This window comes from Gammaproteobacteria bacterium (assembly GCA_009845905.1).
Classification (GTDB): Bacteria; Pseudomonadota; Gammaproteobacteria; order Steroidobacterales; family Foliamicaceae; genus Foliamicus.
In genome coordinates, this window is sequence record VXYS01000009.1 from 115,343 (window position 1) to 173,013 (window position 57,671).

At 66.2% G+C, this 57,671-nt stretch carries 45 protein-coding genes (2 of these 45 running past the window's edge); 15 read left to right on the forward strand and 30 right to left on the reverse strand.

Going from position 1 to position 57,671, the window contains the following annotated elements; all coding sequences use genetic code 11:
* The 6 genes from F4036_08055 to F4036_08080 form a co-directional block, all read right to left on the reverse strand.
* A protein-coding gene (locus tag F4036_08055; protein MYK37689.1) for a primosomal protein N' crosses the window boundary here: on the reverse strand, window positions 1–1,138 show its 5' portion. The gene continues 1,064 nt to the left of window position 1, outside the view; the window shows 1,138 of its 2,202 coding nt (coding positions 1–1,138); the start codon lies at window positions 1,136–1,138; the stop codon falls past the left edge of the window.
* A 60-nt stretch (window positions 1,139–1,198) separates the two neighbouring features.
* Window positions 1,199–1,693, reverse strand: a complete 495-nt coding sequence (locus F4036_08060; protein MYK37690.1) for a VOC family protein — start codon at window positions 1,691–1,693, stop codon at window positions 1,199–1,201.
* Between the two features lie 81 nt (window positions 1,694–1,774).
* Window positions 1,775–2,281 carry a hypothetical protein gene (locus F4036_08065; GenBank protein MYK37691.1) on the reverse strand — a complete coding sequence of 169 codons (507 nt, stop codon included), beginning with the start codon at window positions 2,279–2,281 and terminating at the stop codon, window positions 1,775–1,777.
* A 65-nt stretch (window positions 2,282–2,346) separates the two neighbouring features.
* Window positions 2,347–3,729, reverse strand: coding sequence for an NAD(P)(+) transhydrogenase (Re/Si-specific) subunit beta (locus F4036_08070; GenBank protein MYK37692.1), 1,383 nt, complete (start codon window positions 3,727–3,729; stop codon window positions 2,347–2,349).
* A complete protein-coding gene (locus tag F4036_08075; GenBank protein MYK37693.1) occupies window positions 3,726–4,028 on the reverse strand; it encodes an NAD(P) transhydrogenase subunit alpha in 303 nt (100 codons plus the stop codon). The genes F4036_08070 and F4036_08075 overlap by 4 nt, the downstream gene beginning before the upstream one ends.
* 6 nt (window positions 4,029–4,034) lie before the next feature.
* Entirely contained in the window at window positions 4,035–5,150 is a 1,116-nt protein-coding gene (locus F4036_08080) for an NAD(P) transhydrogenase subunit alpha (GenBank protein ID MYK37694.1), read from the reverse strand.
* 132 nt (window positions 5,151–5,282) lie between these two features.
* Between F4036_08080 and F4036_08085 the strand changes: the two genes are divergently transcribed.
* The 3 genes from F4036_08085 to F4036_08095 all read left to right on the forward strand — a co-directional run bounded on the left by F4036_08085 (window position 5,283) and on the right by F4036_08095 (window position 8,739).
* The gene (locus tag F4036_08085) at window positions 5,283–5,900 is read left to right on the forward strand and encodes an HNH endonuclease (protein MYK37695.1); all 618 of its coding nucleotides are present in this window, start codon (window positions 5,283–5,285) and stop codon (window positions 5,898–5,900) included.
* A 22-nt stretch (window positions 5,901–5,922) separates the two neighbouring features.
* Complete coding sequence (acs, locus tag F4036_08090) at window positions 5,923–7,917, forward strand: acetate--CoA ligase (GenBank protein MYK37696.1); 1,995 nt, start codon at window positions 5,923–5,925, stop codon at window positions 7,915–7,917.
* A gap of 90 nt (window positions 7,918–8,007) precedes the next feature.
* Entirely contained in the window at window positions 8,008–8,739 is a 732-nt protein-coding gene (locus tag F4036_08095) for a class I SAM-dependent methyltransferase (GenBank protein MYK37697.1), read from the forward strand.
* 194 nt (window positions 8,740–8,933) lie between these two features.
* Here the strand turns inward: F4036_08095 and F4036_08100 are convergent, their stop codons facing one another.
* The 5 genes from F4036_08100 to F4036_08120 are packed head-to-tail and all read right to left on the reverse strand — an operon-like array spanning window position 8,934 to window position 13,861.
* Complete coding sequence (locus F4036_08100; protein ID MYK37698.1) at window positions 8,934–10,220, reverse strand: TRAP transporter large permease; 1,287 nt, start codon at window positions 10,218–10,220, stop codon at window positions 8,934–8,936.
* 9 nt (window positions 10,221–10,229) lie between these two features.
* Entirely contained in the window at window positions 10,230–10,757 is a 528-nt protein-coding gene (locus F4036_08105; protein MYK37699.1) for a TRAP transporter small permease, read from the reverse strand.
* Window positions 10,747–11,778, reverse strand: a complete 1,032-nt coding sequence (locus F4036_08110; GenBank protein MYK37700.1) for a hypothetical protein — start codon at window positions 11,776–11,778, stop codon at window positions 10,747–10,749. The genes F4036_08105 and F4036_08110 overlap by 11 nt, the downstream gene beginning before the upstream one ends.
* Window positions 11,753–13,123, reverse strand: a complete 1,371-nt coding sequence (locus F4036_08115; protein MYK37701.1) for an MATE family efflux transporter — start codon at window positions 13,121–13,123, stop codon at window positions 11,753–11,755. Before F4036_08115 ends, F4036_08110 begins: the two co-directional genes overlap by 26 nt.
* 42 nt (window positions 13,124–13,165) lie before the next feature.
* Window positions 13,166–13,861: a haloacid dehalogenase type II gene (locus F4036_08120; GenBank protein MYK37702.1), complete on the reverse strand. Its 696-nt coding sequence runs from the start codon at window positions 13,859–13,861 to the stop codon at window positions 13,166–13,168.
* Between the two features lie 93 nt (window positions 13,862–13,954).
* On the opposite strand from F4036_08120, the gene F4036_08125 reads away from it, so the two are divergent.
* The 4 genes from F4036_08125 to F4036_08140 all read left to right on the forward strand — a co-directional run bounded on the left by F4036_08125 (window position 13,955) and on the right by F4036_08140 (window position 20,390).
* A complete protein-coding gene (locus F4036_08125) occupies window positions 13,955–15,496 on the forward strand; it encodes an FAD-dependent oxidoreductase (GenBank protein MYK37703.1) in 1,542 nt (513 codons plus the stop codon).
* Between the two features lie 97 nt (window positions 15,497–15,593).
* The gene (locus F4036_08130; protein ID MYK37704.1) at window positions 15,594–17,165 is read left to right on the forward strand and encodes an FAD-dependent oxidoreductase; all 1,572 of its coding nucleotides are present in this window, start codon (window positions 15,594–15,596) and stop codon (window positions 17,163–17,165) included.
* 20 nt (window positions 17,166–17,185) lie between these two features.
* A complete protein-coding gene (locus F4036_08135) occupies window positions 17,186–18,727 on the forward strand; it encodes an FAD-dependent oxidoreductase (protein ID MYK37705.1) in 1,542 nt (513 codons plus the stop codon).
* A 46-nt stretch (window positions 18,728–18,773) separates the two neighbouring features.
* Complete coding sequence (locus tag F4036_08140; GenBank protein MYK37706.1) at window positions 18,774–20,390, forward strand: SulP family inorganic anion transporter; 1,617 nt, start codon at window positions 18,774–18,776, stop codon at window positions 20,388–20,390.
* Window positions 20,391–20,400: 10 nt separating this feature from the next.
* On the opposite strand, the gene F4036_08145 is transcribed toward F4036_08140, so the two are convergent.
* The 6 genes from F4036_08145 to F4036_08170 form a co-directional block, all read right to left on the reverse strand.
* Entirely contained in the window at window positions 20,401–22,392 is a 1,992-nt protein-coding gene (locus F4036_08145; protein MYK37707.1) for a pyrroloquinoline quinone-dependent dehydrogenase, read from the reverse strand.
* The gene (locus F4036_08150) at window positions 22,389–23,567 is read right to left on the reverse strand and encodes a class I SAM-dependent methyltransferase (protein ID MYK37708.1); all 1,179 of its coding nucleotides are present in this window, start codon (window positions 23,565–23,567) and stop codon (window positions 22,389–22,391) included. The genes F4036_08145 and F4036_08150 overlap by 4 nt, the downstream gene beginning before the upstream one ends.
* Window positions 23,564–23,923: a hypothetical protein gene (locus tag F4036_08155; GenBank protein ID MYK37709.1), complete on the reverse strand. Its 360-nt coding sequence runs from the start codon at window positions 23,921–23,923 to the stop codon at window positions 23,564–23,566. The genes F4036_08150 and F4036_08155 overlap by 4 nt, the downstream gene beginning before the upstream one ends.
* 62 nt (window positions 23,924–23,985) lie before the next feature.
* A complete protein-coding gene (locus tag F4036_08160) occupies window positions 23,986–25,548 on the reverse strand; it encodes an AAA family ATPase (GenBank protein MYK37710.1) in 1,563 nt (520 codons plus the stop codon).
* A gap of 20 nt (window positions 25,549–25,568) precedes the next feature.
* Window positions 25,569–26,285: an outer membrane lipoprotein LolB gene (locus tag F4036_08165; protein ID MYK37711.1), complete on the reverse strand. Its 717-nt coding sequence runs from the start codon at window positions 26,283–26,285 to the stop codon at window positions 25,569–25,571.
* On the reverse strand, window positions 26,165–27,868 hold the full coding sequence (locus F4036_08170; protein ID MYK37712.1) for a tetratricopeptide repeat protein: 1,704 nt from the start codon (window positions 27,866–27,868) through the stop codon (window positions 26,165–26,167). The genes F4036_08165 and F4036_08170 overlap by 121 nt, the downstream gene beginning before the upstream one ends.
* Between F4036_08170 and prfA the strand changes: the two genes are divergently transcribed.
* Complete coding sequence (prfA, locus tag F4036_08175; GenBank protein MYK37713.1) at window positions 27,867–28,952, forward strand: peptide chain release factor 1; 1,086 nt, start codon at window positions 27,867–27,869, stop codon at window positions 28,950–28,952. The genes F4036_08170 and prfA overlap by 2 nt on opposite strands.
* Here the strand turns inward: prfA and F4036_08180 are convergent.
* Genes F4036_08180 through F4036_08190 form a run of 3 tightly spaced genes read right to left on the reverse strand, consistent with a single transcriptional unit; the run spans window position 28,949 to window position 31,598 of the window.
* Window positions 28,949–29,692, reverse strand: a complete 744-nt coding sequence (locus F4036_08180) for an arylmalonate decarboxylase (GenBank protein ID MYK37714.1) — start codon at window positions 29,690–29,692, stop codon at window positions 28,949–28,951. The genes prfA and F4036_08180 overlap by 4 nt on opposite strands.
* 16 nt (window positions 29,693–29,708) lie before the next feature.
* On the reverse strand, window positions 29,709–30,689 hold the full coding sequence (locus tag F4036_08185) for an ornithine cyclodeaminase family protein (protein MYK37715.1): 981 nt from the start codon (window positions 30,687–30,689) through the stop codon (window positions 29,709–29,711).
* Window positions 30,690–30,710: 21 nt separating this feature from the next.
* Window positions 30,711–31,598, reverse strand: a complete 888-nt coding sequence (locus F4036_08190) for a DUF1838 domain-containing protein (GenBank protein MYK37716.1) — start codon at window positions 31,596–31,598, stop codon at window positions 30,711–30,713.
* A 50-nt stretch (window positions 31,599–31,648) separates the two neighbouring features.
* Between F4036_08190 and F4036_08195 the strand changes: the two genes are divergently transcribed.
* The 3 genes from F4036_08195 (at window position 31,649) to F4036_08205 (ending at window position 38,095) form a co-directional block, all read left to right on the forward strand.
* Window positions 31,649–33,040, forward strand: coding sequence for an FAD-dependent oxidoreductase (locus tag F4036_08195; GenBank protein MYK37717.1), 1,392 nt, complete (start codon window positions 31,649–31,651; stop codon window positions 33,038–33,040).
* 313 nt (window positions 33,041–33,353) lie between these two features.
* Window positions 33,354–35,582 carry a DUF3089 domain-containing protein gene (locus F4036_08200; GenBank protein MYK37718.1) on the forward strand — a complete coding sequence of 743 codons (2,229 nt, stop codon included), beginning with the start codon at window positions 33,354–33,356 and terminating at the stop codon, window positions 35,580–35,582.
* A 77-nt stretch (window positions 35,583–35,659) separates the two neighbouring features.
* Window positions 35,660–38,095, forward strand: coding sequence for a TonB-dependent receptor (locus F4036_08205; protein MYK37719.1), 2,436 nt, complete (start codon window positions 35,660–35,662; stop codon window positions 38,093–38,095).
* 129 nt (window positions 38,096–38,224) lie between these two features.
* On the opposite strand, the gene F4036_08210 is transcribed toward F4036_08205, so the two are convergent.
* Window positions 38,225–39,379: a PLP-dependent transferase gene (locus F4036_08210; protein MYK37720.1), complete on the reverse strand. Its 1,155-nt coding sequence runs from the start codon at window positions 39,377–39,379 to the stop codon at window positions 38,225–38,227.
* Window positions 39,380–39,471: 92 nt separating this feature from the next.
* Here F4036_08210 and prmC point away from each other — a divergent pair, with 92 nt between their 5' ends.
* Window positions 39,472–40,326: a peptide chain release factor N(5)-glutamine methyltransferase gene (gene prmC, locus F4036_08215; protein ID MYK37721.1), complete on the forward strand. Its 855-nt coding sequence runs from the start codon at window positions 39,472–39,474 to the stop codon at window positions 40,324–40,326.
* Between the two features lie 39 nt (window positions 40,327–40,365).
* Here prmC and metH read toward each other — a convergent pair whose 3' ends face one another.
* The gene (gene metH, locus F4036_08220) at window positions 40,366–44,055 is read right to left on the reverse strand and encodes a methionine synthase (GenBank protein ID MYK37722.1); all 3,690 of its coding nucleotides are present in this window, start codon (window positions 44,053–44,055) and stop codon (window positions 40,366–40,368) included.
* Window positions 44,052–44,918 carry a methylenetetrahydrofolate reductase [NAD(P)H] gene (locus F4036_08225; protein MYK37723.1) on the reverse strand — a complete coding sequence of 289 codons (867 nt, stop codon included), beginning with the start codon at window positions 44,916–44,918 and terminating at the stop codon, window positions 44,052–44,054. Before F4036_08225 ends, metH begins: the two co-directional genes overlap by 4 nt.
* A 128-nt stretch (window positions 44,919–45,046) precedes the next feature.
* Here F4036_08225 and F4036_08230 point away from each other — a divergent pair, with 128 nt between their 5' ends.
* Window positions 45,047–46,267: an MFS transporter gene (locus tag F4036_08230; protein MYK37724.1), complete on the forward strand. Its 1,221-nt coding sequence runs from the start codon at window positions 45,047–45,049 to the stop codon at window positions 46,265–46,267.
* 160 nt (window positions 46,268–46,427) lie between these two features.
* Here F4036_08230 and F4036_08235 read toward each other — a convergent pair whose 3' ends face one another.
* Complete coding sequence (locus F4036_08235) at window positions 46,428–47,636, reverse strand: FtsX-like permease family protein (GenBank protein MYK37725.1); 1,209 nt, start codon at window positions 47,634–47,636, stop codon at window positions 46,428–46,430.
* A gap of 43 nt (window positions 47,637–47,679) precedes the next feature.
* Between F4036_08235 and F4036_08240 the strand changes: the two genes are divergently transcribed.
* On the forward strand, window positions 47,680–49,293 hold the full coding sequence (locus F4036_08240) for a glucose-methanol-choline oxidoreductase (GenBank protein MYK37726.1): 1,614 nt from the start codon (window positions 47,680–47,682) through the stop codon (window positions 49,291–49,293).
* A gap of 33 nt (window positions 49,294–49,326) precedes the next feature.
* On the forward strand, window positions 49,327–50,202 hold the full coding sequence (locus tag F4036_08245) for a hypothetical protein (GenBank protein MYK37727.1): 876 nt from the start codon (window positions 49,327–49,329) through the stop codon (window positions 50,200–50,202).
* A gap of 25 nt (window positions 50,203–50,227) precedes the next feature.
* On the opposite strand, the gene F4036_08250 is transcribed toward F4036_08245, so the two are convergent.
* From F4036_08250 to F4036_08275, 6 genes are all read right to left on the reverse strand, one after another.
* A complete protein-coding gene (locus F4036_08250; protein ID MYK37728.1) occupies window positions 50,228–51,118 on the reverse strand; it encodes a DUF1838 domain-containing protein in 891 nt (296 codons plus the stop codon).
* A complete protein-coding gene (locus F4036_08255) occupies window positions 51,115–52,050 on the reverse strand; it encodes a DUF1838 domain-containing protein (GenBank protein ID MYK37729.1) in 936 nt (311 codons plus the stop codon). The genes F4036_08250 and F4036_08255 overlap by 4 nt, the downstream gene beginning before the upstream one ends.
* 9 nt (window positions 52,051–52,059) lie before the next feature.
* A complete protein-coding gene (locus F4036_08260) occupies window positions 52,060–53,232 on the reverse strand; it encodes a serine hydrolase (protein MYK37730.1) in 1,173 nt (390 codons plus the stop codon).
* 28 nt (window positions 53,233–53,260) lie between these two features.
* Window positions 53,261–54,184, reverse strand: a complete 924-nt coding sequence (locus F4036_08265; protein ID MYK37731.1) for an alpha/beta hydrolase — start codon at window positions 54,182–54,184, stop codon at window positions 53,261–53,263.
* Window position 54,185: 1 nt separating this feature from the next.
* Complete coding sequence (locus F4036_08270) at window positions 54,186–56,588, reverse strand: TonB-dependent receptor (protein ID MYK37732.1); 2,403 nt, start codon at window positions 56,586–56,588, stop codon at window positions 54,186–54,188.
* Window positions 56,589–56,677: 89 nt separating this feature from the next.
* Window positions 56,678–57,671 carry the 3' portion of a hypothetical protein gene (locus tag F4036_08275; GenBank protein ID MYK37733.1) on the reverse strand. Its footprint extends 176 nt past the window's final position, so 994 of the gene's 1,170 nt are visible here — the last part of the coding sequence; its start codon lies off the right edge, out of view; the stop codon is at window positions 56,678–56,680.

Here is a 57,671-nt window from a genome sequence, read left to right on the forward strand (position 1 = left end):
TCAGCCGCGGGTGCGTATAGCGCCCTCTTTGCACGTTCAGCAGGGATTCCAGCGCCGGCGTCGCGGAACCCAGCACGACCGGAATGCCGGCCCTGGATGCGCGCATGACCGCCAGGTCGCGGGCCTGGTAGCGAAAGCCGTCCTGCTGCTTGTAGGACGGATCGTGCTCTTCGTCCACCACGATCAAGCCGAGTTCGCGGCAGGGCACGAACACGGCGGAGCGGGTACCGACCACCAGCCGCGCCCGCCCGGCGCGGGCGTCCGCCCAGGCGTTCAGACGCTCGCCGTCGTTCAGGCCCGAATGCAGCACCGCCGCGGTCACGCGGAAACGGGCCGCAAGCCGCTCGGCAAGCTGCGGGGTCAGCCCGATTTCCGGCGCCAGCAGCAGGCATTGCCGGCCCGAGGCCAGCACCTGTTCCACGAGGTGGAGATAGACCTCCGTCTTGCCGCTCGCCGTAACGCCATCGAGGAGATGACAGGCATAGCCCTGGTTCGTCGGCATGGCGCTCACCGCGGCGGACTGCTCAGGGCTCAGCGCAAGCGGTTCCTCCCGGAGCATGTCCGCGGGTTGAGGGATCCCCGGTTCGAACGATTCGGCCAGCCCCTTCTCTTCAAGCCGCCGGACAATCCTCCGCCAGTCGCTTGCAAGCGAGGCGAGCGCCCGCTCCGCCAGCCCGCCGCGCCCGGCCGCCAGCAGTTGTCCGAGCAGGTCGCGCTGTTTCGGCGCGCGCGCCAGGAGCCCCGGCGTTTTGTCCGAGGCGTTATCGCGGGCCCGCCAGAACAAAGGGGGAGCCGGCAGTTGGCCGCCGCGGCGCAATTGCTGCGGCAGCGCGTAGGCGAGGACCTGGCCGAGCGGATGGCAGTAGTAATTCGCAGCCCAGCGCAGCACTTCCAGCGTGACCGGGTCCCAGAGCGGCTCGGCGTCCAGCACCTCCCCCACCGGCCGCAGCCGTTCGGCGGGCACATCCGACCCGTCGAGGTGCTCGAGCACGAAACCGGTACGCTTCCCCTTGCCCAGCGGCGCCGAAACACGCGCCCCCACAGGGGGAACGGGAGCCTCGGCGGGTGCGAGATAGTCCAGCAACGGGGCCGCGAAGCGCGGCCCCACCGCCACCCTCAGGAGTGATCCGGACGACATGACCGGAGCATATCCCGGACTTTGCGGCTGGCGCAGTTCAAAAAAGTGGCGCGTTCCGTCCTATTGCACTACGTCCGCGTTCCAGTTTTCGGTCGGGCGCTCGATGATATTGATCATCATGCCGTCCGGATCGCGGCAGGTCATTTCCAGCTGACGCAGCGTGTGCACCGCGAGCAATTGCGGTTCACACACGACTTCGCCGCCCAGTTCCACGATGCGGTCGCGCACCGCGTGGATGTCCGTCGCGAAGAACACCATGCAGCCCTCTCCCAGGTTGGCTCCCCGGTTTTGGCGCCGGAACGCCGGGGGTGAAGGCTTCGCCTCGAACAGGCCCACCATTCCGAAGTTGAGTTCGTCGGCCTTGACGATCTCGTAGCGGATCACGCTGTCTTCCGGGACACCGATCAGTGCATGTCCCACCTTGTGCTCGAGCACTCCGTTGGCATAAACCTCGCCGTAGCCGAGGGCCTCCCTGTAGAAGCGGACCGATTTTTCCAGGTCGGATACGAAGATGGCGGTGCGCACGATGCGGCTGACTTGTGGCGTGTCGTTCACGTTGGACCTCCCTTGAAGAACAAGGGCGCCAGATTAACGCCAAATCGGAAGCGGCGCGGGTGCGCGACCGGGATTCCGGCGCTAGAAGCTGCCGACTGGGCGTTCGATCAGGTTGATCAGCATGCCGTCGGGGTCGCGGCAGGTCATCTCCAGGTTCCCTGGGCCTGTGCCTCGCACGACCAGCCGCTGCGGCTCGCATACGATCTCCGCGCCCATGTCCACCAGGCGGTTGCGCACCGCACGAATGTCGGTCGTCAGCAGCACCAGGCAGCCTTCGCCCACGTTCACGCTGCCTGTCCGGCGGCTTACCGGCGGCGGAGACGGCTTGACCTCGAACATGCCGATCATTCCGAAGTTCGGCCCCTCGGCCTTGACGATTTCGTAGCGGATCACCGAGTCCTCGGACACCCCCAGCAGGGCGTGCGCGACACTGTGGGCCAGTTCCCCGCCGCTGTATACGTCGTGGTAACCCAGGCCCTGCTTGTAGAAACGCGACGACCGGTCGAGGTCGGAAACAAAGAGTGCGGTGCGCACCAGGCGGCTGACTTGCGGTGTGTCGTTCACGTGAACCCTCCCGAATGAACTCAGGCTGCAAGGTTAACGCGAATCCCCCAGAGCGGGGCGCTGTGGGGGACATGCCCCCACACCCGGGGCTAGATTTCGTGCACCGCCCGGATCAGTTCGGCGCACATGGCCTGGCCGTCGCCGTAGAGCATGCGGGTGCGGTCCTCGTAGAACAGCGCGTTCTCGATGCCGGAAAAGCCGGTCCCCTTGCCGCGCTTGATCACGATGGCGTTGTTGGCCTTGTCGGCGTCCAGTATCGGCATGCCGTAAATGGGGCTGGCGGTATCGGTGCGCGCGGCCGTGTTGACCACATCGTTGGCTCCGATCACCAGCGCCACGTCTGTCTTGGGGAATTCCGGATTGATTTCCGCCTCGTCGAATATCAGGTCGTAGGGCACGCCGGCCTCCGCAAGCAAGACGTTCATGTGCCCCGGCATGCGGCCGGCCACCGGGTGGATCGCGAACTTGACCCGCACGCCCCGCTTCATCAGCGCCTCGGCCAGTTCCCATACCTTGTGCTGGGCCTGCGCCACGGCCATGCCGTAACCGGGAATGATGATGACCTGGCGGGCGAAACCGAGCATGACCGCCGCGTCTATGGCCTCGACAGGCTTCATCGTGCCCTCGATCTCGTCGCCCTCGGCGGCGGTCTCTCCGAACGCGCTGAACAACACGTTGCCCAGCGACCGGTTCATCGCCTTGGCCATCAACTGGGTCAGCAGCGTGCCCGCCGCGCCGACCACGGTGCCGGCAATAATCATGGCCGCGTTGTCCAGCACCAGGCCTTCCAGTCCGACCGCCAGGCCGGTCAGCGCGTTGTACAGCGAAATCACGACCGGCATGTCGGCGCCGCCTATCGGCATCGTCAGCGTGAGTCCCAGCAGCAGCGCCACGGCTATGAACACCGTCAGCCACGGCCCGCTCACGCCCATGATCACCAGCACTCCCGCTCCGACGGCGACCAGCAGGATCACGAGGTTGAGCACGTTCTGCCCGGCGAAGCGCAGCGAGCGTTTCAGCCAGCCCTCCAGCTTGGCGAACGCCAGCAGGCTGCCGGAAAACGAAACGGCGCCGATCAAGGCACCGGTGACCGCCAGCGCGATCACCGTCCAGCCGAACTGCTCGCCGCCATGACCGCCGCGAAGCAGTTCCACCCAGGCGATCGCCGCCGCCGCGCCGCCGCCCATGCCGTTGTAGAGTGCGATCATCTGCGGCATGCCGGTCATCGCCACCCTTCGGCCGCTGATCCAGGCCGGCACGCCGCCGACGATGATGGCCGCCCCGATCAGCAGGAGATTCTCGGGCTTCATTCCCGGCCAGAAAAAGGTCACGACGGTGGCCAGCACCATGCCCAGGCCGGCCCAGACGATGCCGCGCCGCGCCCCGGCCGGCGAACTCATCGCCTTCAGGCCGAGAATGAACAGGACCGCGGCCAGGAAATAGCTGCCGGCAATGAGCGTATCGAGGCTCATTCTTCGTCCTGGTCCCCGTCCTTGCTGCGCTTGAACATCTCCAGCATCCGCTCGGTGACCACGTAACCGCCCACCGCGTTGCCCGATGCCAGGACCACGCCGACAAAGCCGATCACTTTCTCAAGCGTGGTGTCCGCGAACCCCAGCGCCACCATCGCGCCGACCAGGACGATGCCGTGAATGAAGTTCGACCCGGACATCAGCGGCGTGTGCAGGATGACCGGCACCCGCGAGATGACCTCGTAGCCGACAAAGGCTGCCAGCATGAATATGTACAACGCTACGAAGCCGTCGATCATTGCGGTTCAGTCCCTCCTCGCTCCCGCGTAACGGATCTCGCCCTCATGGGTCAGCAGCGTGCCCGCGAATACCGGGTCGTCCAGGTCGAGCGAGAACTCGTCGCCGTTGATGGCGGGCTTGATGAAATTGAACAGGTTGCGCGAATACATGGCGCTGGCGTGGCGGGCCATCATCGCCGGCACTTTCAACGGCGCCATGATGCGCACGCCGTTATGGTCGATCGTCTCGCCCGGACGGGTCAACTCGCAGTTGCCGCCGCCCTCGGCCGCCAGGTCCACGATGACCGAGCCCGGCCGCATCTGCTCGACCGCCGCGGCGCTGACGATGCGCGGCGAGGGCCGGCCGGGAACCGCGGCCGTGGTGATCAGCATGTCGCAGGCCGCGATATGCCGATCCAGGGCCTCCCGCTGCATGGCCTTTTCCTCGTCCGTGAGTTCCCGCGCATAACCGCCTTCGCCGGTCGCGCTCACGCCGGAGTCGACGAAGCGGGCTCCCAGGGATTCGACCTGCTCGCGCGTCTCCTCGCGCACGTCGTAGGCCTCGACCACGGCGCCCAGCCGGCGCGCGGTGGCGATGGCCTGCAGCCCGGCCACGCCGACGCCCAGCACCAGGGTGCGGGCGGGGCTGATCGTGCCGGCGGCCGTCGTGAGCATGGGCAGAAACTTCTGCATCTCGTCGGCCGCCATCAGGACCGCCTTGTAGCCGGCCACCGACGCCTGCGAGGACAGCACGTCCATCGATTGGGCGCGCGATATGCGCGGCACCAGCTCCATCGAGAAAGCCGTAACTCCGGCATCGCGCAAGGCGTCCGTCGTTTCCGAGGGTGCGTAGGCGTTCAGCAGGCCCGCCACCATCGCGCCCTTCTTCAGCTCCGCGATGCGCTCGATCTCCGGCGGCCCAACGCAGAAAAGGGCATCGCATGCCTTCGTCACGGCGCCGGGCGACGACTCAAGACCGATGTCCTTGTAGTCGCTGTCCGCGAAACTTGCGGCAAGGCCCGCGCCCTTCTCCATGACGACGCGCAGCCCCGCAGCCTGCATGCGCACCCAGACCTTGGGCACCACGGCTACGCGCTTTTCGCCTGGCGCGGTCTCGCGCAAAACGCCGATTGTCAGGGGCATCTGGGAGAAGAAATAATGCGCAGCAAGCGGGAGTTGGCGCGCATTTTAGCCGACGGGCGGCGCCGATTTTCCCCGCCCGACATTGAAATTTCGCAATTTAGATGTATAAGGCCACCTGATAGGGAGCGTGTGATGCTGCTGATTGAAGACGCCTTGGACTTGCGCCAGTGGGTGCTGCGCACCGACGTGGCGGGCCGTCCCCTGGGCTGGATCGACTACCGCGATGCCGTGCGGCTCTATCACGCGGGCCAGGTCGCCTATCACTGCGGCCGGCCGCTTTTCCGGATTCGCGGCGGTATCTGCGCGCTCACCGGCCACCGCAGCGAGGTGGACGTGAATACGATCGTGGCTACGCAGGGCGTGTCGGCAGGGCTCAACAAGCGTCTCGACAATTACACGCCGCCGCTCAACAACCACACGCTGTTCCGCCGCGATGCGCAGATCTGCATGTACTGCGGCGGGCGCTTCCTCAGGCGCGACCTGACGCGCGATCATGTGCGCCCGATCAGCCAGGGCGGATCGGACGTCTGGGCCAATGTGGTGGCGGCCTGCAAGCGCTGCAACAATTTCAAGGGCGGCCGTCTGCCCGAGGATGCCGGCATGCAGTTGCTGGCCGTACCCTTCGTGCCCACCTATGCCGAATACATCTATCTGAAGGGCCGGCGCGTGCTGGCCGACCAGATGGAGTTCCTGAAGGCCCATTTTCCGCGCGACAGCCGCCTGCAAAGCCGCTTCGAACAGGCCGCCTGAATCGCCCGGACGGCGGGTCGTCGTGTCAACCGGAAACATTGAATCGGTCCTGAGCGAGGATCGCCGGTTCGACCCGGACGAGTCTTTCGCGAACCGCGCGCAAGTCAACGGGGAACTGCTTGACGAGCTTTGCCGGAGGGGCGACAGCGACCCGGTGAGCCTGTGGGCCGACCTGGCCCGCGAGATGCTGACCTGGCACAAGCCGTTCAGCGCCACCCTCGACCGTTCGCGCGCGCCGCACTTCGCCTGGTTCTCCGACGGCGAACTGAACGCCAGCGAGGCCTGCCTGGGTCCCTGGATCAGGCAGGTCCCGGACCGCCCGGCGATCGTCTACGAGGGCGAGGACGGCGACAGCCGAACGCTGACCTACCGCGAGCTGGGCGGTGCCGTCGAACGCCTGGGCGCCGCCCTGCGCGGTCAGGGCGTGGCCGCCGGCGACCGCGTTGTGATCTATATGCCGATGTGCCCGGAAGCCATCGTCGCGATGCACGCCTGCGCGCGCATCGGCGCCGTGCATTCGGTCGTGTTCGGCGGCTTCTCGGCCCGCTCGCTGTACGACCGGGTGGTGGACGCCAGCGCCGAAGTCGTCATTACCGCCGATGCCGGACGCCGTGGCGGCAAATTCGTGCGCCTCAAGGCCGCCGTGGACCGGGCGCTGGAGTACGGGGAGCATCCGGTGCGCCGGGTGATCGTTTTCCGGCACTCGGGGGAAGACGTCGCCTGGAATGACAGCCGCGACCGCTGGGCGCACGAACTGACCGATTCCGCCGCGGCCGACTGTCCGGCCGAGTACGTGAATGCGGAGCATCCGCTGTTCCTGCTCTACACCTCCGGCTCCACCGGCAAGCCCAAGGGCATACAGCACTCCACGGCGGGCTACCTGCTGCATGCCAGGCTGACCTGCCGCTGGGTGTTCGACCTTCGCGAGGACGACGTGTTCTGGTGCACGGCCGATGTGGGCTGGATCACCGGCCACAGCTACGTCGCCTACGGGCCGCTGGCCTCCGGCGCCACCGTCGTGATCTACGAAGGCGCGCCGACCTGGCCGCACGGCGGCCGTTTCTGGGAAATCTGCGAACGCTACGGCGTTACCGTCTTCTATACCGCGCCCACCGCGATCCGCGCCCTGATGAAGCTGGGCGACGAGCTGCCGGGGAAATACGATCTTTCCTCCCTGCGGCTGCTGGGCACCGTGGGCGAGCCGATCAACCCCGAGGCCTGGATGTGGTATCACCGCGTGATCGGCAACGGCGGCTGCCCCATTGTCGATACCTGGTGGCAGACCGAGACCGGCGGCATCATGATTTCGCCGGTCCCGGGCGTCACCTCCACCAAGCCCGGTTCCTGCACCCGGCCGCTGCCGGGCGTGCATGCGGCCATCGTGGACGAGAACGGTGACGAGATTACCGAGCCCGACCGCGGCGGCTACCTCGTGATCCGCCATCCCTGGCCGTCGATGCTGCGCAATATCTGGGGCGACAGCGAACGCTACCGCGAGACCTACTTCGGCAAGTTCGGCGACGACTGCTACATCACCGGCGACAGCGCCCGCCGCGACGCCGACGGCTATTTCTGGATCATGGGCCGGCTGGACGACGTCGTGAACGTGTCCGGCCACCGCCTCGGCACGATGGAAGTCGAGTCGGCGCTGGTGGCCCATCCGTCAGTGGCCGAGGCCGCGGTCGTGAGCCGCCCGCACGAGATCAAGGGCGAGTCCATCTTCGCCTTCGTGGTGCTCAAATCCGTGAGCGAGGGTACCTCGCCCTCCCCCGGGAGAGAGGGCGTCGCGCCCTCAAACCAGAACACCATGGAGCAACAGCTGCGCGCCTGGGTCGACGAACAGCTCGGCCCCATCGCCCGCCCCGACGATCTGCGCATCGTCGAGGCCCTCCCCAAGACCCGCTCCGGCAAGATCATGCGCCGCCTGCTCCGCTCCATCGCCCGCGGCGAGGAAATCAACCAGGACGTCTCAACCCTCGAAAACGCCGACCTCGTCCGCCAACTCATGCGGCCCTGATTCCAATCAGGCTGCGTCTCGCGCCCGGGCTTGGTGCCTTACGAACGCGTTACACTTTGCGGCCCCCGTACCGGGGGTGGAGGAACGGTAATGAAGAAACTGCTTGGGGTAGTCCTGATGGCCCTGTTCTCGATGTCCGCGTCCGCGGACCTGGCGGAGCAACTCGCGGCGAGCGGCCGATCCGATGCGGACAAGGCGCGGGACGAGGCCAGAAGGCCGGCCGAAGTGCTCGACTTTCTCGGAATCGGGCCGGGCATGACCGTTATGGACCTGCTGGCGTCGGGCGGCTGGTACACCGAGGTGCTTTCGGTGGCCGTGGGACCGGAGGGCACCGTTTACGCCCAGAATCCTCCGATGTTGCTGGGCTTCAATGACAACGCCTACGACAAGGCGATTACGGCCCGCTTGGCGGACAACCGGCTCCCGAACGTGATCCGGCTGGACCGCGACGAGGATGACACGGGCCTGGAGCCCGGTTCGCTGGACGCCGCGCTGACCGCCCTGAACCTGCATGACCGCCACAACTTCGGAAGCGACGAGGACGTTGCGGCCTTGTTGGCCGCGGTGAACGGCTTGCTCAAGCCCGGCGGCGTGCTCGGCGTGATCGACCACTACGGTGATCCGGACAAGGACAACACCCAATTGCATCGCCTGAACGTGGCCACGGCGCTGCCGATCATCGAGGCCGCCGGTTTCGAGATGGAGAGTTCGGACCTGCTGCGCAATCCCGACGACAACCGCACCCTGCTGGTGTTCGATCCCGCGATTCGCGGCAAGACCGACCGGCTGCTCTACAAGCTCACCAAACCCGCCGTCAAATAGCGCGCACGAGCCGCATCCTTTCCCCTGTCTCGAGGGAGTGTGCCCTCATTCCCAGCACCCCCCGTAGCCCTTCTTCACCCCCGTCTTCCGGGAGCGTGTGAGCCATGGATGGCGGAACCGAGCTCCATGGACGGATTTATGCGTCTCCCGGAAGACGGGGGTGAAGAAGAGCGGGATCGAAGCGGCCCGCGGGGTCAGCGGAGGGTGATTGCGGGGAACAGGATCAGCACGCCGAGCAGCAACGCGTCGCAGGCCAGGTAAGGCAAGGCCGCGCGGATGACCTGTCCGAGCGTGGTCCCCTTCGGCGCGACGCTCTGCATCAGGAACAGCAGCAGCCCGAACGGCGGCGTCGTCAGGCTCATCTCCAGGGCCAGCAGCACCACCACGCCGAACCAGATGGGGTCGAAGCCCATCAGCGTGGCCAGCGGAAAGAACACCGGGATGGTGAGCAGCATGATCGATAGCTGGTCCATGAACATGCCAAGCACCAGCATCAACGCGAACATCAGCAGCAACTTCGCGTACGGTCCCGCCTCCAGCGCGATCGACCATTCCACCACCGCCGTGCTGGCGCCCGAGAAGGCCATCAACTGGCTGAACACCGACGAACTCAGGATCAGCAGGAACACCATGCCGGAGATGCGAACCGTGCTGGCCAGCGCCGCCCGCAGCGCCCTGACCGTGAGCTTGCGGGAAAAAGCCGCAAGCGCGGCCACGCTGAGCGCGCCGAAAGCCGCGGCCTCCGAGGGCGTCGCCCAGCCCAGCACGATGAAACCCACGACGCAGAAAACCACCAGGCCCAGCGGCAGTATGTTGAACACCAGGAGCTGAATGCGGCGCTTGACCGGAACCCTTTGCACGCCGTAACTGGGCGCGCTGTTCGGATTGAGGCGCGCCTGCAGATAGATGACCAGGCTGTAGCCGACCGCCAGCACCAGGCCGGGAAGGATTCCTGCGATCAGCAGCGCGCCGATATTGAGCCCGGCAAGGCTGCCGAGCAGCACGCCCAGCGAAGACGGCGGGATCAGCATGGCCAGGCCGCCGGTGCCGATGATGGGTCCGATGGACATGTGCGGCGCATACCCCCGGCGGGTCATTTCGGGGATCATCAGCGAGCCGAGCATGGCGGTATTGGCCATCGTCGATCCGGTGAGCGTGGAAAAGGTCGAGCCGCCGGCAACGGTGATGTAGCTCAGGCGAGCGGGAAGCCTGCCGAACAGCGTCTCCAGCGCGTCGAACACCCTAAGCGCCAGGCCCGAATGAAACAGCAGGGCGCCCATGAACACGAACATGGGTACCGCGACCAGCGTGAAACTCGTGATCAGGCTGGTGGAGTTGTCCACCACCTGCAGCGGGCCGTACCAGTCGCCGACGAGTATCCAGGCGCCCAGGAGGTTGGCGGCCAGGAAGGCGAACGCCACCGGCACGCCCATCGCCATGAAGGCGAGGACCAGCAAGAACACGGCGAGGCCTGCGGTCATGGCGGCCGGTCAGAAGGCCTGGTCGGCCTCGGCCTGGGCCATGCTGTCGCCGCGTATCAGGCAACGCGTGAACTCCACCGCCATCATGGCGAAGCCCAGAGTGACCGGTGTAAACAGCGCCCAGCGCGGCATGTCCAGCGAGCGGATTTCCACTTCGCCCCGCATGACACCCTCTACCGCAAGGATGCCGGCCATTACCGCCACAATTACGCTGACCAGCGTGCAAAGGCCGAAGATCAGCTTGTCGAGCCTTCCACGCACGGTCGGTGAAGTCCGCCGATAGATGACTTCCACCACGATCCAGGCGCGCTCGCGCACCAGCCAGGGTGCGGCGGCCATGGTCAGGTAGAGCAGCGAATATTCGGTAAGCGCGACCGTGTAGGCAGGCGGTTGCCGGCCGAAGTTGCGCAGGGTCACGTCCACGACTATCAGCAGGCAATCGGCGGCGATCAGCGCGCAGGCGAACAGCACCATGCCGTTCACGAGCTTGTCCCAGGCCCTGGAAATCATTCCCCCGGACGTGCCTCTATCGTTCATTGAGAGCGGGACGCCCGCCCGCCCCGACCACTTCGTCGCTCTGGGGGTAAAACAGCGGCTTCAGCGTCTCGACCGAGTCCGGAGCGCGCTTGCGCATGCGCTCCCATACAACCTGGTGGGCAAGGTCCCGAAAGGCCTCCGGATCGGGCGCCGGCACGCTCTGGAATCCGGTCTCGGCCAGTTCCGCGTATTCGCGAACGCGCAGGTCGCGGAACCACTCGTTCGCCTCCACCGCGTACTTCGTCGCCTCGTCGGTCAGGATGTGTCGCGCTTCTTCGCTCAGGGCGTTCCAGCGGTCCAGGTTGATCTGGAGGCAGATGGACAGGTTAAGCACTTCCGGGTCGATGCGATAGCGGACGAACTCCTCCACGCCCAGGTCCGCGAGGCCCACGCTGGTAAAGGCCAGGCCGTCGACGATGCCGCGCTGCAGGGCGGTATAGGTTTCGCGCAGCGCAATCTGCACCGGGCGGGCCCCGAAGGCGTAGAGCAGTTCCCGGTTGGATGGCGAGGTGCGAAGCTTCAGACCGCGAAGGTCCGGCATTCCGTCGGGCGTGAACTCCGGACGGCGCGCCAGGTAGATGCTGATGCCGATGCCGGACTGCATCCAGCCGATCAGGTGGGCGTTGGCGCGTTTCTTCCAGTACGGCTGCAGGGCTTCCAGCGCACCGCTGGCGCGCGCCTGCATCGGGTCGATGTTGGAAGCGAAGATGGCGTCGCCCTCCGGCAGCAGCCCGAGGTAGTAGGTGATTCCGCCCAGGGCCATGTCGATCACGCCGCGCCGGAGAGCGTAGAAGAGCTGGCGCTGCGGTATGACTTCGGGGCCGCCGATGAACTCGATCTGCACCACGCCGCGGCCGCGTTCGTTGACCGCGTCGATATAAACCTGGGCGTGCTGCGAGAAATTGATCTGGCGGTTCCAGGAACTGACCAGCGTCAACGTCTCCTCGGCAATGGCCGGTGCGCAAGCAAACAGCGCGAGCGCGGCTATAAGCGCCTTAAGCCTGGGCCTTGACACGATTATTGTCCGGAAGGGCGCCGGTCAGCTCAACCTGCCGCATTCCCCGCCGCAGAAGCACAATTCCGACTGAGGCGGACACCAGGTTGCCCAGGGCTCCGCCGAAGAACACCCCGATCAGTCCGAACAGCAGCCCAAGCAGCCATGAGAGCGGCACGTAGACCAGCAAGGTTCGGCACAGCGAGACCATCATGGCCGCCAGAGGCTTGCCGAGCGCGTTGAGCGACGTGTTGGAAATCATGGTCACGCCCAGCAGGCAATAGGTCCACGGCAGGATTCGCAACTGGGTCACTGCCGCGCGCATGGCGCCCTCGTCATGGGTAAAGAGTCCGACGATGGGTTCGGCGAAAATGCTCAGCAACGCGGCTACGGAGAGGCCGTATATGGTCGTGAAACGCAGGCACCAGTTGTGCGCCTCCCTCACCCGGTCCATCCGCTCGGCGCCCGCGTTCTGGCCCACGAACGGACCGATCGCCGCGCCCAATGCCATATAAGGCAACAGCGCCAGCGCCTCGGTGCGGACGCCGACGCCGAAGCCGGCCACCGCGGTCTGGCCGAAGCGCGCCACCATCGCTACCACGAAAGCTGAAGTCAGGGGCGCCATCAAACCGGAAGCGGTTGCCGACAACCCTACGTGCAGAATGCGCTTCCACGAATCGAGAATCAGTCTCATGCCGCGCAGCGTAAGGAACTTGTCCCGGCGGATCCCGATGACCAGCATGGCCGAAAGCGAAATCACGTTGGCGAACACGGTGGCAAGGGCGGCGCCCTGCACTTCCATTCGCGGAAACCCGAAAAGGCCGAAGATAAAAATGGGATCCAGAATGGCATTGACCACGGCCGTCAGAGTGAGCAGGACGCCCGGCGACTTGGCGTCGCCCAGCGCGCGAAGGATCGAACCGCCGATGACGGGTCCCACCACGAAGATAAGCCCGATCAGGTAAATCTCCATGTAGTCGCGAACCAGAGGCATGGTGGTCTCGTCGGCGCCCATCAGGCCGAAGAGGTCTTCCATGAATATCCAACCCAGCGCCAGCAGCACCAGTCCAAGCAGTCCGCTGAGCAGGAACGCGTGGGTGGCGATGCGCCGAACCCGGCGCTTGTTGCCCTGGCCCAGCAAACGCGCAATCACCGAACTGGCGCCCACGCCTATGCCCATCGCCACGGCGGCCACGACAAAGCCCACGGGCTGGGTAAAGCTGACGGCGGCCAGCGGCAGGGGTCCGAGCCGGCTGACGAACCAGGCGTCCACCAGTCCGAAGGAGATCATGGCCAGCAGCCCGATCATCATCGGGACCATCAGTTCCCAGAGATGACGGCCGACGGGGCCTTCGGTCAGGCGCGCTTCCATGACCCGCGCATGATACGGGACGGGCGCCGATGTGCTGTTCCGCTACAGAAGCGACTCGACCAGTTCGTCCAGGCTGGAGACGCGGATGTCGGCCTCGATTCGGCCCTGTGGGGCGCGCGCCGCCCCGGACGCCGCTCCCGCATAGCGGTCCACCCACGCGGTGCGGATCCCCATTGCGCGGGCGGGCTCTATATCGTGGAACAGGCTTTGCGCCGCGTGCAGCAATTCCACCCTGGCGATACCCATTTCCGCCAACCGCGCCAGCAGGAATCGGAAATTGCGCGGGTCCGGCTTGTACGAACCGATCTCCTCGGCCGTGCACACGAGATCGAAGCGGATGCCCAGGGCCCGTTCGGTTGCCGCAAAGGACGCCTTGTCCACGTTCGACAGCACCACAAGTCGATAGTGCTCCTGCAGCCGGGTCAGCGCCTTCGACGTATCCGGAAACGGCGGCCAGCGGCGAATCGAGCGGGCGAACCCGCCGGCATCGGCAGCGCTTACCGGCAGGTCTAATCTGCGTCCGATCCTTTCCGCCACCCGGTGCAACACCTCGGGATAGGGCAATTCCGGATCGGACGACTGCACCACGGGCTCGGCCTCCGAGAACGCCGCCAGCAATTCGGCGCGTTCCAGGGCTGCTCCGTGGCGCCTCGACCACGCCGACAATGCGTCGGCAATGCCGCTTTCCCAGTCGATCAGCGTTCCGTAACAGTCGAAGCTGATGGCCCTGATTCCCATGGTCCCCTCCCGAGGCAAACGCGCATTTTAGGGCCGGCAGCCGAACGCGAAATCCCCTGCGTAGAATGGCAAGGTCGTTGGGAGGTTCTTCAAATGCGCAGCAAGTCTTTCGAGTTCCCGGTGCAAGCCGGGCAAGCGCAAGTCAGCAAGCGGGAATTGCTCGCGGGGGCGGGGGCGGCTGCTGCGCTGGCGCTGATGCCGCGGATCAGCCGGGCGGCGAGCGAGACCTGGGACCTGATCGTGGTGGGCGGAGGATCAGCGGGGCTTCCGTGCGCGATCTTCGCGGCCCGGCAGGGCGCGCGTGTGCTGGTGGTGGACCGGGCGCACCGGCTGGGGGGAACGCTGGACCGATCGACCGGGCAGATCGCCGCGGCGGGAACGCGTATCCAGGCGGAACAGGGCATCGAGGATTCGCCGGAAGCGCACTTCGACGACATCATGCGCATCAGCCGAGGCAAGGTGGACCCCGATCTGGCCCGCGTGTTCGTGGGCGAGGCGGCCAGGACGGTGGACTGGCTCTGCGATCACGGGTTCACGCCCTTGCCCGACCACCCGGTGACCACCGGAGGCCATGAACCGTACCGGGTGCGGCGCTATCAGTGGGCGGCGGGAAACGGGGTGGCGATCCTGAGAGTGCTCCTGCCGGAATTCATGGATCTGGCCCGCAAGGGCTCGATCGAATTCCTGATGCGCACCGACGCGAAGGAACTCATTCAGGACGCCGACGGCTCCGTCACGGGCGTGATGGTGGAGGACGCCCTGGGCCGCAGGATGGACCTGATGGGCCGCAAGGTCGCGATTACCACCGGGGGCGCAGGGGGCAACCCGGAAATGTTCGAGCGTTTGCACGGCGTTCCGATGTATGCGCGGCTGGCGTATCCGTTCAATCTGGGCGGCGGTCTGGAGATGGGCGTGGGCGCGGGCGGTGTGCTGCGAGGCGCGGAACTCTTCACGACCTTCTTCGGCATGGTGCTGAACGATTTCAACGTTCCCAGCACCCCGGCCGGAGTACCGGTCAACAGCTACCCGGAACGGCGCATGCCCTGGGAGATGTACGTGAACTCGGCCGGGCAGCGTTTCGTGCGCGAGGACCATCCCAGCGTGGACGAGCGCGAACACGCGCTCCTGGCCCAGGAGAACCACCGCTACTGGATGATCTTCGACCAGGAGATCATGGACACCGCGCCGCCGGTGGCGCTGGGGTGGGACCGCGAGCGGCTGGACTTCGCCTTCAGCAAGTATCACTTCTTCTCGCGCGCCGATACGCTGGCGGAACTGGCCTTCTGGGCGGGCATCGAGGTGGAGGGCCTGGCGGCAGCCGTCGAGCGCTATAACGCCGGGCAGGCCAGCGGGCGGGACCCGGATTTCGGCCGCGAACACATGCCGCTGCCGGTTCGCAAGCCGCCGTTCCATGCGATCCGCATGCAGGGCACCCAGTTGCTGACGTTCGCGGGGCTGCACGTCAACCCGCAACTCGAAGTGCTGAATCGGGACGGCCGGCCCATTCCCAATCTCTACGCCGCCGGCGAAGTGCTGGGGGCCGGAGCGACCACCGGGTTCGGGATCGTCAACGGGATGATGCTGACGCCGGCGCTGGTGTTCGGGCGCATGATCGGGGAACGGGTCCTGACTTAGGATCCGCGAAAAAGGATCGCCTTGACTGCCTCGGGCCGTCCGCGCGGTTCGCGCGCATCGCAGTGGCGGCGGCCGAGGTCCGGAAATCGTGCGTAGAATGACTGTCTCGTTTGGGAGGGTCCTTCAAATGCGCAACAATTCGTTCGAAATCCTGGCGGAAGCCGGGAAAGTGCAAATCAACAAGCGGGAACTGCTCGCCGGCGCGGGCGCGGCGGCGGCGTTGGCCCTGATGCCGCGAATCAGCCGTGCGGCCAGCGAGACCTGGGACCTGATCGTGATCGGCGGAGGTTCGGCGGGACTTCCCTGCGCGATCTTCGCCGCCCAGCAGGGCGCCCGGGTCCTGGTGGTCGAACGCGCGCACCGTCTGGGCGGCACGCTGGACCGTTCCTCGGGCCAGATCGCGGCTGCCGGCACCCGGCTGCAGGCCGAACTGGAGATCGAGGATTCGCCGGAAGCGCACTTCGACGACATCATGCGGATCAGCAAGGGCAAGGTCGATGCCGACCTGGTCCGGGTGTTCGTCAATGATGCGGCCAGGACCCTGGACTGGCTTGGCGACCACGGGTTCACGCCGCTTGACGGCCATCCGGTCAAGTACGGCGGACACGAGCCCTACCTGACCCGGCGCTACCAATGGGCCGAAAAGGCCGGTGTCGCGATCCTTCAGATCCTGCTTCCCCAGTTCCTCGACCTGGCCCGGCAGGGTTCGATCGAGTTCCTGATCCGCACCGATGCGCAGGAACTGATACAGGACGATTCGGGCGCGGTCACGGGCGTCATGGTGCGCGATGCAACGGGACGCAAGATGGACCTGCTGGGCCGCAAGGTGGCGCTCACCAGCGGCGGCTGCGCGGGCAACCCCGAAATGTTCAAGGACCTGCACGGGGCGCCGTTGTACGCGAGTCTGGCCTATCCCTACAATCTGGGCGGTGGCCTGGAGATGGGTGTGGCGGCGGGCGGCACGCTGCGCGGCGCCGAGCTGTTCCAGACCTTCTTCGGAATGGTGCTGAACGACTTCAACGTGCCGAGCACGCCGGCCCCGGTTTCCGTCAACACCACCCCTCAATCCCGCTTGCCCTGGGAGATGTACGTCAACACCGCCGGACAGCGCTTCGTGCGCGAGGACCATCCCAGCGTGGACGCGCGCGAACACTCATTGCTTGGACAGGAGGGCCATCGCTACTGGATCGTGTTCGACCAGGCCATCTTGGACGCCGCCCCGCCCCTGGTCAGGGGCTGGGACCGCGACCGCCTGGACCTGGCCTTCGACAAGTACCACTTCTTTTCGCGCGGCGAATCGCTCGCCGAACTGGCCTATTGGGCCGGGATCGAAGGCGACGGACTCGCCGCATCCGTTGATCGCTACAATTCGGCCCAAGGGGGCGGCCGGGATTCCGATTTCGGACGCGAGCACATGCCGTTGCCCTTGGGCAAACCGCCGTACTACGCCATCCGCATGCAGGGCACGCAGTTGCTTTCCTTTGCCGGCCTGAACGTGAACACAAACCTTGAAGTGCTGAACGGGAACGGCGATCCCATCCCCAATCTCTACGCCGCCGGCGAAGTGCTGGGCGCGGGAGCATTGACCGGCTTCGGCATCACCAACGGGATGCTGCTGACGCCTGCGCTGGTGTTCGGGCGCATGATCGGGGAACGCGTGTTCGCCTGACACCCGTGGGAGGAGTCCTGATGAGCAAGACTGACTTTGATGCCGCGGCGGACACCGCGGGTTTTCGGTTCAGCAAGAGAGAATTGATTACGGGCGCGGGCGCCGCGGCGGCACTGGCGCTGATGCCCCGCATCAGCCGGGCGGCCAGCGAGACCTGGGACCTGATCGTGGTCGGCGGCGGATCGGCGGGGCTGCCCTGCGCGATCTTCGCCGCCCGGCAGGGCGCCCGTGTGCTGGTGGTCGACCGGGCGCACCGGCTGGGAGGCACGCTCGATCGCTCCTTCGGGCAGATCTCTGCCGCGGGCACGCAATTCCAGGCCGAGCAGGAGATCGAGGACTCGCCGGAAGCGCACTTTGACGACATCATGCGGATCAGCAAAGGCAAGATCGACCAGGACCTCATCCGCGTGTTCGTCAATGAAGCTGCCAGGACCGTTGACTGGCTGGGCGCGAATGGCTTTACCCCGCTGCCCGGTCATCCGGTCGTGGGTGGCGGGCACGAACCCTATTTGACGCGGCGCTACCAGTGGGCGGAACAGTTCGGAGTCGCGATCCTGAAGGTTCTGTTGCCGCAATTCCTCGAACTGGCGGGCCAGGGTTCCATCGAGTTCCTGATTCGCACCGATGCGCAGGAACTGATACAGGACGAATCCGGGGCGGTGAAGGGCGTCATGGTGCGCGATGCAATGGGACGCAAGATGGACCTGCTTGGCCGCAAGGTGGCGCTGACAACCGGCGGTTGCGCGGCGAATCCCGAAATGTTCCGGGAACTCCATGGCGCACCGCTGTATGCCAACCTGGCCTATCCCTTCAATCTCGGCGGCGGCCTGGAGATGGGTGTGGGGGCGGGCGGCACGTTGCGCGGCGCGGAGCTTTTCCAGGTTTTCTTCGGCATGGTGCTGAGCGACTTCAATGTGCCCAGCAGTCCGGCCCCGGTGCCGGTGAGCACCACGCCGCAGTCGCGCCTGCCCTGGGAGGTGTACGTGAATTCGGGCGGGCAACGCTTCGTGCGTGAAGACCATCCCAGCGTGGATGCCCGGGAGCACGCGCTCCTCGGGCAGAAGGACCACCGCTTCTGGATCGTGTTCGACCAGCAGATCATGGACTCGGCGCCGTCCCTGGTGGGCGGCTGGGACCGGGACCGGATGGACCTGGCTTTCGACAAGTACCATTTCTTCTCGCGCGGGGATTCGCTTGCCGAACTGGCTTACTGGGCCGGCATCGACGGCGATGGGCTGGCTGCCTCCATCGGGCGTTACAACTCCGGCCAGGAGGGCGGCCAGGATCCCGATTTCGGACGCGAGCACATGCCGCTGCCGGTCGGCAAGCCGCCGTACTACGCGATCCGCATGCAGGGCACGCAGTTGATTTCCTTTGCGGGCCTGACCGTCAATCCGGAGCTTCAGGTGCTGAACGGGAACGGCGATCCAATCCCCAACCTCTACGCCGCCGGCGAGGTGCTGGGCGCGGGAGCGACGACCGGCTTCGGCATCGTCAACGGAATGCTGCTGACACCGGCGCTGGTGTTCGGACGCATGATCGGAGAACGCGTGTTCGCCTGACAGTCCGCGCGCAGATGGACACGGTGAGGGCAAGGCCCCACTTCCGATGAATTACGACCTAAAGACCTTTCAAGGCGATGTCTTCGGCGGCATAACATCCGCCGTGGTCGCGCTGCCGGTGGCGCTGGCCTTCGGAATCGCCTCGGGGCTGGGCGCCGAGGCGGGGATTTACGGGGCGATCGCGGTCGGCTTCTTCGCTTCCGTGTTCGGCGGCACGCGGTCGCAGATTTCGGGGCCCACGCCATCGATGACCGTCGCCATGGCCGTGATCATCTCGACCCACGCGAACAGCCTGAGCGAGGCGCTGATCGTGGTGGTGCTGGCCGGACTGATACAGGTGCTGCTGGGCGTTCTGCGGATCGGGCGGTTCGTCGTCTACACCCCGCATGTGGTGGTGTCCGGGTTCATGTCCGGGATTGGCATCATCATTATGCTGATCCAGGTTCTGCCGTTTCTGGGCGCCCCCACTTCGCCCGAAGGACCGATGGGCGCTTTGCGGAATCTGCCCGGCGCCATGGCCGAGGTCAATCCCAGCGCGCTGGCCATCGCAATCCTGGCGCTAGCCATCACGATTTTCTGGCCACGGCGCCTGGAGCGTTTGGCGCCCGCTCCGCTGATAGCGCTCGTCGTCGGCTCCCTGATCGGAATCCTTTGGCTGACCGGAGCCCCCGCCATCGGTTCGATCCCCGAGGGACTGCCGGGCATCAGTTTTCAGGTTCCGTCCGCCGACTTCCTGGTGGGCGCTTTGCATCCGGCCATCATCCTTGCGCTGCTGGGCTCGGTTGACAGCCTGCTAACTTCGCTGGTGGCGGATTCCATGACCGGCACGCGGCACAAGCCGGACAGGGAACTGGTCGGACAGGGAATCGGGAACATTGTTACCGGACTGTTCCAGGGAATGCCGGGCGCCGGCGCCACCATCGGGACCGTCACCAACATCCGCGCGGGCGGCAGCACGCCGGTATCCGGCGTGATACGCGCCCTGTTCCTGCTGGCTCTGCTGCTCGGATTCGGAAAGTACGTGGAGCCGATTCCGCATGCCGTGCTGGCCGGCATCCTGATGAAGATCGGATGGGACATCGTCGACTGGCGGCTGTTGCTGCGCATCCACCGCCTGCGCCGCGATCACCTTGTGGTCATGCTGATGACCCTGCTCCTGACGGTCGTGGTCGATCTCGTCACCGCCGTTGCGCTCGGCCTGATCGTTGCCGGCATGAATCATGCCCGCCAGTTGAAGGGCCTGGAACTGGACAGCGTGGTTTCGGTGCCGGTGCTCGACCGGACGTTCTTCGCCGGCGAGAAGGGCATGGAGATCGGCGACCCGCTGCAGGCGCGGGTGGGGATGGTGGCCTTGCGCGGCACACTCACGGTTGCTTCCTCACGCAACCTGGTGAGCGTGATCGGCGCCGACATCAAGGACCATGAAATCGTTGTCTTCGATTTTTCCGACGCCCGATACCTCGATGACAGCGCCGCCATGGTCATCGAGCAGTTGCTCGATGTGGCCCGGGAGGCGGACACCAGCGTGATCGTGGTCGGGCTGTCGGGAACCGTGGCCGAAATGATCAACACGCTCGGCGTGCTTCGCGCCGTGCCGAAGGATCATGTCGGGGATGATCTCCCGCAGGCGCGCCGCATTGCGCGCAGGATTCTTGAGGACTAGGACCGGCGGATCAGTCCGGCAGCGCGAAAGCCACCACAGCATCCGATTGCACGGTCCCGGCGCGCGCGTTGCCGCCGGCGGCGATCACCACGTATTGCCGCCCTCCGGCGCGGTAGGTGATCGGCACCGTCATGCCGGGCGCCGGCAAGTCGCCGGACCAGAGTTCCTCGCCGGTTTCCACGTCCAGTGCGCGCAGATTGTGATCGAGGGTGGAGGCCACGAACACCAGCCCTCCGGCGGTAACGATGGGCCCGCCGACGCTGGGCGAGCCCCAGCCGAAAGCGGCCGGTAATGTAATGCCCATCGCGCGCAGACGTCCCAGCGGCACCTGCCAGCGCAACTTGCCGCTGTCCATGTCGATGGCGCTCAGCGTACCCCACGGAGGCGGCGTACAAGGAAATCCCGAAGGCGAGATCAAGACCTCGCCCTCCACGCGGTACGGCGTTCCGCTCAAAGTGCGGTTGAGATAGTCGCGCGGCGCGACATCCTCGCCCTCTTCCAGCGGCACGAAGCGCAGCCAGGTCGCCAGGTTCTCGGCCTTGATCACGAGAAGATTGGTTGCCGGATCGAACGCCGCGCCGCCCCAGTTGCCACCGCCGAGCGCCGAGGGGAAAAGGATGCTTCCGCGCCGGCTGGGCGGCGTGAAGAGGCCGTCGTAGCGCGATTCGTCGAACCGCCTGCGGCACCAGGCGCGATCCAGCGCCGTGATCCCGAAAAGGCTTTTCCGGTCCATTTCGGTGCGGGCGAAGGTCGCGATGCCCTTGGGCAGGGGCTGAGTGGGAAAGGCGGTCTCGTCGGGCAGATCGGAAGGTGGAATGGCCTCTTCCTCGATCGGAAAAACCGGCTCGCCCGTCTCCCTGTCGAACACGAAAAGATGCCCGCTCTTGGTCTGCTGGATGGCCACCTCGCGCGCCTTTCCGTCCTTGCGGATGGTCACCAGCAGGGCGTGGCCCGGCAGATCGTAGTCGTAGAGGTCATGGTGAATGATCTGGAAAGACCAGGCGGGTTTGCCGGTTGCCCCGTCCACCGCCACTACGGCGTTGGCCAGCGGAAGTTCCACGCGGCGCCCTCCGCCGTAGTAGTCCACCGACGGGCTGGTGGTGGGCAGAAACACCAGGTTGCGCGCCGGATCGGCGCTCATCGTGGTCCATACGTTGGCGGCGCCCGTGAGGTCGCTGTACTCCGGGGGAATGGGATTGAACTCCCAGGCCATGACTCCGGTTCGCACGTCGAAGGCCCGCACCACCCCGTCGTTCGCATTGGCTATGCCGTCGTTCGAACCGCTGCCGGCGATGACCAGGTCGCCCAGCACCACCGGCGGCGACGACATGCCGCGAACCTCGCCCTCGCCATAGCCCTCGTAATCCCAGTGCGACACGTAGCCGGGGTGATCCGTGGCCGCACCGAAGTCCCGGCAGGCTTCGCCGGTCAGCGCATCGATGGCGTGGACGGCGCCGGTGAAGTCGCCCTTGAAGATGCGTTTCGCACAGGGTTCGGAAGATGCTTCCGTCCGCTCCCAGTAGGCCACCCCGCGGCAGGTGCTCGGCCGGCGCTCCCCGGCGCGTTCCGCTTCGTTGCCCGTCAGCGCGGCGTGCGCGTCGAACACCCATACGTCTTCGCCGCTTTGGGCATCGACGGCGAAAACCCGGTTGAAGGGCGTGCAGAAATAGACCAGCCCGTTGGCCATCAGCGGCACCGCCTGCTGCGAAGAACCGGTTCCCAGCGGGCCTTTTGCGTAGTCGCCGCTGTGATGCACCCAGGCCTGTTCGAGACGGCCTACGTTTTCGCGGGTGATCTCATCCAGCGGGGAATACTGGCTGCCGCCGGGGTCCCTTCCGAAATTGGGCCACTCGCCCGCCGCGTCAGCGCTGCCCTCGGCCGCTTGCGCGTGGGCGGTCGGGCCCAACGAGATGACGAAAAGACATGCCGCGGCCAGCAGGCCCGGAATGGGGGCGGGACGCCCTCGCTCCCGGGGGCGCCCTCGTGGCTGGTTGCGGCTCAAGCGTTGCGCGTTGCGTGAACCCGCCCGAAGAACAGCACGCCCTTCTTCGCTTCGCGCACGGCAAACCCCGCCTTTTCGATCTCGGTCGGGAAATGGAGGCTCGCGAATTCGTTGCGCCACACTTCCTGGTTCCAGCGGTGGTCCCACCAGCGCCGGAACTTCCTGAAACCCGTGGGCGGATGTTCGTCGCTGGGAAAGTCAAACGGCTGGAACACGCCGTTCGGACGCGTAATGCGCCGCACCTCGGCAACGATGTCCTTCGTGATCTGCGCCGGGGTCTCGTGAAAGACGATGTACGACGCCACGACGTCGAAGAAACCGTCCGGAAAGCCGGTCTTCTCGCCCAGCGCCTGCACGAAGTGGATTTCTCTGCCGAGCTCGACCGCCCGCATGTGCGCATAACGCACCATCGGGGCGGATACGTCCAGTCCCCACACCTCGGCATTCGGGAAACGGTCCTTCAGCGCCAGCGTCAGCTGGCCGGGCCCGCAGGCCAGATCGAGAATGCGCTTGACCTGACCGTCTTCGGGCGGCTCGACCGCCGCCGCCAGTTGCGCGTGCACCTCGTCCTGGTCGTTATGACCCATGTAGAAGTGGTTGGTGCCGTAGTGATAGATGTGGCCGGCAAAGGGATCGCCCACGTAGCCGCCGGGCTGGATGTGAATCTCGTGCGAAGCGTATTCCGGTACCTCGAGGTCGGGGTCCAGCTTCACCGAACCCGGCCCGGCCTTGTCGGCCGCGTCCAGCTCCGCAAGGTAGGTGTCGGCCTTGCCGTGGAACTCCTCCTGCAGGATCTTCCAGCTGATCTGCTGGCCGCTGATCCAGTAGCGCATGCTGGCGCCGATCACCGGGTCGCGTTCCAGCACTTCGCGCAGCGCCTCGATCGAAAGATCGCTCGTGGGATCGATGCCCTCCTGCTTGAAGATGCCTTCGGCGCGCACCTGCGCGGCGCGGCCGAGAGGACCGTTCGACCAGACGCGGAAGCCGGTCAGGAAGTCCTGGCGGCTTTCCAGATCGAGACTGGCCAGACGCTCCAGCTTGCCGATATTGCCGCGCGGCTCGAAGTCGTACGGCGGTGAAGGCGGGGTGGCCGTGGACGCGCTCGCCTTGCGCGTGGCCGCCGTGGCCGAAAAGGCCGCGGCCAGGGCGCCCAGTATCGTGCGTCGATTCATCATGACTCGTCACCTCCCATGCCGGACCGGTTGCGGAACTCCATCATCGGCTGACCCTCGCCCGAATGGCCCACCGTGATCGAACCGAAAGTCCGCTCGATAAAGCGGTCGCGCTCGGCCCGCCAGGACGCCTCCTCCTCCGCGCTCGGCATGTAACCCTCGATCAGCTCGCGGGTCACCTTCCCATGGTCCTCCAGCAATCGCTCCATGATCTTCACGCGACGGGCCTGCGCCCAGATCTCCGTACTCACCGACACCAGCGCCGTCATCAAATGATCCATCGCCGGATCCTTCATGAACGTCGCACGGTCCGTGTCGGACTTGATGAAATCGGCCGTGTAGCCGGGATTGTCGGTCATGGTCTTCTCCCCCATGCTGATCCCTCGATTATAGGACCTGGGCCGGACGCTTTTGGCCGCTGCTATTGGTCGGGAGGGCTGAGGGAGAGGATGCGGTCGACGCGGAAGGTGCGCTCGTCCTGGCGGAGCATGCACCAGGCGCGCATGCCGAGAAATTCCCGGTCGGAGTACGACCGCATGCCCACTTCCAGCGGGCGGATGCGGCGTCGCGTGCGCACGTCGTTGCGCTTCAGGTACTCCATGTCGAGGGGGCTGGCCGCGGCGATGGCTCTCTCGATGATTTCGAGCTTGGTATCGGTGGACAACCTGCGTTCCGCGCGCTTGTATTGCTCGCCGGTAAGGAAGCGCTGCACGCGCCAGTCGCAACGGATGGATCCGGCCGTCAAGGGGCGGGTCAGCACCAGCCCGTCGAAGGCAGTGCAGCGGCTCAAGGCAACGTAAGTCTGCCCGGCGGCGAACACGCGGTCGAGATCGATCACCATGCGCTCGAAGGTCTTGCCCTGGCTCTTGTGGACGGTCACTGCCCAGGCCAGCCGGAACGGAAACTGGGTGAAGGTTCCCGCCGGACTGCTGACGATGGATCCGTCGCGGGCCTCGAAGCGGATCAGCTCCCATTCGTACGGCTCGACGCGTACGCGGCGCTCGGAATCGGCCAGACGGACCAGCACGTAAGCTTCGCCGCCGCCGATTTTGACGCCCTCGATCACGCCTATGCTGCCGTTGACCCAGCGCCCGGCGCCGTCGTTGTTCAGCAGCATGACCTGGGCGCCGGCCTTGAAGCGAAGTTGCGCCTCCGTGGGGTAATACTCGCGCCCGAAAACGCCCTCGATCACGGCATCGAACCGATGCTCGGCCGTGGCCAGTCCGTCCAGCCGGCTGCGGTTGATCAGGCCCGCCTTGCGGTTGGTGCCGGTGAGCGTGATGTAGCCCTCGCCGTCGGGCGGATCGAAATGCGGGTCCACCCGCCGGTTCAGGCGCTCCAGGTCGCTGTCTTCCAGCGATTTCTTGCGAACGCGGTTCAACAGGCGCACGAACTCGCGGTCTCGTTGCCGGAACACGCGCGTGAGTTCGACGATCTCCAGCTCCACGTCCTCGAGCGCGCGAGCACTGAAGAAATGGGGGGACTCATAGACCTGCCGCAGCGCCTCGTGCTCCAGCCCGGTAACCACCGGCGGAAGCTGGTAGAGGTCGCCGATGAACACCATGTGCACGCCGCCGAAGCGCGCGTTGGGGCTGGGGCCGTAGCGCCTCAGAAAGAGATCCACGCAGTCGAGCAGATCGGCGCGCAGCATCGATACCTCGTCGATGATCAGCGTGCGCAGGTTTCGGTAGAGTTTCGCGTTGCGCGGCTTGCCGCGGCGCGCGGCGATCGCTTGCGGCGTCACGTCGATCCCGAAGCCGAAAAAGCGATGGACGGTCTGACCGCCCACGTTCAGCGCCGCCACTCCGGTAGGCGCCAGGACCACCGGGTCCCAGTCGACGCTTTGGCAGAAGTGACCCAGGAGAGTGGATTTGCCGGTCCCCGCGCTGCCGGTGATCAGCAGGTGCCGGCGGCCTTGCTCCATGCCCTTGAGCGCGCGGGCGAACTCGTCGGTGATTTCCAGGCCCGGGGCGCGAGTGTCCACGTGCAACCGCCCCGGCCGGCTCAGCGAACCGGGGGCAACTCCCAGTTCGTGATGGCGACCCTCATGGAAGCGCCGGGGCCGGATATATTGAGCCTTCGGGGCACGGCAAGCTCGCCCGCGCGGGACAGCGCGCTCACCTCGATCCTCCAGCCGTCCTGGCGGAATTCCCGCGCCGACCCCTGCCCGGAGCTGTATTCGGTGAAAGGGGAACCGGGATCCGGCAGTCCGCGCAACCAGTAGGGAAGGCTCTTCAGCGGCGCGCTGTCGCAAAGCATTTCCAACTCGTCGATCTGCATGCCGGGAGCGCACATCGAGACCCAGTCGCCCTCGCTGAACAGGTTGACGTCGCCGCCCTCGATCCGGACGCGCTCGGCGCCGACGCCCCAGGGTCCGCTCAATTCCAGCCGCGCCAGAGGGCCTTCCTGGCGCCACAGGACGTTGGCCTGCGCACCCCGGCCCTCCCGGTTCAGCGCCACCCGGCCGCGCAGCCCCCAGGATTCGAGTTCGGCCAGCGCTGCCGCGTCCAGGACGGCCGGGGAAAGATTGCCCGGCGCCGTGCAGCCCGCAAGCAGCCATGCGACCGCAAGCAGGAATCCGGTAAACGCGACCGGCCGCCTCACCGCGAATACCTGTCCCGGACTGCCTCGAGGAGCCTCGTGTCGTCGTATTGCGCCAGCGATTCGCGAAGCAGTTCGTCGGCCCGTTCGATCTGCCCCAGTTCGTACAGAACCTCGCAAAGGTGGGCGGCGACTTCGGGATGCGGAAGGCTCTCCAGCGCCTGCTCCAGCAGCGGCACGGCTTCCTCCTTCCTGCCCAGGCGATAAAGCACCCAGCCCATGCTGTCCACGATCGCGGGGGAGTCGGGATCGAGCTGCAGGGCCAGGCTGATATGACCATGGGCCTCTTCCAGGCGTATGCCCCGGTCCGCCAGCGTGTAACCCAGGGCATTGAGAACTTCCGAGTCGCGCGGGTAGTCGGCCAGCAGGTCCTCCATCTCGCGTATCGCCGTGCGGTGTTGCTCGAGGTCCAGCAGCAGGTGGGCTCTCTGCATTCTCAGGCGGCGGCTTTGCGGACGGTAGCGCAGGGCCTCCTCGTACGCAGCCAGCGCCTGATCGTCGCGGCCGGCGGCCCGCATCACGAAAGCGAAAAGCGGCAGGCTCTCGAAAGTGTGCCGTGGATAACGCCCGGCATGAACCAGAATCGTCGCCAGCGCTTCGTCGATTTCATCCCGCGCGACGAAAGCCCTGACCAGCAACTCCGTGGCCACGGGCGCCAGCCGGTCCGACTGTATCCCGGCGAGCCACTCGATCGACTCCAGCCAATCCTGGCGTCCCGCGGCGATCTGGCCCAGGGCCAACCGGCAGGAATCCGACCGGTAGCCGCGAGAAAAAAGCTCAAGATATATCGACTCGGCGAAATTGCCCGCACCCAGCGCCTGCAGAATCCTCGCCTCCTGCATCGCCAGGCCCGGTGAGTCCGGGTTGGCCGCTCGCAGATTCCTGAGGCGGCTCAAGGCCTCGCGCGGCTGGCGCGCCTCAAGAAGCAAAACGACGTAGTTCTGCTCCAGCGCCAGGCTGTTGCGGGCGGCCAGTTGCTCGGTCAACCGGGCGAGGGCGGCATCCGGTTCGCCCGCGCGCAACACCGCGGTGGCCGCGATCCCATGCGCATCGTCGTCCAGGGGATCGCGACGCAGCAGCAAATCGGCGAAACGTGCGGCGTCCGAGTACTCGTTCGCGGCAAGCGCAACCCGCGCCGCGAGACTCAGAACCCTGGCCGAGCCGGGACGTTCAGCGGCCAGCCGGGCGGTCAGCGGCTGCAGGTCCGCGATAGTCAGCGCATCCGAATTGATTCCGTTCAGCCGCTCCTCGAGCAATGCGAGAAAACGGCCGTCATCCGCATCCGCGGAAAGACCGGCGCGCGCCGCTTCAAACGCCGCGTGCATGTCGCCGGCAGCCGCGTGCAGGACGGCCAGCAGCGCCAGGACTTCCGGATCGCTTTCTTCTTGCGCATGCCACAGGGACGCCGCTTCCAGGGCAACGGCATACAGATCGCGCCGGAATGCGAACTCCGCCGCCTCCCGGGCCTTGAGCGCGGCCGACGCGCCTTCCGGCAAGCTTTGCGCTTCAACCAGCAGGCCGCGGGCCTCGTTACCCGGAAACGCCGGCCAGCCGGCCTCGGCCAGCCGCATCTGCGCGCTCGCGCAAGCCGCCAGGGAGAGCCCTGCGAGAAAGACGGCGGCCAACCTGGCCTGGGGACGGAGATCCACACTGCGATAATAGCCCCAGTGCCGTGTCAACAGGCCCGACGCGGAAACGACCATGAACCCCGCCCTGCTGGAAAAACTCCGCGGCCTCAAGGCCCGCTTCGAACAACTGGAGGCTTCGCTGGCGGATCCGGAAGTGCTTTCGGATTCGGTGCGCCGCCGCGATGCCGGCCGCGAGCACGCGCGCCTTCAGCCCTTGGCCAGCCTGCTCGGGCGCCTTGAGCGGGCATTGGAGACGGAGGCCTCGGCCGAGGAAATGCTCGGCGGCGACGACGAGGAACTGCGAGAGCTGGCGCGGGAGGAGGCCGAGGAGGCCCGGCGCGAACAGGCGGCCCTGGAAGTGCGATTGCGCCGCTTTTTACTCAAGCCCGACCCGCGCGACGCGCGCGACGTGTACCTGGAAATCCGCGCCGGCACCGGCGGAGACGAAGCGGCGATTTTCGCCGGCGACCTGTTCCGTATGTATACGCGCTACGCGGAGGAGCGAGGCTGGGCCCGGGAGATCATCCAGATGAGCGAGGGCGAACACGGCGGCTACAAGGAAATCGTCTGCCGGCTGGCCGGCAAGCGGGTCTTTTCCTACCTGCGGTTCGAGTCCGGCGCTCACCGCGTGCAGCGGGTGCCGGAAACGGAGTCACAGGGGCGGATTCACACTTCGGCCTGCACCGTGGCGGTCCTCCCGGAAGCCGAGGAAACGGGAGAAATCGAGATCGATCCCGGCGACCTGAGGGTCGACACCTATCGCGCCTCGGGCGCCGGCGGCCAGCATGTAAACAAGACCGACTCCGCGGTCCGACTCACCCACCTGCCCACGGGAATCGTCGTTGAGTGCCAGGACGAGCGTTCGCAGCACAAGAACCGCGCCCGGGCCCTGTCGCTGCTGCGCGCGCGGCTGCTGGACGCCGAACAGAGCCGCCTGGAGCGCGAGCGCGCCGAGGAGCGCCGCTCCCAGGTGGGCAGCGGCGACCGGTCCGAGCGTATCCGCACCTACAACTTCCCGCAGGGCCGGGTCACCGACCACCGCATCAACCTGAGCCTCTACAAGCTGCCGCAGATCATGGAAGGCGACCTCGACGGGATCATCGAGCCGCTGCGCCAGCACATGGAGGCCGAACAGCTCGCCACCCTGGATCCCGGTTAAAACTCCTCCAGCAGGCCGCCGAATCCCATGACCCTGTCCTGGATCCCGTTGGCCCTCAGCGCATGCCAGTAGGTGGCGGTGTTGATGGCGATCACCGGTTTGCCGAGCAACCGTTCGGCCCCCGCCGCCAGCCGGATCGCCGAAAGATTGGTGCCCACCTGCACCAGCGCGTCGACATCGTCGCCGTCGAGTTCCCGGAATTCGCTGGCCACCCGCGATTCCGGCACCTCCGCGATGGCGGTCCATGAGGGGCAGCGCAGGCAGGAATCGCGCACGACGTTGAAGCCGCGATCCGACAGGTATCGGCTGACCTCGCGGTTGGCCACCGGGTAGTAGGGCGACATGAACGCGACATTGCGCGAGCCGTAGGCATCGAGTGCGTCCGCCACGGCCTCGGAACCGACGGAGAGCTTCAGTTCCGCGATCTCCTCGATCCTCCTCTTCCATTCCGTGCCGCCCTTCACGCCGCCGTAGAACGTCACCGCCGACATGCCCATGACCAGGTAGTCCGGCTTGCAGGTCAGCACGCCGCGAACGGCCGCCGCCGTATTCTCGGAAATCTCGATGGTGCCGGCCATGAAAGTCTCGTCCGATATCGCGTTGGCGTCCTGAATGATGATCCGCGAGTAGTGGTTGGTGACGCCCGGCGGACGCAGGTCGTCGAAATCCGGTTGCACGATGGTGTTTGTCGAAGGCCCCAGCACCCCGAACTTCTTTCGCCATCCCAAAGCATCGGTCATCGTTTATTCCTCCGGTTTAGTCCCAGGTGAGGTCCACGCCGATCTTCCTGCTTTCGGCGTTGCGAAAAGCGGCATAGGCGGCGGCCAGGTCCTGTGCGGCCACGCCCAGCGACTTGTACACCGTGATTTCCGCATCGTCGCTCCGTCCGGCAACACGGTCGGCCAGCACGTCGCCGATTTCGCCGGCGATGTGCGCTTCGGACACCACGCCGGCCTCGATGGCGGCGAGCAATTCTCCGGCCTGGTCCATCGCGGAGGCCTTGTAGTCCACGAAGAAGCGCGAGCGAGTCACGACGTCAACGTCCGCCTCGGACGAGCTGGCTATCGCCGCTCCCACCAGGTTCACGTGGCAACCGGGCGCCAGCCACTTGCCTTCAAGCACCGGTTCGGCGGCCGAAGTCGTGGTGCAGACGATGTCGGCGCCGTCGACGGCTTCGCGCGCATCGTCGCAGACGCGTGCGGAAACGGAAGCGGGCAAAGCCAGCCGCCGCACGAGCCGCCGGGCGTGGGCGTCCGTGCGCCCCCAGACGCGCACTTCGGCGATCGGCCGCACGCAGCTCAGTGCCCGAACATGATGCTGCGCCTGCGTGCCGGTGCCGAGTATCGCCAGCGTCGCGCCGCCGGGGCGCGCCAGGATTCGCGTGGCCAGCGCGCTGGCCGCGGCCGTCCTGATCGCGGTCAGTTCGCTGCCGTCCAGCAGGGCCAGCGGTATGCCTTGCTGGCTGTCGAAGATCATCACGGCGCCCACGTGCGAACCGTACGGACTGTCCGGCGAACGCGGGTACTTCGAGACGATCTTGACGCCGAAGGTGCACGGTTCGCCGAGATATCCCGGCATCAACGTGAACTTGCCGCCGTGGCCCGGGATGTCCATGTATCTGCGAAGCGGCATGATCGTGTCGCCCCGGGAGACCGCGCGCATCGCGGCTTCCACCGCATCGATGCACTCGGCGTGCGACAGCGCTTCGGCAACCGCCTCCCGGTTGAGGATGCGCATGAACGAGCGTAAAACCGCCGCTCAGCCGAAGCCGCGCATCTCGATGATGCGCTCGAAGAACGACGGGCCGTCGTCGTGCTCGGGCGATTGCTCGAATACCGGCGACAGGGCCCGGGCGCGCTCGAGATAACCGGCGTCCAGGTCCTCGAAGGACGGCACCTTGACCGCGTCGAAATGCCATATCACGTGGCCGGGCAGGATGCCCATTTCGTTGTACGGCCTGCGGGTCGCGGAAAAGATGTTCCAGCCCCCGGCGGCGGCGGTCGGCTGGCGCGGCTCCTCGCCCAGGACTTCGTGCGTCGAGGCGAAGAGGGAAGCGTATTCCAGCGACGGTTGCGGGAGAATGGGAGGGAAGCGCGAGCCTTCCTGCAGGCGCAGGACGCCGTTGTCGTCGGTCCAGTCCAGGTGCAGCGGTTTCTCGGCGTAATGGTCGGGAAATACCCGCTTCATGCTGCCGAACCACACGCCCATCGGCGTGTAGTACTGCCCTTCCTTGTGCCGGATGAAGCTGGCCGGCAGCGTAACCGTGGCGCCGTTGAAGGGGCTCGTGTACTGGTCGATGAACTCGCCGGTTTCAAGATCGGTAAAAAACGAGACCGTGGACGGATAGCGCACCCAAACGTGTTCCTCGACCTGCTTCCACCACCCGGTCTCGCTGCCAAGAAACCCGTACATGGGGGTGACCGCGTCTTCCTGAACGGCAAAGACCTTGCCGCGGGTCTTGAAGACGCAGGGATCGCCTCCCTCGTTTCCATAGGCGCGGATCATCGCGCGGCACTGCGATTCCGGATCGCCGGGCAGCGTGAGTTTCCCGGCGGCGCCCGCCGCCGCTTCCGCCGCCAACATTCGAGGCGCGCCCACCCCGATTCCCATCACGGCCGCACCCTGCAGCAAGTCCCTCCGATTCATACGCTCCTCTCCTTCCGGTACAACGTCAGGCGCATTACGATAACGCACCCATGAGCGTATTGCCCGCCACGGAAGCGCATTTCGACTGGAGCGTCCCCGTCGCTGTGGTGGGCGCGGGCGGCTGCGGCCTGTGCGGCGGACTCGCCGCACGCCAGGCGGGCGCCGAAGTGCTGATACTTGAACGCGACGCTGTGCCGATCGGCACTACCGGTATGTCCACGGGACTCATTCCGGGCGCCGGAACCCGGATGCAGCGCGAGAAGGACATCGAGGATTCGCCGGAACTCTTCGCCGAAGACGTTTTGGCCAAGGCGAAGCACCAGACCGACGCGAACGTGGTGCTGGCGCTGGCCCGCGAGTCCGCGCGCACCGTGGAGTGGCTGGCCGACGAATGCGGCGTGGCGCTGTCGCTGGTCGACAGCTTCCTCTACACGGGCCACAGCGTCAAACGCATGCACGGCAGCCCCAACCGCACCGGCGCCGAACTGATGGGCAGCCTGCTCGACGCCTGCACCGACGCCGGCGCCGACCTGCTGACGGACGCGCGCGTCAGCCACCTCTTCGCCGATGCCGACGGGCGCATAAGCGGGTTGCGCTGCGTGCGCCCGGACGGCAGCACCGAGGACCTCGGCTGCGCAGCGCTGATCCTGGCCTGCTGCGGTTTCGCCGGCAACCAGGAAATGGTGGCCGAATACATCCCCGAGCTGCGCCACGCGGAATTCTTCGGCCATCCGGGCAACCAGGGCGAAGCAATCGAGTGGGGCCGGGAACTCGGCGCGGCGATTGCCGACATCCGCTCCTACCAGGGGCACGGCGGTCTGGCGAAGGGCTACGGCGTGCCGATCCTGTGGCCCGTCATCCTGGAGGGCGGGATCCAGGTAAACCTCGAGGGCCGGCGCTTTTCCGACGAATCGCTGGGCTATTCCGAGCAGGCCATGGAGGTGCTGGCGCAGCCCGAACATGTGGCCGTTACGGTCTACGACCAGCGCCTGCACGAACTGATGCACGAATTCAACGATTACCGAGAAGCGATCACCGCAGGCGCGGTGCGGGAGGCCTCGACGCCGGGAGAACTTGCGCAACTGTTCGGGCTGCCGGCCGGGGCGCTGGAGGAGACGCTGGCCGAGACGGCGGCCCTGACCCGGGGAGAAGCGACCGATCCCTTCGGCCGCGACTTCACCGGCAGGCCGGAACTTGAGGCGCCCTGGTACGGCGTGCGCGTGACCGGCGCGCTGTTCCACACGCAGGGCGGGCTCAGGGTGGACGCACGGGCCCGTGTCCTTCGCGACGACGGCAGCGCCTTCCCCAACCTGTTCGCCGGCGGCGGGGCGGCGCGAGGCGTCTCCGGTCCGTCCCGCTGGGGCTATATCGCCGGCAACGGCCTGCTCACCGCCACCACCTACGGACGACTGGCGGGCGAAACCGCCGCCGCCCTGACCTGAACGCCACCGGTCCCTGCTCGCGGGGCGTGCTTCCTCGCCCTTTGTTCGTCCCCCTCCTCGTTGGAGACGCCATCCTGGCTCGATTCTCGCTGTCCCTGCTCCAACGCTCCTACGAGGAGGGGGACGAACAAAGGGCTTAAGCTGACGCCTCCCCGGGTACGCGCCTACAGTAGCCCGTTTGTGTGCCTTCCTCTCGTGGGAGCGTAAAAGCAGGATAGCGATTCCGAGCCAGGGATGGCGTCTCCAACGGGAGGAAGGCACACAAACGGGCGGGATTACAGCGAAGAATGAATCGAAGCGAGTCCTGCTGACCGTGGTAGAGCCCACTGCGCGGGCCGGTATGATTCGCGCCATGAGAAAGAAACGCGCGTGGCTTGCCGTAGCCTTGATCGTTCTTGTGGCGCTGCTGGGCACCCTGGGCTGGATGGCGAGCGACTATCGCCTCTGGGTCCGGTTCGCAAACTGGCCCCAGTCTGCGGACGACCCGGCCAATGCCCGCCGGTTCTCGCCGCAGGTGCCGATCGTCTATGGCGACAGCCCGGCTCCCGATACCGCACAGGAACTGGTCATCCCGCAGGATGTCCTGGAGGAAGCCTGGAACTATGCGCAGAGCCAGCAGACCTATGCGCTGCTGGTTTCCGTCAACGGCGAATTGCAGTTCGAACGCTATGACCGCGGGGCCAATTCCAGAACGCCCTACAACTCCCAGTCGCTGCACAAGAGCCTGACCGCCGTGATGCTGGGCGCGGCCATCTACAACGGCGCAATCGAATCCGAGGACCAGCCGGCCTCCTTCTGGCTGGAGGAGTGGGCGGGCGATCCGCAGCGCTCGGGCATCACGCTGGCGAACCTGGCCTACATGGAAGGCGGCCTGGAGCGGGGCCGCTTCGCCGTCAGTCCATTTGCCCCCGGCGCGCGGCTGTTCCTGACCGGCCACCTGGCCCGTGAAGCACTGGGCACGCCCATGGCCGCCGAACCGGGCGCCGAGTACATCTGGTCCAACGCCAGCGTGCAGGCCCTTTCCATCGCGATCGAAAGGGCCGCCGGCCGGCCATGGGCGCAACTGCTTCGGGACTGGATCTGGGAGCCGCTCGGGGCGGGCGAGGCCTGGGTGCAGCTGGACCGCCCCGGCGGCAACGCGCAATCTTTCTGCTGCCTGATATCCAACGGACGCAACTGGCTGCGCATCGGCGAGTTGATGGCCGGAGACGGCGTCTGGCAGGGCCGCCGACTGTTGCCTGAAGGCTGGGTGGACCGAATGACGCAGGGCGCGTCCACCAATTCCAATTTCGGCATGCAACTGTGGCGAAACGAACCCTACTCGCCGACCCAGTTGCGTATGTCCAGGCCGCGCCTGGAAGTGCCGCGCGACCCGGCGCTGGCGGCGCCCGACGCCTGGTACATGGAAGGGCACTTCTCGCAGCGCGTCTATGTGGTGCCGTCGCTGGGGCTGGTGGTCGTGCGTTTCGGCAAGGACCGGCTGGACTGGGACGAGGCGCAGATGATGAACGGCCTGATCGGGGCGCTGAGGCCTCCGTCATCCGTATCCCTCAGCGTCACTATCCCCGACCATGCGTTCGGCGAACGCGCCGCGCCGCGTGCGCCCGATTACGAACGCCGGGACAACTGGGCCCGCTATCCCGAAGGCGAGGAAACGCTCGCGGCGGAGCACGCCGCCGGGTTCTATATACACCCCACCACCTGGCCGGGAAGCGAATGGAACGCCACCGTGCCGGACGCCGCGGCGCGGCCCGCCGTGGATGCCGTCGTGGCGTCGCAGGCGAGTGTGCTGGATGCCTGCTGCACGATCTATGCCCCGCGCTATCGTCAGGCTGCTTCGGCCGCGGTATTCGATCAGCGCGGCAATCGGGACCCGGCTTACGGGCTGGCCTTTACCGATATCGTGCGCGCGTTCACGCATTTTGCGGAGCGCACGGGCGACCGCCCCATCGTGCTGCTGGGCCACAGTCAGGGCGCTCTGCACGCCGAGCGTCTGCTGAGCGACGTGATCGCAAGCGACGATGCGCTCAGGAAACGGATGGCCGTCACCTACATCGCCGGCATCCCGGTTCCGCTCGGCTCCTACGGCGACAGGCTCGAGAGCTTCGAGCCATGCCGGAAGAGCGACGATACGGGCTGCGTGGCCTCCTGGGTCACCTACGGGCCGACCGGCGACGCCCGGGCCGCCGAGTTCGCCACGGCCCAGCGTTTCCCGCAATACCAGCGCGAAGACGGCGGCCTGGACGTGCAGTGCAGCAACCCCTTGAACTGGCCGGCGCCGGGCGAATGGACGCCGGCCTCGGCCAATCGCGGCTCCGTGGCGCCCTCGCTCCCGGGACAGGGACGGCGCGCCTCGATCCCGGGGGTCACCGGCGCCTGGTGCGACCGGGGAATCCTGCGGCTGGACCGTACGCCGGCCGCGCCCTTCGACGCCCTGATGCTACCCGGAGCGAGCTACCACTACTACGACGTGGCGCTGTTTCACGCCGCCCTCAGCGCCGACGCATCCCTCCGGGCACAGGCCTGGCGCCAATCGCAATAGCGCAAACCGGCGTTTATACTCAAGCCTGATCCGCTTGGGGAGGCGGAATTCTCTTGGACTTGAATAGGGGACAATCCATGACCTTATCGCGTTTCACGCGCCCGGCGATTGCGCTCGGCGCCCTTTGCCTGCTCGCCACTTCGCTGCCGGCCCAGGAAATCGAAGAAATCGTCGTCACCGCGCGCAAGCGCACCGAATCGGTGCAGGACATCCCGCTGAGCATCTCCGTGTTCGACGAAGAAGCCATTGCCGCGGCCGGCATCCGGGACATCGACGACATTGCCCGGCTGACGCCCGGCCTGGTGTTCGACAAGGGCTGGATACCGCAGGACACCCGCCCGCACATCCGCGGCCTGCCCACCGACCGCGGCCGTGCACCGGTCGGCATCCTGGTGGACGGCATCGACATCTCGTCGGAATCGATGCTGACTTCCGGCGGCGGAATGCTGATGAACCTCAAGGTCATGGACATCGAGCGAATCGAAGTGGTCAAGGGTCCGCAAAGCGCGCTGTACGGCCGGGTGGCTTTCGGCGGCGCGGTGAACTATGTTTCCAGGGCCCCGAGCGACGAGTTCGAGGCCAGCTTCCTGGCCGACGTGGGCGACTACGGGCAGATGGAAGCCCGCGTGGGTGTGTCCTTTCCGGTATCGGAAACCCTTGGCCTGCGGATCAACGCAGTGACCGCGCAGCACGACGGCTACTACGAAAACGAAGTGTCGGGCGAGGGCATCGGCGGTTCGGACAGCACTGGCGTTGCGGCGGCCGCGCGCTTCGAACCTTCCGAAACCTTCAACCTGGACCTCAGGGTTGCCTACTCGTCGGACGAATACGAAATCCGCCCGCAAATGCAACTGGCCAGCAAGACCGGCCACGCCGATCCCGTGCATTTACCCGCGCACGTCGTGGGAGTACTGGCGCCGGGCCCGTTCGGTCCGACACCCTACCCCGCGAATGTCTTTGCGCCGGCGCCCGGACCGATCCCCTTGCTGGACAGGATTACCGCCAGCCTGAACCCGTACACCGGTGAAGACTACGAGGGAAGCGCCTTCGATTCGCTGCTGGTGCACGCGAGAGCGGAATGGGACTTCGGCGGGACAAGGCTGAATGCCTGGCTGGGCAGCACCTCGGCGGAAACCACCCAGAACATGGACGTGGACTACTACGGAGAGCCCTGGCGGCCGGTTTTCCTGCCGTCGCCCGGCGTCAACGAACCCTTGCCCGCACAATTCCTGTTCGACCTGGAAACGGACATCGACCAGACCAATCTCGAGCTCAGGCTCGGCGACCTGGAATCCGACGGATTCCGCTGGGCCGTGGGCGGACTGTACTGGAACGAGGAAGTCCGGCAGAAGAACGGAAACCTGATCGTGCTGATGTTCGTTCCGTTTATTTCCGCGGGCCAAAACGTGGCCGCGCAAGGCCCCATCACGAAGCGTGACGAGGGGCGCGATACCGATCACTGGTCGGTGTACGGAATTCTCGAATACGATTTCAACGACCGGCTGACAGGCTCGGTAGAAGCCCGCTACTCGGACGAATCCACGGACACATACTGGACCGTGGGCGGCAACGGCATGATCGGCGCCGCGTTTGCCGGACCGATCCCGGTCAACAACAACCCCACCGCGTCGCGTGGGTCGGAGGACAGTTTCTTCACGCCGCGGTTCACGCTGGAATACCAGTACTCCGAAAACATACTCACCTACGCTTCCATCGCCAAGGGCGTCAAGCCCGGCGGCGTGTCCACGATAGCGAGCCCGAACCCCCTCACCGCGCGCTTCGCGCCGGAGGAATTGTGGAGCTACGAAGCAGGTTTCAAGAGCACGCTGGCCGATGGCCGCGTGACGTTCAACGCCGCCGCCTTCTTCATGGACTACGAGGGCAAGCAGACGGTCAGCCTCGAGCCCAGCGAAACCGCGGCCACCGGCTTCGACCTGGTGGTGGGCAACGCGGGCGCCGCCGAAATCAGGGGCTTTGAAGTGGAGGGCGCGCTTGCGCTCACGGAAGAGTTGCTGATTCGCGGAGGCTACACATGGCTGGACAGCGAGTACACCGACTACGTGAGCCTCACCAACAGCTCGCTTACGGTAGGGCTGGTAGGCGATTGCACGCTGCAGCAAACGCCGGACGGGTTCTTCCTCTGTTCGGTGGATCAGTCCGGGAGGGAGATGGAGCGCGTGCCGCGCCACAACTTCAATGTCTCGGCCAGCTGGACCCGCGCGCTCGGCAACGGCATGAACTTCCAGGCCGACCTGCTCATGCAGTACCAAAGCGAGCGCGGCATCGCGATCGGACGCCGCAACGTGTTCGATTCCTGGATCAACGTCGATGCGCGCATCGGCCTGCAGGCCGAGCGCTGGAGCGTGTTCGCCTACGTGGACAACGTAACGGGCGACGACACGGTGCGCACGGCGCAGTCCTCCGGCGACTTCTTCGCCCTGGGCAACCTGGCGACCGTGATCTTTGCGCCGGACAAGCGCCAGGCCGGAGTGCGCTTCAGCTACTCGATGTAATCCTCGCGTGCTTCCTCGCCCTTTGTTCGTCCCCCTCCTCGTGGGAGACGCCATCCTGGCTCGATTCTCGCTATCCCTGCTCCAACGCTCCCACGAGGAGGGGGACGAAAAAAGGGCTTAAGCCGCCTGCTATGCGTGATGCAGTGCCTGGTGGAGGTCGGCGATGAGGTCGTCGGCGTCTTCGATGCCGCAGGACAGGCGCACGAGGTTGCCGGTGATTCCGGCGGCCTCGCGGGCCTCGCGCGTCATCGTCGAGTGACTCATCAGCGGCGGATAGCCCGCGAGGCTTTCGACCCCGCCCAGGCTCTCCGCGATCGTGAACAGTTCCAGCGCGTTCAGCAGCCGCTCAGGCGCGGCTTCGTCGCCATGAAGATGCAGTGACACGACCGCCCCGAAGCCGTCCATCTGCCGTTTCGCGAGTTCATGCTGTGGATGGTCTTCAAGGCCGGCGTAGCAAACCTGCGCCACCTTCTCATGCTGCCGAAGATCGCGTGCAATGCGCGCGGCGTTCCCGAACTGGCGGCGGACCCTCAGATCCATCGTCTTCAGCCCGCGCAGCGCCAGGTACGAGTCCAGCGGCGCCAGCACGCCGCCGGTGCGGTCGCGCACGGACTTGAGCCGGCCGGCGAGATCGGGGTCGGACACGGATAGGGTCCCGCCCAGCACGTCGGAATGCCCGGCGATGTACTTGGTGATTGAATGCATGGTGATGTCGCAACCCAGGGACAGGGGTTGGGTCGCCAGGGGAGTGGCCAGCGTACTGTCCACACAACTCAGCGCGCCCCGCTCGGCGCATAACCCGGACACGGCCTTCAGGTCGGTAATGCGCATCAGCGGGTTGGACGGCGTTTCCATCCATACCAGCCGCGTGTTCGTGCGCCAGGCGGCCTGCACCGCGTCAGGGCCCTGGTCCTGGTGCACGTAGCTGACCTCGAAGCGGCCCTCGCCCGCCACGCGCAGCAGGTTGAAGCTGCCGCCGTAGACATTGGCGGGGCCGATGACGTGGTCGCCGGGCTCGAGCAGTTCCAGCACTGCATTGCTGGCGGCCTGGCCTGACGAGAACGCAAAGGTCCGCGTTCCCCCTTCCAGTTCGTTCAGGGCCCGCTCGAAAGCGTCGCGGGTCGGATTCGATATTCGCGTGTAGATGTGCTCCGGCTGCTCCCGCATGGCCGGGTAGGCGAAGGTGCTGCTCTGATGAATCGCAGGCATGACCCCGCCGGTTGCGGCGTCGTGGGTGTCGCCGGCGTGCACGCAGCGAGTGGAATTGCCCTGTTTCTTGCTCATGGTGCTGAATCCTGAGGCCGCATTATGGCGGGAAGCGCCGAGAACACAATACTGGTGACGCGCCAGGGCGCCAGGTCGGGGACAATAGGGCGATGCCGCCGGTGCGAAGTCTGGGTTCCCTTCTGCGCGAAGGGGCGAGGCGTCTTGAGAGCGTCAGCGACAGTGCGCGGCTGGATTCCGAGTTGCTGCTGGCGCATGTACTCGGCGTCGACCGCACCGCGCTTTACGCACGCTCGGAGGAAGGGCCGCAAAGCCGGGCCATGGAGCAATTCGATGCGCTGCTGGCCGAACGCGGCGCCGGAAGACCTCTGGCGCAGATCATCGGCCGCCGGGAGTTTTACTCGCTGGAATTCGAGATCAGCCGCGACGTGCTGGTGCCCCGGCCGGAGACCGAGTTGCTGGTGGAGGTCATCCGAGACGGCATCGGTTCGACCAACCGTACTGCGCGGATACTGGACCTGGGGACCGGCTGCGGCGCGGTGGCTGTCGCGCTGGCCCGGACCCTGCCGGAATCGCAGTTCGTCGCCACCGACAATTCCCAACGGGCGCTTGCCGTCGCGCGGCGAAACGCCGCCGGGCTTGCGCCAGGTCGGGTGCGCTTCGTTCAGGGGCCCTGGTACGGCCCGCTGGAGGGCCGGCGCTTCGACGCCATCGCCTGCAATCCGCCGTACGTGGAGTCGGCCCTGTGCGGCGACCCGCCGCTGTGCTTTGAGCCGCTTGCGGCGCTGGACGGCGGACCGGACGGCTTGCGGGAACTGCGCCTGGTCATTTCCGGAGCGCCGGCGCACCTGGAACAGGGCGGAACGCTGGCGGTGGAGCACGGCGCGGACCAGGCCGCGCCGGTCCGTTCACTGATGCGTCGCGCCGGACTCAAGGCGCCGGTCACCCATCGCGACCTGGCGGGCCACGAGCGCGTCACGGCGGCCCGGTTGCCGGCCGGCGATTGAGGGCGGGACGCCGCGAGGGACATGCCCTCGCTCCCAGGGTCAGCCGGGAAGATTGGGCGCCAGCCAGAGGCGAGCTTCGTCCAGCGTAATCTTCTTGCGACGGGCGTAGTCGGCGAGTTGATCGTCGCCGATCAGTCCGATATTCGGGTAGCGGGACCGGGCGTGCGCGAAGTAGTAGCCCGACACCGTGGCGGCCGGCCACATCGCGTACGACTCGGTCAGGCGCGCGCCGATGCGACGCTCGACGTCGAGCAGGCGCCAGATCAGTTCCTTCTCGCTGTGGTCCGGACAACCCGGGTAGCCCGGCGCGGGACGAATGCCCCGGTAGCGCTCCGCTATCAGGTCCTCGTTGCTGAAGGACTCATCGCTCGCGTATCCCCAGAACTCCCTGCGCACCTTTTCGTGCAGATATTCCGCGAACGCCTCCGCAGCCCGGTCGGCCAGCGCCTTGAGCTGGATGGCGCCGTAGTCGTCGGCCGGCTCCCTGCCGCCGGCCTGCTTCGCTATCGTCTCGTCCAGCTCGCCCCCGGCGGTGACCGCGAACATCCCGACCCAGTCGCCACCCGCAGTCGCCGGCGCCACGAAGTCGGCCAGCGCGGTATTGGGTCTGCCGGGCGGCATGCGCCGCTGTTCGCGCAGGCCGTGAATGCGCCCCAGTTCCGTTTCCCGTGATTCGTCGTCGAACAATACGATGTCGTCTCCTTCGGATGCGGCCGGGAATATTCCGGCAACGCCCGCCGCCGGGAAATCGATCTCGCCGGCCCTGATCGGTTCGATCAGCAAGCGGTGAAGGTCGTCCCAGAGTTCCCTGGCGGCCTCACCCTTCCGCGCGTCGTCCAGAAGCTGGGGAAATTTCCCGTGCATCTCCCAGGCCGCGAAATAGGGCTGCCAGTCGATGTAGCCGTAGAGTTCCTGCAGCGTCGGCGAAAGCGGTTCGACAACGCCGGCGCGCGCGGGCTCGACCGGCGGTTCCGCGCCCCAGTCGATCTCCAGCCGGTTGCCCCGCGCCTCCTCCAGGCTCAGCAGGTCCTCGCGCCGGCGCTTGCCGGCAGGCTGCTCCCGGCGGCGCTTCAGGTCGCGGGCGACGCCGCGCAGGTACGCGTCGCGCCCGGCGCCGCTCAGTTCGCCCAGCACCCCCACCGCCCGGGACGCGTCCTTCACGTACACCACGCCGCCCTCGTAGGCCGGATCGATCTTCAGCGCCGTGTGCCGCGGCGAGGTGGTGGCGCCGCCGATCAGCAGCGGCAGGTCCATGCCGCGCCGCTGCATCTCGCCGGCCACGTGCACCATCTCGTTGAGCGACGGCGTGATCAGGCCGGACAGACCGATGTAGTCGGCCTCTTCGGCGATCGCGGTGTCCAGGATCTCCTCGCAGGGCGTCATCACGCCGAGGTCGATGACCTCGTAGCCGTTGCACTGCAGCACCACGCCCACGATGTTCTTGCCGATGTCGTGCACGTCGCCCTTGACCGTGGCGACCACGAGCCGCCCGCGGCTGGACACGCCGCTGCCCTCCTGTTCGATGAACGGAATGAGATGAGCCACGGCCTTCTTCATGACGCGGGCCGACTTGACCACCTGCGGCAGGAACATCCGGCCGGTGGCGAACAGATCGCCCACGGTGTTCATGCCGTCCATCAGCGGCCCCTCGATCACATCCAGCGCCAGCTCGCTGGCCTGCCGGGCGGCCTCGGTGTCCTCCACGACGTGCGCGTCCAGCCCATGCACCAGCGCGTAGCTCAATCGCTCCGCCAGCGGCAGGGCGCGCCACTCCTCTTCGTCGCGGTCCTGCCGCCCGCCCTGCCCCTGGTATTCCTGCGCCAGTTGCAGCAGCCGCTCGCCCGCGCCCGCAGTGCGGTTGAGGATCACGTCCTCCACCGTGTCGCGCAGCCTCTCGGGGATGTCCTCGTACACCCCCAGCTGGCCGGCGTTGACGATTCCGAAGTCCATTCCCCCGGCGATGGCGTGATACAGGAACACCGAGTGCATCGCCTCGCGCACCGCGTTGTTGCCGCGGAACGAGAACGACAGGTTGCTGACCCCGCCGCTGGCATGCACGCCGGGCAGCCGCTCGCGGACCAGGCCGGTGGCCTCGATGAAAGCGCGGCCGTAGTCGTCGTGCTCCTCGATCCCGGTAGCCACGGCGAAAATGTTCAGGTCGAAGATGATGTCCTCCGGCGGAAAACCGGCCTCTTCCACCAGCAGCCGGTAGCTGCGCTCGGCAATCGCGACCCGCTGGTCGACGCTCTCGGCCTGGCCCTTCTCGTCGAAAGCCATGACGATCACGGCCGCGCCCAGGCGCCGGATCTCGTGCGCCTGCTCGAGGAATTCCTCCTCCCCGTTCTTGAGACTGATGGAATTGGCCACGCCCTTGCCCTGCAGGCACTTCAGGCCGGCGACCAGCACCTCGAAGCGCGACGAGTCGATCATGACGGGCGCCCGCGAGATGTCGGGCTCGGCGGCCAGCAGGTTGACGTAGCGACGCATCGCGGCCTCGGAATCAAGCAATCCCTCGTCCATGTTCACGTCCAGCAGGTTGGCGCCGGCCTCGACCTGCTGGCGCGCCACCTCCACCGCGGTGGAGTAGTCGTCCGCCTCGATGAGCCGCCGGAAGATCGCCGAACCGGTAACGTTGGTGCGCTCGCCCACGTGAACGAAGCCGGTGCTGTCGTCGATGTTCAGCGGCTGCAGCCCGGCCAGCCGGGTGATGCGCGGCGTGGCGGGCGGGGTGCGCGGGTTTATGCCGGCCAGCGCCTCGCGCATCGCCCGGATGTGCTCCGGAGTGGTGCCGCAGCAGCCGCCGGCCAGGTTCAGCAGTCCCTCCTTCGCCATCGCTTCCAGCGTCGCCGCCATCTCTCCGGGCGACTCGGTGTATTCGCCCAGTTCGTTGGGCAAACCGGCGTTTGGGTGCACGCTCACGGGCAATTCGGCGACCCGCGACAGTTCACGCATGTGCGGATGCAGCTCGGTGGCGCCCAGCGAGCAGTTCAGGCCGATGGCGGTCAGGGGCGCGTGCCGGATGGAGTTGTAGAAGGCTTCCACGGTCTGGCCCGACAGCGTCCGGCCCGAAGCGTCGGTAATCGTGCCGGACACGATTACGGGCAGCGTGCTTCCCAGGCTTTCGCCGGCGCGCGCGATCGCGTACAGCGCCGCCTTGGCGTTCAGCGTGTCGAAGATGGTCTCGATCAGCAGCAGGTCGGCGCCGCCCTCCAGCAGCGCGCGCGTGGCGATCTCATAGGTGGACGCGAGCCGGTCGAAATCGGTGGCCCGGTAGCCGGGGTCCTCCACGCGCGGCGACAGCGAGGCGGTCCGGTTGGTGGGCCCCAGGCTGCCGGCCACGAAATACGGCCGCCCGTCGCGCAACTGGGCCGCGTCCGCGGCCTCGCGGGCGATCTTCGCCGATGCGCGGTTGATGTCGGCCACCCGGTCCTCGAGACCGTAGTCCGCCTGCGATGGCGCGTTGGCGGTAAAGCTGTTGGTGGTCAGGATGTCGGCCCCTGCCTGGAGATAGGAGTCGTGAATTTCGCGCACGAATTGCGGCTGGGTCAGGCACAGCAGGTCGTGGTTGCCCTTCAGCGCCTGGGGCCAGTCGGCGAACTCCCGGCCCCGGTATTGCTCCTCGGACAGATCCAGGGTCTGGGCGAGCGTGCCCATCGCTCCGTCGATGAAAACGATTCGTCTGCGGATCAGTTCGCCCAGGGCCTCGGCCCGGGCTGCGGACCTGTTCACGACTGCGTACCCGGGGCGCTCAATCCGAGCGCCTCGCAGATGGCCGCGGTCAGCGGCGCACGATTCATCGTGTAGATGTGAAAACGCTCGACGCCGTTCTCCACCAGGTCCCGAACCTGGCCCAGCGAGAAGCCCTCGGCGATTTCGCTTACAGCATCCGGATCCTCTCCGGCCTGTTCGAAGCGCGCTCCCAGCGCCGCCGGAACCTCAACGTGGGTCTTGCCGGCAAAGGAGAACACCTGCCTGTAGTTGTGCAGGGGCATGATGCCGGGCGCCAGCAGGTGCTCGATGCCCGCACCCGCAAAAATGTCGCGCAGGCGATAGTAGCGGTCGTTGTCGAGGAAGAACTGGGTGATGGCCAGAGTGGCGCCGGCATCGAGCTTCTGCTTCACGAACTCCAGGTGCCGGCGCAAACTGGCGCTGTCGCCGCCACCGTGCTCCGGGTGCGCGCCCACCATGACCTCGCTGATCCCGGCAGCCCTCAGGTCGGTGATCAACTCCACCGTCGAGGAATAGCCGCGTTCACGCACTTCATCGGGAACGCCGTCCGCGGGAATGTCTCCGCGCAGCGCGATCATCCTCCGTACGCCCTGCGCGACGTAATCCCGCACGATCTCCCGCACCTCGTCGCGGGTGTGCGAGACATGGGTCAGGTGGGGCGCGCAATCGATGCCGTAGTCCTGACGGATCCGCCGCACCCAGCGCGCCGTACCCTCCCGCGTCGAACCGCCGGCGCCATAGGAAACGGTGCAGTGCAGCGGGCGATACGGCAACAGGCGCTTCAGTGACGCCTCCAGCATCGCGGTCAGTTCTTCCGTTCGCGGCGGAAAGAACTCAAGCGAAATTCTTGCGGGTCCGTTCATGAAAAACTCGGGCGTGGACAATTCACGCTGCGCGCATCATACTCACTCGCTCGCCCAATGTTGTGCCCCGGCGGCAGAGTGCTTCCCAGCTATCCCCACGTCCGTCGCCGGCCAATAGGCCGCCCGGCATGTCCCAATCCGCATTATCCACGCCCGCCTATCGCCGCTTCCTTTACGGGAGCACCGTCACGACCCACGGACTCTGGATCCTGCGGCTGGCGCTGGGCTGGCAGGCCTGGCAACTGACCGAATCCGAGTTTTTCGTAGCGGCGGTGGCGTTTGCAGCGTATTTCCCGGTGGCCGTGCTGGGACCGGTATTCGGCGCATACGCCGACCGCTGGGACCGCCGCAGGGCGGCGCAGATCTTCAACGTGCTCAACATCGGCGTCACCGCCGGACTGTTCGGCCTGTCGGCCCTCGGCCTGATGACGCCGACCGCACTGTTCTTGCTCGCGCTGTCCTTCGGCGTGTTCAGCGGCGGCTACACGCCGATGCGCCTGGCCTTGATGGCCAACCTGGTGCCCTCCATGCAACTGGCCAGCGCCGTGGGGCTGGGGGCGGTAAGCTTCAATGTCGCGCGGGTGATCGGCCCGGTGCTCGGCGGCTACATCATCAAGTTCTTCGGCCTGGCGCCGGCGTTCGCGATCAGCACCGCCACCTTTCTCGGGATGGCCTGGGTACTGTGGGACATGAAGCTGCAGCCGGTGGCGCGTGAACTGGAGCGCCAGATCGGACTGGGCCGCCTGCTGCGCGACGGCGTCAGTTACACCCTGCGCCATCCCGCGATCCGCTACTACCTTGTTCTCGTGTTGATTGGCGCCACCTTCGGACGGGCGCTGTTCGAGCTCATGGCGCCGTACGCCGACGAAGTGTTTCAACGGGGCAGCGACGGAATGTCGCTGCTGATTTCATCTTTCGGTGTCGGGGCGGTCGCCGGTGGCTTCTGGGTGGCTCGGAACAGGGACCTGAAGCAGCTTCGCACGTCGGCCGCCATTTCCGTGGCGCTGGCCGGTCTGCTGATCGTTGCCTTCGGATTTACCGGCAATTTCTGGCTCGCCATGCTGCAACTGCCCTTCTTCGGATGCGCCCTGACCATTTGCGGCGTGGGATCGCAGACGCTCACGCAGGCCGTAGTGGAAGAAAAGTACCGGGGCCGCGTCATGAGCCTTTGGAGCGTCGTGGCTTTCGGCGGCGTGGCTTTGGGCAGCGCGGCGCTCGGAGGCTGGGCCCAGTCGATCGGCCTGACCACGGCCACTATTTACTGGGGCGCGGTTGCGGCCGTGCTGGGACTGTTCACCCTGCTCTGGATGCCACGGATTCCGCATCCAAAGGTGGCTGGCGCGTCCTGACGAGGCCCGCAAGGGGCGACTCAACTACTTTTCTGCGGCCCTCGCCTTTTACCTGCCCGTCCCGTACGGGAGACGCCATCCTGGCTCGATTCTCGCTGTCCCTGCTCCAACGCTCCGGGACGGGACGGGCAGGTAAAAGGCTTCCGCAGCGGTTGTCCGATTATTCGTGGCGCAGGGCTTCGATGGGGTCGAGGGTTGAGGCGCGGCGGGCGGGCCACAGGCCGAAGACGATGCCGATCAACAGGCTGCAGCCCAGCCCCACTCCGATCGATTCCGCCGCAACGACGGTCTGCCAGCTGAAGAACCGCGCCAGCAGTTCCGACGCGCCCCAGCCGGCGGCCACGCCCAGCAGGCCGCCGAGCAGGCACAGCAGCGAGGACTCGACCAGGATCTGAGACATGATCGCCCCGCCGGTCGCGCCGATCGCCCGGCGCACGCCGATTTCGCGGGTACGTTCGGCCACCGTGACCAGCATGATGTTCATGATTCCGATTCCGCCCACCACCAGGCTGACTCCCGCGATGGCCGGAAGCAACAGGGCGAAGATGCGCGTGGTTTCCTCGCGGACCTCCAGGAACTGCTTGCGGTCGAGGATCCCGAAATCGTTGTCCTCGCCCGGCCGGATCCGGTGCTCGCGGCGCATGATGCGCTCCACGTCCACCAGCGCCTGCTCGACCGCCGAACCCCGGCGTATCTGCACGTCTATGCTTTCGAGCCGGTCGCTGCCGGTCACCCGGTACTGCGCCGTGGACAGCGGCACCAGCACGTCGTCATTGGGATTCTGCATGCCGGCCGAGCCGGTCTCCTCCAGGACGCCGATCACGGTGAACGGCACGCCACCCAGCAGCACGCTCTGCCCCAGCAGCGCCTCGGCGGTGGTTTCCAGCTTCCCGGGAACCTCGCTTCCCACCACGGCGACCCGCAGGCGCGCCTCCTCTTCCCGCGGAACGAACATCCTTCCGGCGGCAATTTCGTAGCGGTGCAGCACGGGATACTCCGAGGTGGACCCGATCAGTTCCACGCGTGCGTTGCTGTTGCCGAATTCGAACTGAAGGCGCTGCGTGATCCTGGGCACCACTCTCTCAAGATGACGCGCGTCGCTTCGCAGCGCCGCGGCGTCGTCCACGCCCAGGCTGCTGTTCTCCAGCGCCACGCCCCAGAACCGCCGCTGGGAATTGGTGATCGCCAGGATGTCGGCCCCCAGCGCCTCCATCTGCTCCTCCACCGCCCGCTGCGCGCCGGTGCCCAGGGATACCATCGTCACTACCGCCGCGACGCCGATGATCATGCCCAGCATCGTTAGCAGGGCGCGAAACAGGTTGGCGCCGATCGATTCCAGCGCCTGCCGCAGCACGTCAAGGAAGAACATCGCCTAAAGAATAGACCATGTCTCGTATGATCCGCTTTGCGAAATCAACTACGAGGTTTTTTCCGTCGGTTCCTGGGACTACATCATCGTGGGCGCCGGTTCGGCCGGCTGCGCCGTTGCCAACCGCCTGTCGGCGGATCCGGATACGCGGGTGTTGCTGCTGGAGGCCGGCGGCGTCGACCGTTCGCTGTATATCCGGATGCCGGCTGCGATCATCCGCGCTATCGGCAATCCCGCGCTGGACTGGTGCTACCGGGCCGAGCCCGATCCCAGCCGCAACGACCGCGTGGACCTGTGGCCGGCCGGCAGGATCCTGGGCGGCAGCAGTTCGATCAACGGCATGCTGTATGTGCGCGGCGCGGACTACGACTTCGACCGCTGGGCCGCGGAGGGCTGCGCCGGATGGTCTTACGCCGACGTGCTGCCGTTCTTCAGGCGCATGGAATCCACGCCACTGGGCGATGACGGTATTCGTGGCCGCTCGGGTCCGGTCCGCACCGCGGCGTTGCGCACCACCCACCCGCTGGCGCACACCTTCGTACAGGCCGCCGTCGAGGCGGGAGTGACGCTCAACGAGGATTACAACGGCCGCGCCCAGGAAGGCGTGGCCTATACCGAAGTGAATCAGCAGCGAGGCCGCCGCTACAACGCCGCGAGGGCGTATCTGCGCCCCGTGCGCCGGCGCCGGAATCTCGCCATCCGTACGCACAGCTTGTGTCGGCGGTTGCTGTTCGAGAACGGCCGCTGCGTGGGAGTGGAGTATCGAAGGGGCGACCGTATGCATCGCGCCGATGCCGGGCGCGAGGTGATTCTCTGCGCCGGCGCGATCGCCTCGCCCAAGCTGCTGATGCTGTCCGGGATCGGCCCGGCGGAGCAACTGCGCGACGCCGGCATCGAAATCGTCAAGGATTCACCGGGCGTGGGCACGAACCTCCAGGAACACCCCGAGGGCATGGTGGGCATCGACGTGAACGTGCCCACCTACAACACCGAGATCAACAGCTGGAAGGTCGTTCTGCATGGATTGAACTGGCTGCTGTTCGGGCGCGGCCCGGCCACCAGTCCGTATCCCCACGCGGTGGCCTTCATCCGATCCGCGCCCAGCGAGCCGCGGCCCGACATCCAGGTGCAGCTCGGCCCCTATGCCTTCAGCTTCTCGGAAGAAGGCGTGATCCCCTACGACCGGCCGGCCATTTCCGCCGCCATCAATGTTTCCCATCCCCGCTCGCGCGGCAACGTGCGGCTGCGCAGCGCGGACCCGGACGCGCCGCCGGTCATCTCTCACGCGCTGCTGGACGACGACGACATGGACCGGCTGATCAGCGGCTGCCGGCAGGTCCGGGAAATACTCGGCGGCCCGGCGTTCGCGCCCTACCGCATCGGCGAGCGGCTGCCCGGTCCGGACGTGCAAAGCGACGACGAATGGCGCGACTACCTGCGCCGCACCGCTTTCCTCGGCTACCACCCCGTCGGCACGTGCAAAATGGGCACTGACGCACTCGCGGTCACGCGGCCCGACCTGGCCGTTCGCGGCGTCGACGGGCTTCGCGTTGCCGACGCTTCGGTGATGCCCAGCCTGACCAGCGGCAACACCAACGCCACCGCGATGATGATCGGGGAACGGGCGGCGGATTTCATCCGTCATGGGGCGGCCTGAAGGGCGCCGATACAACAAGGGAGAAGACGAACCATGGTAAACAGACGCACTTTCGTTACCGCCGCGGCGGGCGCGACCGGCTCTCTGCTGGGCGCGCGGGCGCTTGAGGCCGCCGCACCCAAATCGGTCGAGCCGCCGGTCAGCCGGGTCGTCTCCGAGTTCCTCCATTTCGACGACCCTGTGGAGGAGTTTCGCGCGCAGATGCGCATGGAACGCGACCTCGTCGAGGAACAGGGCACGACCCTGACCTGGTACCACTGGCTGGTCTTCGTGATCCCCGGTGGACGGCGCCCGGAACCCCTGATCCGCTACGAGGGTATCGAGTTCAGCTATTTCCGCCACCTCGGCGACTACAACTACCGCATCCACGCGCACAATATTTCCTTGCCGCGGGACCTCCACACCAACGAGTTCACGGATTCCGTGATCAATCCCATAACGGGCGAGCTCGTGGAGGTGCCGGTGACGCCGCTGCTGACCGATCCGGGCACCATCGGAAGCCCGATCGGCTTTCGCAACCTTGCCGGCGACGGATTCGTCCAGACGCCCTACCGCAAGTTCCGGATCGAGAACGACCTGATCAAGAAGGACATGGTTCGCAGCGCCCCGCCGGACTGGCCGGCCACGCATATCGAGAATTCCTGCAGCTGGGTTGAATTCGACCTGTTCGCAAACGAGACCATCACTTCGCTCCCCACCCACTTCTGCGGACACTACGCTTACGAGCATCCCGCCTGGCTGAAGATGCCGGAGGGCATGGGGCACCTGGCGGGGTTCTGGGACGGCAAGAAGGTGAATTCCCCATCGGAACTGCCGCGCGAGTTCCTCGACCGCATGGAGCGCGAATACCCGGAACTGCTCGAGCCGCGCTGGGGCGAGTTCGAACGCCCGATTCCGTTCGACCTTTAGGACGGCCGTCAGGCGCGGCGGCGCGTCAGGACTTCAGCAACGCGGCCGGATCTTCGAGCACGTCGGGGTGATGGGCTGCCGTGAACCGGACGAAATCGTCCGGCATGGCCCCGATATCGAAGACCTTGCCGCCGAAACCGTCCGTCACCGTGTGTCCGGCCACGCCTGCCATCTCCATCCACGGGCGCCAGGCCGTCGCGATGGCAAAGGAGATCGTCGCGTCCACCTGCGGGGCGTAGGGCTCGGCGAGATCGGCCGCCCGCGCCTGGTAGGTGATGGACTCCTTGTAGAACATCGATGCCTCGGCGGGATCGTAGGGCGCCACCCGCGTGAACGTGTCGCCGCGGATCCAGACGTTGCCGCCGAAGGCCAGTGACGGGCGCACCCTCAGGCTGTAGTAGATTTTCGCGTCCGGCGCGATCTGCCTCGCGAGTTCCTCGCTGGTCGTGCTCTCGCGGCTCCATTCCAGCTCCTCCTCGTTGGCCATCATGATGACGTGCCGGCCCGGACCGCTGCGGTACAGCGGAACGGACACTTCCCTTTCCGTGTAGGGCATCCGCAGGGTCTCGAGGATTTCGCCGCTTTCGATGTCCGTGTAGTACGAGATCTCGTAGATCAGGAACTCGTACATGTCGTCGGCCAGCTGCCGGTAGCGGGTGATCGAGCCGCCCAGGTAGGCGCACAGCGGCAGGGCTTCGCCGTCGACCAGCGTGTAGCGTATTCCGCGCAGCCAGATATAGGCGATGCTCTCGTCCAGGCTGCCGCGCATCTTCACCAGCGCGCGCAGCAGTTTGGCGGGCGTGCCGAGATCGAGATTGCCGGCGGCGGTTGAGCCGTCGGCCTCCCCGGCGCGAAAGCCCGCCAGGCCGAATGAGGTCAGCGCCAGCCCCTTGAGGACCTCCCGGCGGTTCTTCACTCGAACCCGCCCAGCGCGGCCTCCGGATCCGCCAGGACGTCGGGATGCAGCCGCCGGGTATAGGCCAGGAAGTCGTCCGGCAGGTCCTCGATGGACCGGGCCCTGGCGCCGTGGCCGTTCGAGGACGTATGGCCCGGAACGTCGCCCATGTACATCCAGGGCCGCCAGCTGGTCATCGCCGAGTAGTTCACCAGCGAATCCACCTGCTTCACGTTCGGATCGAGCACTTCTTTCAGGGGCGCGGACCAGATCGTGGATTCCTTGTAGAACATGTTGGGAATGTCGCTGTCGGTGGGCCGGACCCGGCCATGCTCTTCATGGCGCAGGAGCAGCGTGCCGTTCCGTACGTATTCGGGATGTATCGACTTGGTCATCCGTACCGAGGCGGCCGGCGAGAAGGCCCCCTGCGTGGTGCCCTCCTGCGGCTCGAATTCTTCGCTCTCGTCCAGGCTCACCGCAAATCGTGTTCTCGTGGGGCCGAAGCGGAACGCGGGCACTTCGACCTCGCGGCCGGTGAACGGCATCTTCAGCGCATCGAGCAGTTCCCAGGTCTCGAAATCGGTGTAGTGGGTGACTTCCAGCACGACGGCCTCGTACAGGTCGTCGGAGACCCGCCGGAACCGGCTGAACGCCGCGGCGATAAGCCCGCAAAGCGGTTCGATCCGCCCCTGCGAGATGGAGAATCTCTTCGCCCGCAACCAGCCGATCACGAGTTCCGAGTCCAGATTGCCCCGCATCTTCACGAGCGCGCGCAAGAGATCCGGTTCCCGGGTGAGGTCCAGTTCCCCGTCCGCGGCAGCGCGCAACGGGAGCATCCCGGGTCCGATCAGGGCGGCGCCGGCAAGCAGGGATTGGCACAGGCGCCGCCGGGTTGCGGACACGTCCGGCGCGGATTGCGCGAGCGGGCGGAACGGAAGCTTGATGTTGGACATTGCGTTTCCTCAGTCGTCGAGGCCGGCCAGGATCAGGTTGGGCAGCGTGGAAGTCAGCCAGTCGGGATGGAAATAACCGAGCCGCAGGATCACCAATTCCTCGTCCGGGATCACATACATCGTGCGAAAGCCGCCTCCTTCCAGGAAGAAGACGCCGTCGGCTTCGATGGGCGGCCCGTGCGGCGCGGCCTGTTCGCGGTCCTGTACATACCGGCGCCCGGTTCCGGGCGGGTTGCCCACCCAGATCTGGTAACCGTAGTTCGGATAGACGCCCGAACCTGTCGTCATCTCCTCCACCCAGCCCTCCGGCCAGAGCCGGCGGTCCGCCAAGCGGCCACCGGCCGCCAGCGCCGCACCGTAGCGCAACCAGTCCCTGGGCGTGGCGCGGTAGCAGCAGTAGACCGCGGGCATGCCGCCGGGCCGGTCCATGTAGATCTGCGCCGGACCAGCGCCCAGCGGGGCCCACAGCCTGCTGTTCAGATAGTCCTCGTAGGACTCGCCCGTTGCGGACTCCAGCACCGCTCCCAGCAGCTGGGCGTTGGCGTTGGAGAAAGCGAAGAACTCGCCCGGCACGTTTTCGAGATCGAATTCCAGCGCCGCGGCGCGAAAGTCGGAGCCCAGCGATATGCGGGCGTTCTTGGCGTAGGGATCCGGATCGCCGGCCAGCGGCGGGTTCTCGAGCCCGCTGAGGTTCCCCAGCAACTGGCGGACCGTGATCCGCCCGCGTTCGTCGTCGCTCCATTCCGGCAGATAGCGGCCTACGGGATCGTCCAGCGATTCGATGGCCCCTTCCTGTATCGCGATCGCCACCAGCGGGGGAAGCAAGGATCGGGTCATCGCGCGGCCCGTGAACAAAGTTTCGGGGCCGATGTCTTGCCAGTAACGCTCAAGCTGCACCAGGCCCCGGTGCAGCACCAAAAGCGCAACGCTGTTGTGTTGTTCCGCCCATGCCGCCGCCGCTTCCAAAGCGTCGGGTGCAATCGTGAGTTCCGCTCCGCCGGCCGCCGGGAAGAATTCTCCGGGACTGCCGGGAACCTCCACGACCGGCTGATAATAGCTCGCCGGCCACTCGCCGGGGTCCTCCGGCAGCGTGTACCAGCGGTACCAGAACCGCCAGTCAACGAACAGCGCCGCCGCCAGCACGGCGGCGGCGATGGCGAAGAAAACGGCTACGCGGCGCATCCCGATCTGCTCCCGAACAGTGGAGGGATCAGGGTACAGCAGTGGAGCGTATTTGTTCGGCGAAGCGGCGCAGTTGGTCGTTGAAGCGTTGCGGCTGTTCGAGGAACACCGAGTGCCCGGCCCCTTCGTACACGGTGAGGCTGACGTTCCCGCGGCTTGCCGCGAGTTCGGCGGCGTCTTCAAGCTGGAAGGGATTGTCCTCCGCACCCAGCGCAAACAGCACCGGCAAGGTAAGTCGTTCCACCAGGTCCTGGTTGTCCAGGCTCCGATTCACCATCGCGCGGCGCACATAGGATGGCACCATCAGTCCGAGCGACCGGAACAACTCCCGCTCGCGCTCGGGCAAGGGCGACGCGGTAAGTAGATCGATCACCCGTTCGCCGGCGCGGATGTTGTCGGCCAGGTCCCGGCTTTGCTGCAGCACGCGAATCTCCCCGAGCTCCGCCATGTCCGGGTCCTCCGTTCCGGGCATCCGCAGCGGCATCAGGCCGCCCTGGCCGCCGGTGAAAATGATCCCGGCGATGCCGCCGATGCCGTGCTCGCGGATATAGTCCATCGCGATCATCGTGCCGTACGACCAGGCGACGACCACCGGCCGTTCAATGCCCGTGGCCGAGACCACGGCGGCGACGTCCTCGGCCCAGACCGTGTGCTCCGTGTAGTCTTCCGCGGCCCACGGCTTGCCGGACGCGCCATGGCCCCTCAAGTCGAAGGTAACAAGGTAGTTGTCCTCGGCCAGGTCGGAATTGAGTTGATGGACGAAGCTGTAGTGGCTTTGACCGAAGCCGTGAATCAACAGGATCGGGGGCGAGGCCGTATCGCCCGCCGTGACGACGTTCAGCGGGACACCGCCCGCGCCTTCGACGGTACGGTAGTCCCAGTCCGCGGGCGAGCGCTGCGGAAGCAGCGCCGCCACCAGCAGGGCAACGAGCGGCAGGAACCTTGGCAGGATTCTAGAAGCTCGCGGCCAGCGTCAGGCCGAAGGTGCGCGGCTCGGGGAGCGTCAGCTGGTAGCCCAGCGTGCCCGTGAGGAAACTGCCCGTGGTGCGCGCCGAAGCCAGCACGGAGTCGTCGTCGGTCAGGTTCTCGATCCACAACGTAACGCTATAGCGGTCGTTGCGCCAGCCGCCGCGAATATTCTGCAGCACCGCCTCCTCGGTCTTGGCGAGGTTGATCACCCAGTTCCAGGTGGACGACTGGTACCAGGCGTCCCAGCGGGCGAACCATTCGCCGTCCCCGCCCCATATGTTTCCGGCGGGCATATTGAAGTCCAGGGCCAGCGTCGCGGCATGATCCGGCGAGCGGGCCACCTCGAAGCCGCTGGCATCGGCGCTGCCATAGACCCGCCGGCTGACGTTGTCCTGATACACCTTGATTTCGCTCTTGTTGTAGTTGTAGGACGCGGTGCCGATCCAGTTCTCGTTGAACGCCCAGCTCCCCATCAACTCGAACCCCCAGATGTCGGTGCTGCCGTTACTGTTGTAATCGACCTGTGCGCCGAGCCGGTCCGAGCCCTGAATGAAAACGCCGTCGCCGTTGCTGTCCACGTCCCTGGTGAAACCCCTGAAGCGCTGGTTTCTCCATTGCATGATGTAAACAGCACCGTTCACGTAGCCCCGGCCGTCGGCCAGGGTGTGCTTGGCGCCGAACTCCCATGAATCCAGCTCCGCCTGCAGGACTTCGTAACCGATGCCTTCAGCCGCGTTAAAAGCCGGGAATGCGACCGTGGGCTCCAGTTGAATGACCTCGGGGTTGAAGCCGCCCGGATTGTTGCCCTTCGCATAGCTGCCGTAAAGCAGGGTGTTTTCGCTCAACTTGTAGTCCACGATCACCCGCGGCAGCTCCGCCTCGAAATCGGCGGCCAGATCCACCTCGGCGCCGCCGAAGGGCTGCGCCGTTCCGATGGGATCGTTCGGATCGAGCGGCATGGCCTCCTGAATCACGGAGGACGCGTTCGCGAGCGTTTCCTCTTCATACCGGAACTCAAGGCTGACGGTAAGCTGCTCGTTGATGTCGTAAGCCAGGCTGGCGAATATCGCCTGGTTTTCGACATTCTCGGCGACGGTCGGATTGACGCCGAAAAGGCCGCGCCCGCCTCTTGCGCTCACTGCGCGGATGGTCGGGTCGAAGCAGAAGGGCCCGGTGCCCGGGCACGGGAAGCCGCTGGCGCCATCCTTGGCGTATGTCAGGTCGAGATAGTAGGCGCCCACCATCCAGCGCAGCCGTTTGTCCTGGGGCGAACTCAGACGCAGCTCCTGAGACCACGACTCGTCCTTCCAATTCAGATATACCAGGATTTCGTCCGTGAGAAGTTCGCGCATCTCCTGCGTTTCCTCGCGGTAGCGGCCCGTCACCGAACTCAAGGTGTAGCCGCCGATGTCCCAGTCGATGTTCAGGCTGGTGAGTTCGGTTGTCCGGTCGAGGCCCATGTCGTCCTTGTACACCGTGTCCTCGATCGGTCTCGTGTCGATGGCGATGCCGTTGGTGATCAGGTCGCGGGTCAGTGTCCCGCAGTAGTAGTTGGACCTCCCCATGACGCCGTTGGTCGTGAACGGTCCGCAGTTGTTTCTTTCGCCCTTGACCAGGAACTGAACGGCCAGCCCGTCGTCGTCCTCGGTTCGCACGTGACGCAGCTTGATGGACAGATCTTCCGTGGGCGTGGCGTAAATCGTCACGCTGCCGGCGTTGGTCTGCTGGGCGCCCAGATCGCCACCGGTAGGGTGCTCGTTGGTCCAGGCTCCGTCGTAGGTGTAGAACCGGCCCGACGCCCGCAGGTACAGCCGGTCTTCCACGAGCGGGCCTTCGGCGCTGACCCACGCGTCCGCGCGGCCGTTATCGCCAACGATCAGATTGATGTCGCCGTTGAATTCGTCGCCCGGCGTCCTGCTGATGAAATTGATCGCGCCGCCGAAGGTGGCCCGGCCGAAGAAGGCGCTTTGCGGGCCCTTCACGACCTCCACGCGCTCGATGTCGTTCATCGACAGCCACTGGCTGGTTCCCGGCAGATAGACGCCGTCCACGAACGCGGACGATGTCTGCCTTTGGCGCTCACTCGAGGGCGGATCGATCGCGCGGAACCGGATTGCCGGATTGTTGCGGTTTCCGGTGTGGTTGCTCATGTGCACACCGGGGACGAACTGAAGCATGTCCTCGACATCGGTGATCTGCTGCTCCCTGAGCTGCTCGGCGGCGAAAGCCGTCACGCTCAGCGGAATGTCCTGAATCGACTCGTCGCGCTTGCGCGCGGTTACGACGATTTCTTCGAGTGCAAGGTCCTGCGCCATGACTGCCATGTCGGCAGCGAAAAGACTCAGTACGGCGCCGCCCAGCAAGAGGCGATTGTGCAGACTACGCATGGTGCGTCCTCCCAATAGTCTTGAAATGGCATTCTAAGTAGTGATCGGAATAACCGCAAATGCCCGGAGAGTGCAGATATTCGGATCGATCACCAGTTTCGGATGCTTCCGAAGTGGCGCGATGCGTCGGCCCCGTCCGCGGGCAGATACGACGCCTGCGAGTTCGGTCCGTTCCGCGGAACATACCGGTCGTAAACCGGCTGCAGCATTTCCATCGGAACACCGGGCGGAATCGTGCGCGTGCGGCGGAACGCCGCCATCGGAATGGTCGTCCTGATGAACTCCTCATGTACCGACCTCGCGCGCGCCGCGATCGTTCCCCGCGGATCGAAGATCGCCGTGTCCCCGGAACCCGAGAATTCCGGAAAACCGGGCTGCTCCGGCGAAACGGACTGGTTGCAGACCACGCTCCAGAGCCGGTTGTGCCCGGCGATGACCTGGGCCTCGGTGAGGCTGTAACCCCCCGAAGACGAACTCAGGCGGATTTCGAGACCCTTCATGGCGAGCGCGCGGATCACGTCCGGCTGCCTCGGCGTAATCGAGCAGGAGATATTGCCGATGTCGGTGCGCGCCACCTGCAGCACGGCGTCTTCGCCGTACATCTCGCGGTAGCGGTCGAGCACGTCGTAGATCCCGGTCGTGAAGATGTCCCAGCCGGGGATGAAGCCGCGGATATTGTTGGTCTTCCAGTGATTGGCGACCACGTTGCCCTCGGGGCCGATCAGCACGCCGTTGAGCAGCAGGTGGCCCGGCCAGTCCGGGTCTTTCGCATAGGTGCCGAAGGTGATGTAGCAGCCGTATTCCTTCGCCTTCTTGCCCAGCGCCTCGGTTTCCGGCCCCGGTATTTCGATGGCCACGCGCAGCACCTCCTCGCGCGTCCACGGGTTCCAGCCCATGATCGGCTGTTCATGGAAGCAGATCAGGTCCTGCCGACCCGGGAAGCCGTTGGCCTGGTCGATCAGGTCGAGCATGTGGTCGAGGTTGGCCTTCATCTCGGGCCCGGGGTTTTGCGTGTTGCGAACGGCCCGCATGAAGGACTGCACGGCGGTAACGCGCACCGTGTCCTTGCGCAGCGGCACGCGC

Coding starts and splice junctions, on each gene's coding strand:
- F4036_08070 (MYK37692.1), bottom strand. CDS start 3,729: ATGAGCCTCGATACGCTCATTGCCGGCAGCTATTTCCTGGCCGCGGTC.
- F4036_08075 (MYK37693.1), bottom strand. CDS start 4,028: ATGATCGACGGCTTCGTAGCGTTGTACATATTCATGCTGGCAGCCTTT.
- F4036_08080 (MYK37694.1), bottom strand. CDS start 5,150: ATGCCCCTGACAATCGGCGTTTTGCGCGAGACCGCGCCAGGCGAAAAG.
- F4036_08085 (MYK37695.1), top strand. CDS start 5,283: ATGCTGCTGATTGAAGACGCCTTGGACTTGCGCCAGTGGGTGCTGCGC.
- F4036_08095 (MYK37697.1), top strand. CDS start 8,008: ATGAAGAAACTGCTTGGGGTAGTCCTGATGGCCCTGTTCTCGATGTCC.
- F4036_08100 (MYK37698.1), bottom strand. CDS start 10,220: ATGACCGCAGGCCTCGCCGTGTTCTTGCTGGTCCTCGCCTTCATGGCG.
- F4036_08105 (MYK37699.1), bottom strand. CDS start 10,757: ATGAACGATAGAGGCACGTCCGGGGGAATGATTTCCAGGGCCTGGGAC.
- F4036_08115 (MYK37701.1), bottom strand. CDS start 13,123: ATGGAAGCGCGCCTGACCGAAGGCCCCGTCGGCCGTCATCTCTGGGAA.
- F4036_08120 (MYK37702.1), bottom strand. CDS start 13,861: ATGGGAATCAGGGCCATCAGCTTCGACTGTTACGGAACGCTGATCGAC.
- F4036_08125 (MYK37703.1), top strand. CDS start 13,955: ATGCGCAGCAAGTCTTTCGAGTTCCCGGTGCAAGCCGGGCAAGCGCAA.
- F4036_08130 (MYK37704.1), top strand. CDS start 15,594: ATGACTGTCTCGTTTGGGAGGGTCCTTCAAATGCGCAACAATTCGTTC.
- F4036_08135 (MYK37705.1), top strand. CDS start 17,186: ATGAGCAAGACTGACTTTGATGCCGCGGCGGACACCGCGGGTTTTCGG.
- F4036_08140 (MYK37706.1), top strand. CDS start 18,774: ATGAATTACGACCTAAAGACCTTTCAAGGCGATGTCTTCGGCGGCATA.
- F4036_08150 (MYK37708.1), bottom strand. CDS start 23,567: ATGATGAATCGACGCACGATACTGGGCGCCCTGGCCGCGGCCTTTTCG.
- F4036_08155 (MYK37709.1), bottom strand. CDS start 23,923: ATGACCGACAATCCCGGCTACACGGCCGATTTCATCAAGTCCGACACG.
- prfA (MYK37713.1), top strand. CDS start 27,867: ATGAACCCCGCCCTGCTGGAAAAACTCCGCGGCCTCAAGGCCCGCTTC.
- F4036_08170 (MYK37712.1), bottom strand. CDS start 27,868: ATGGTCGTTTCCGCGTCGGGCCTGTTGACACGGCACTGGGGCTATTAT.
- F4036_08180 (MYK37714.1), bottom strand. CDS start 29,692: ATGACCGATGCTTTGGGATGGCGAAAGAAGTTCGGGGTGCTGGGGCCT.
- F4036_08185 (MYK37715.1), bottom strand. CDS start 30,689: ATGCGCATCCTCAACCGGGAGGCGGTTGCCGAAGCGCTGTCGCACGCC.
- F4036_08190 (MYK37716.1), bottom strand. CDS start 31,598: ATGAATCGGAGGGACTTGCTGCAGGGTGCGGCCGTGATGGGAATCGGG.
- F4036_08195 (MYK37717.1), top strand. CDS start 31,649: ATGAGCGTATTGCCCGCCACGGAAGCGCATTTCGACTGGAGCGTCCCC.
- F4036_08205 (MYK37719.1), top strand. CDS start 35,660: ATGACCTTATCGCGTTTCACGCGCCCGGCGATTGCGCTCGGCGCCCTT.
- F4036_08210 (MYK37720.1), bottom strand. CDS start 39,379: ATGAGCAAGAAACAGGGCAATTCCACTCGCTGCGTGCACGCCGGCGAC.
- prmC (MYK37721.1), top strand. CDS start 39,472: ATGCCGCCGGTGCGAAGTCTGGGTTCCCTTCTGCGCGAAGGGGCGAGG.
- F4036_08225 (MYK37723.1), bottom strand. CDS start 44,918: ATGAACGGACCCGCAAGAATTTCGCTTGAGTTCTTTCCGCCGCGAACG.
- F4036_08230 (MYK37724.1), top strand. CDS start 45,047: ATGTCCCAATCCGCATTATCCACGCCCGCCTATCGCCGCTTCCTTTAC.
- F4036_08235 (MYK37725.1), bottom strand. CDS start 47,636: ATGTTCTTCCTTGACGTGCTGCGGCAGGCGCTGGAATCGATCGGCGCC.
- F4036_08245 (MYK37727.1), top strand. CDS start 49,327: ATGGTAAACAGACGCACTTTCGTTACCGCCGCGGCGGGCGCGACCGGC.
- F4036_08255 (MYK37729.1), bottom strand. CDS start 52,050: ATGTCCAACATCAAGCTTCCGTTCCGCCCGCTCGCGCAATCCGCGCCG.
- F4036_08260 (MYK37730.1), bottom strand. CDS start 53,232: ATGCGCCGCGTAGCCGTTTTCTTCGCCATCGCCGCCGCCGTGCTGGCG.
- F4036_08270 (MYK37732.1), bottom strand. CDS start 56,588: ATGCGTAGTCTGCACAATCGCCTCTTGCTGGGCGGCGCCGTACTGAGT.